Source organism: Phycisphaerae bacterium, from assembly GCA_035384605.1.
In the GTDB taxonomy this organism is placed as follows: Bacteria; Planctomycetota; Phycisphaerae; order UBA1845; family PWPN01; genus JAUCQB01.
In genome coordinates, this window is record DAOOIV010000032.1 from 1 (window position 1) to 47,000 (window position 47,000).

39 protein-coding genes and 1 tRNA gene are annotated in these 47,000 nt (G+C 61.4%); 24 read left to right on the forward strand and 16 right to left on the reverse strand.

The window, feature by feature from the left end; all coding sequences use genetic code 11:
- Positions 1–84 precede the first annotated feature (84 nt).
- Positions 85–1,848 (reverse strand): hypothetical protein, encoded by a 1,764-nt coding sequence (locus tag PLL20_09305; GenBank protein HPD30179.1) that lies wholly within the window; start codon positions 1,846–1,848, stop codon positions 85–87.
- 188 nt (positions 1,849–2,036) lie between these two features.
- On the opposite strand from PLL20_09305, the gene PLL20_09310 reads away from it, so the two are divergent.
- The 4 genes from PLL20_09310 to glmM all read left to right on the forward strand — a co-directional run bounded on the left by PLL20_09310 (position 2,037) and on the right by glmM (position 7,647).
- Positions 2,037–2,828, forward strand: a complete 792-nt coding sequence (locus PLL20_09310) for a class I SAM-dependent methyltransferase (GenBank protein HPD30180.1) — start codon at positions 2,037–2,039, stop codon at positions 2,826–2,828.
- Positions 2,829–2,990: 162 nt separating this feature from the next.
- Positions 2,991–5,120 carry a thioredoxin domain-containing protein gene (locus PLL20_09315; protein HPD30181.1) on the forward strand — a complete coding sequence of 710 codons (2,130 nt, stop codon included), beginning with the start codon at positions 2,991–2,993 and terminating at the stop codon, positions 5,118–5,120.
- A 125-nt stretch (positions 5,121–5,245) separates the two neighbouring features.
- Entirely contained in the window at positions 5,246–6,298 is a 1,053-nt protein-coding gene (locus PLL20_09320) for a hypothetical protein (protein ID HPD30182.1), read from the forward strand.
- A gap of 8 nt (positions 6,299–6,306) precedes the next feature.
- On the forward strand, positions 6,307–7,647 hold the full coding sequence (gene glmM, locus PLL20_09325) for a phosphoglucosamine mutase (protein HPD30183.1): 1,341 nt from the start codon (positions 6,307–6,309) through the stop codon (positions 7,645–7,647).
- 303 nt (positions 7,648–7,950) lie between these two features.
- On the opposite strand, the gene PLL20_09330 is transcribed toward glmM, so the two are convergent.
- From PLL20_09330 to PLL20_09340, 3 genes are read right to left on the reverse strand one after another with little or no spacing between them, the layout of a single operon-like run.
- Positions 7,951–9,000: a uroporphyrinogen decarboxylase family protein gene (locus PLL20_09330; GenBank protein ID HPD30184.1), complete on the reverse strand. Its 1,050-nt coding sequence runs from the start codon at positions 8,998–9,000 to the stop codon at positions 7,951–7,953.
- Complete coding sequence (locus PLL20_09335) at positions 8,991–9,314, reverse strand: L-rhamnose mutarotase (protein ID HPD30185.1); 324 nt, start codon at positions 9,312–9,314, stop codon at positions 8,991–8,993. The genes PLL20_09330 and PLL20_09335 overlap by 10 nt, the downstream gene beginning before the upstream one ends.
- A gap of 1 nt (position 9,315) precedes the next feature.
- The gene (locus tag PLL20_09340) at positions 9,316–10,470 is read right to left on the reverse strand and encodes a uroporphyrinogen decarboxylase family protein (protein ID HPD30186.1); all 1,155 of its coding nucleotides are present in this window, start codon (positions 10,468–10,470) and stop codon (positions 9,316–9,318) included.
- A gap of 246 nt (positions 10,471–10,716) precedes the next feature.
- Between PLL20_09340 and PLL20_09345 the strand changes: the two genes are divergently transcribed.
- From PLL20_09345 to corA, 8 genes are all read left to right on the forward strand, one after another.
- The gene (locus PLL20_09345) at positions 10,717–11,733 is read left to right on the forward strand and encodes an alpha-L-fucosidase (protein ID HPD30187.1); all 1,017 of its coding nucleotides are present in this window, start codon (positions 10,717–10,719) and stop codon (positions 11,731–11,733) included.
- Positions 11,734–12,099: 366 nt separating this feature from the next.
- Positions 12,100–12,867 (forward strand): acylneuraminate cytidylyltransferase family protein, encoded by a 768-nt coding sequence (locus PLL20_09350; protein ID HPD30188.1) that lies wholly within the window; start codon positions 12,100–12,102, stop codon positions 12,865–12,867.
- Positions 12,857–13,918, forward strand: coding sequence for an N-acetylneuraminate synthase family protein (locus tag PLL20_09355; protein ID HPD30189.1), 1,062 nt, complete (start codon positions 12,857–12,859; stop codon positions 13,916–13,918). The genes PLL20_09350 and PLL20_09355 overlap by 11 nt, the downstream gene beginning before the upstream one ends.
- Entirely contained in the window at positions 13,915–15,114 is a 1,200-nt protein-coding gene (gene neuC / locus PLL20_09360; GenBank protein ID HPD30190.1) for a UDP-N-acetylglucosamine 2-epimerase, read from the forward strand. Before PLL20_09355 ends, neuC begins: the two co-directional genes overlap by 4 nt.
- Positions 15,115–15,578: 464 nt before the next feature.
- On the forward strand, positions 15,579–16,463 hold the full coding sequence (locus tag PLL20_09365; GenBank protein ID HPD30191.1) for an HDOD domain-containing protein: 885 nt from the start codon (positions 15,579–15,581) through the stop codon (positions 16,461–16,463).
- Positions 16,464–16,984: 521 nt separating this feature from the next.
- Entirely contained in the window at positions 16,985–19,648 is a 2,664-nt protein-coding gene (locus PLL20_09370) for a hypothetical protein (GenBank protein ID HPD30192.1), read from the forward strand.
- Positions 19,649–19,897: 249 nt separating this feature from the next.
- Positions 19,898–19,972: transfer RNA gene (locus PLL20_09375), tRNA-Pro, on the forward strand.
- A 42-nt stretch (positions 19,973–20,014) separates the two neighbouring features.
- Positions 20,015–21,172 carry a magnesium/cobalt transporter CorA gene (corA, locus tag PLL20_09380; GenBank protein HPD30193.1) on the forward strand — a complete coding sequence of 386 codons (1,158 nt, stop codon included), beginning with the start codon at positions 20,015–20,017 and terminating at the stop codon, positions 21,170–21,172.
- Positions 21,173–21,232: 60 nt separating this feature from the next.
- Here corA and PLL20_09385 read toward each other — a convergent pair whose 3' ends face one another.
- Entirely contained in the window at positions 21,233–21,985 is a 753-nt protein-coding gene (locus PLL20_09385) for a class I SAM-dependent methyltransferase (protein HPD30194.1), read from the reverse strand.
- A gap of 66 nt (positions 21,986–22,051) precedes the next feature.
- The gene (locus PLL20_09390; GenBank protein ID HPD30195.1) at positions 22,052–22,738 is read right to left on the reverse strand and encodes a Crp/Fnr family transcriptional regulator; all 687 of its coding nucleotides are present in this window, start codon (positions 22,736–22,738) and stop codon (positions 22,052–22,054) included.
- A 126-nt stretch (positions 22,739–22,864) separates the two neighbouring features.
- Here PLL20_09390 and PLL20_09395 point away from each other — a divergent pair, with 126 nt between their 5' ends.
- The 8 genes from PLL20_09395 to PLL20_09430 all read left to right on the forward strand — a co-directional run bounded on the left by PLL20_09395 (position 22,865) and on the right by PLL20_09430 (position 30,881).
- On the forward strand, positions 22,865–23,668 hold the full coding sequence (locus tag PLL20_09395) for a 4Fe-4S binding protein (GenBank protein ID HPD30196.1): 804 nt from the start codon (positions 22,865–22,867) through the stop codon (positions 23,666–23,668).
- 57 nt (positions 23,669–23,725) lie between these two features.
- Positions 23,726–24,106: a nitrous oxide-stimulated promoter family protein gene (locus tag PLL20_09400; protein HPD30197.1), complete on the forward strand. Its 381-nt coding sequence runs from the start codon at positions 23,726–23,728 to the stop codon at positions 24,104–24,106.
- Between the two features lie 390 nt (positions 24,107–24,496).
- Positions 24,497–25,273: a prepilin-type N-terminal cleavage/methylation domain-containing protein gene (locus PLL20_09405; protein ID HPD30198.1), complete on the forward strand. Its 777-nt coding sequence runs from the start codon at positions 24,497–24,499 to the stop codon at positions 25,271–25,273.
- Between the two features lie 21 nt (positions 25,274–25,294).
- A complete protein-coding gene (locus PLL20_09410) occupies positions 25,295–25,696 on the forward strand; it encodes a hypothetical protein (GenBank protein ID HPD30199.1) in 402 nt (133 codons plus the stop codon).
- Positions 25,697–26,144: 448 nt separating this feature from the next.
- Complete coding sequence (locus PLL20_09415) at positions 26,145–27,320, forward strand: hypothetical protein (protein ID HPD30200.1); 1,176 nt, start codon at positions 26,145–26,147, stop codon at positions 27,318–27,320.
- Between the two features lie 70 nt (positions 27,321–27,390).
- Positions 27,391–28,026, forward strand: a complete 636-nt coding sequence (locus PLL20_09420; GenBank protein ID HPD30201.1) for a hypothetical protein — start codon at positions 27,391–27,393, stop codon at positions 28,024–28,026.
- A gap of 47 nt (positions 28,027–28,073) precedes the next feature.
- A complete protein-coding gene (locus tag PLL20_09425) occupies positions 28,074–29,474 on the forward strand; it encodes a hypothetical protein (GenBank protein HPD30202.1) in 1,401 nt (466 codons plus the stop codon).
- A 69-nt stretch (positions 29,475–29,543) separates the two neighbouring features.
- On the forward strand, positions 29,544–30,881 hold the full coding sequence (locus tag PLL20_09430; protein ID HPD30203.1) for a hypothetical protein: 1,338 nt from the start codon (positions 29,544–29,546) through the stop codon (positions 30,879–30,881).
- Between the two features lie 114 nt (positions 30,882–30,995).
- Here PLL20_09430 and PLL20_09435 read toward each other — a convergent pair whose 3' ends face one another.
- The 6 genes from PLL20_09435 to raiA all read right to left on the reverse strand — a co-directional run bounded on the left by PLL20_09435 (position 30,996) and on the right by raiA (position 37,184).
- The gene (locus PLL20_09435) at positions 30,996–33,251 is read right to left on the reverse strand and encodes an Rne/Rng family ribonuclease (GenBank protein HPD30204.1); all 2,256 of its coding nucleotides are present in this window, start codon (positions 33,249–33,251) and stop codon (positions 30,996–30,998) included.
- A 115-nt stretch (positions 33,252–33,366) separates the two neighbouring features.
- Positions 33,367–33,987, reverse strand: a complete 621-nt coding sequence (locus PLL20_09440; GenBank protein ID HPD30205.1) for a TIGR03936 family radical SAM-associated protein — start codon at positions 33,985–33,987, stop codon at positions 33,367–33,369.
- Between the two features lie 190 nt (positions 33,988–34,177).
- Positions 34,178–35,917: a phosphoenolpyruvate--protein phosphotransferase gene (gene ptsP / locus PLL20_09445; GenBank protein ID HPD30206.1), complete on the reverse strand. Its 1,740-nt coding sequence runs from the start codon at positions 35,915–35,917 to the stop codon at positions 34,178–34,180.
- 66 nt (positions 35,918–35,983) lie between these two features.
- Positions 35,984–36,271: an HPr family phosphocarrier protein gene (locus PLL20_09450; protein ID HPD30207.1), complete on the reverse strand. Its 288-nt coding sequence runs from the start codon at positions 36,269–36,271 to the stop codon at positions 35,984–35,986.
- 64 nt (positions 36,272–36,335) lie between these two features.
- Positions 36,336–36,809 carry a PTS sugar transporter subunit IIA gene (locus PLL20_09455; protein ID HPD30208.1) on the reverse strand — a complete coding sequence of 158 codons (474 nt, stop codon included), beginning with the start codon at positions 36,807–36,809 and terminating at the stop codon, positions 36,336–36,338.
- 72 nt (positions 36,810–36,881) lie between these two features.
- Positions 36,882–37,184: a ribosome-associated translation inhibitor RaiA gene (gene raiA, locus PLL20_09460; GenBank protein ID HPD30209.1), complete on the reverse strand. Its 303-nt coding sequence runs from the start codon at positions 37,182–37,184 to the stop codon at positions 36,882–36,884.
- Positions 37,185–37,559: 375 nt separating this feature from the next.
- On the opposite strand from raiA, the gene PLL20_09465 reads away from it, so the two are divergent.
- The 3 genes from PLL20_09465 (at position 37,560) to PLL20_09475 (ending at position 42,194) form a co-directional block, all read left to right on the forward strand.
- Complete coding sequence (locus PLL20_09465) at positions 37,560–39,350, forward strand: hypothetical protein (protein HPD30210.1); 1,791 nt, start codon at positions 37,560–37,562, stop codon at positions 39,348–39,350.
- Positions 39,351–39,439: 89 nt separating this feature from the next.
- The gene (locus PLL20_09470; GenBank protein HPD30211.1) at positions 39,440–40,849 is read left to right on the forward strand and encodes a hypothetical protein; all 1,410 of its coding nucleotides are present in this window, start codon (positions 39,440–39,442) and stop codon (positions 40,847–40,849) included.
- Positions 40,850–41,003: 154 nt separating this feature from the next.
- Entirely contained in the window at positions 41,004–42,194 is a 1,191-nt protein-coding gene (locus PLL20_09475; GenBank protein ID HPD30212.1) for a M48 family metallopeptidase, read from the forward strand.
- A 169-nt stretch (positions 42,195–42,363) separates the two neighbouring features.
- Here the strand turns inward: PLL20_09475 and PLL20_09480 are convergent, their stop codons facing one another.
- The 3 genes from PLL20_09480 to PLL20_09490 all read right to left on the reverse strand — a co-directional run bounded on the left by PLL20_09480 (position 42,364) and on the right by PLL20_09490 (position 44,801).
- Positions 42,364–42,669: an aldo/keto reductase gene (locus PLL20_09480; GenBank protein HPD30213.1), complete on the reverse strand. Its 306-nt coding sequence runs from the start codon at positions 42,667–42,669 to the stop codon at positions 42,364–42,366.
- 90 nt (positions 42,670–42,759) lie between these two features.
- Positions 42,760–43,809: a metallophosphoesterase gene (locus PLL20_09485; protein HPD30214.1), complete on the reverse strand. Its 1,050-nt coding sequence runs from the start codon at positions 43,807–43,809 to the stop codon at positions 42,760–42,762.
- Between the two features lie 140 nt (positions 43,810–43,949).
- Entirely contained in the window at positions 43,950–44,801 is an 852-nt protein-coding gene (locus PLL20_09490) for a fumarylacetoacetate hydrolase family protein (protein ID HPD30215.1), read from the reverse strand.
- A 210-nt stretch (positions 44,802–45,011) separates the two neighbouring features.
- Here PLL20_09490 and PLL20_09495 point away from each other — a divergent pair, with 210 nt between their 5' ends.
- Positions 45,012–46,250 carry an aldo/keto reductase gene (locus tag PLL20_09495; GenBank protein ID HPD30216.1) on the forward strand — a complete coding sequence of 413 codons (1,239 nt, stop codon included), beginning with the start codon at positions 45,012–45,014 and terminating at the stop codon, positions 46,248–46,250.
- 131 nt (positions 46,251–46,381) lie between these two features.
- Here the strand turns inward: PLL20_09495 and PLL20_09500 are convergent.
- The coding region (locus tag PLL20_09500) for an FAD-dependent oxidoreductase (GenBank protein HPD30217.1) at positions 46,382–47,000 on the reverse strand (619 nt) is incomplete at its 5' end.

The following is a 47,000-nucleotide window of genomic DNA, read 5'->3' on the forward strand; positions in this document are numbered from 1 at the left end:
ACTTATGGAGGATGCCCCGCTCTTGTCAATTTCCACAGATTTCGAGACTATCTCCCGTTTCGTTCGAGCGGCTTGGACGGTGCTTTACTGGGCTGGTCCAGATTCCGGACCGGGTGCCCGCCCGCTCTTGAGATGGCGCAGGGCCCGAAGATAGATGTCCATCTTGGCCTTGTAGGCCGGCGCCGCGGGCAGTGGCAACGGAACACGGCTGGGCGCGAAGAGCCGATCGTACTGGGGATTGACAACCGCGACGTCCTGGACCATTTCTGGTAACTGCATGGCCGGCCGAGCATAGATCATCCGCACGGCTTGCCCGTTCCGGGTGAATGTGCATACCGCGACAAAATCACCAGACTTCTCAATCATCTCTCGGTACTCTGGTTCGGCGATCACAAGATCGACGTGATCGACAACTGCGGCAAGCAGCGGTTTGAGGTGGTCGGCATTGACGTCCATCGCCGCGAGGACGCGACGGCCAAGGTAGTACTCGGCCACCGGGGCTTCCATGCCGCGGTTGGTGTGCAGCGGCATGATGACCGCGTCAGGCGGCACGTACTGTCGAACATACCAGCCCGCGGCCTTGATGCCTGAATCCGGTGTCAGGCTCCCCCAGCCGGTGGTGACGCCCGTCCAGTGTCGAAATCGACTGCCGGCCAGGCAGGAGTCAATGGAACCGAAGCCGAGATGGGCGATGCTCAGAAGGCACGCTGCCACAAAGGCGGTCTTGAGGATGAGAGTTCGGCGAGACAGGGTATTCCAGAGATGATCGAACAGGACGACCGCCAGCATGCCGCCGGCGAAAACCGGCTCCATGAGATAGGCACCAGGATAGCCGATTCGGCTCGGGTTGCTGAGCAACAAGAGAGGGAGGAAGGCAGTATATGCCCAGATTGCCAGCAGGCCCCGTCGGTCACCCCGTTTGGCCAAAACCACACCGTGGAACAGACCGGCCGTGGCCGGCACCACAAACAAGTAGCCATACTGGCTTGACCAGATGGCCAGCCATTTGAGCATTCCTGTCGGACTCCAGCCCATCACGCCGGCATGTTGCTTCGCTAACAGCCGACCGATTTGCCCGCCGCCGGTCCCAAGCCGGCACATCACCGCAACGGCGAAAGCCGCTAGGCACGGCAGCGCGAACCCGAACAACGCATCGTTAATGACTCGGCGGCGTGCTTGCTTCGCACGTCGGATGACGGTCACCCAGATTATCAGCAACGTCAGAGGTACACCGAAAACGAAGCAGTTGCTCAGGCAATGCGCAAAAAGCGAGAAAGAAGCAACCGACAGATGCCACGTCTGCCTGTCATCCATGTAAGCCAGTGCCGCCCAGAGCGCCGTGGTGCCGAACAGCAGCCAGATCGTCAGATATCCCCAGGCATAGTGACCGTCAGTGACCAGCGGGGGCAGGAGAGCACATACCAGGCTCGCCGCCGTTGCCAGGTTGCGTGTACAATGCAGCCGTCGCATCAGCAGATACGCCAGGAATACCTGCGTAATGCTCAGAACCGCGACCGGCAGCCGCGAGACCGCTTCGTCCATCGGAATGCCAAGGTGGGAGAGTATTCTTGCCACCGATGCATGTACGATGACTGGTACGGGACCGTAGCTGTGAGCGAAAACCCAGGTAGCCCCGAAGCTGTGCCTGACAAGGTACGGCATCATCGCCTGATCCGAGGACTCGAACGAGGCGCCCGAGCCCCATCCTCGCAAGAGGCCGGCAATCATCAGGCATAAGGTCAGCGGAAGGGCGGCTTTCAGGGCCGTTGCCGCCAACTTGCTAACAGGGTGTCGCATCGCAGGCTCGGCGTGCAGGAGGGGAAGATCGCGATCTGGTAACGTCGCCATGCTCATGGTTATCGGACGGCCCGCCGGCTTCTGTGGCCCCCGGCCGTTATCGGATGATGGTGTGACTGTCTGCACCTTTGTCTTGCCCGGCTGAATGTATAGTGATCTTGGAAGGGTTGGAACAGGCCGCAGGTTGCCGGCGGCACCATAACCGGACCTGGGCTGCCAAGTCGCCGATAGAGGAAAGCGTGCAAGCAACCGCAGATACAGTCTGCCCGCAGGAGCTGGAGGCGACTCCCTTGTCTGTCGCGTCGTCCGCGGCCGACATTGCGGGTGCGCCCGCCGAGGTGCATACCAGTCTTGAAGTCCTCAGCGAGCTCTACAACTACAACCACTGGTTGTTCAACAAAGTCCGCCCCTTTGTCGGCGAGACGGTGTGTGAGGTGGGATGCGGAATAGGGAACATCACCCAGTTCCTGCTCAACCGCCGGCAGGTCGTGGGCATCGAACCGTTGGCCGCGTCACTCCGGCAGAGTACGGAGCGATTCCGCGACCATCTGAACACCCGGTTTTTCAACGGCGTTCTACAGGATTGCCCAAACGAGACAGTGCCGGCCGGCGCGTTCGACACGGTCCTTTGCATGAACGTCCTGGAGCATATTGAGGATGACGTCGGCGCTTTGAACACCATGCGCCTGTTGTGCGGACCGCACGGTAGGGTGGTCATTCTGGTACCGGCTCACATGAGCATCTACGGCGAGTTGGACCGCGCTTTTGGTCACTGCCGTCGCTACAACCACAAAAGCCTGGCCGCCGTTTTCAGCAAGGCCGGCCTGCTCCCGACCTACGGCCGCTACATGAATGCGATCGGCTACTTCGGCTGGTTCTGGGAAGGACGGTGCCTGCGCCGCCAACAAATCAACCTGCAATCCGCTCGACTCTTCAACCGGCTGGTCCCCTTCATCGATGCCTTCGAACGGCTGTTGCCGTTACCGTTTGGTCAATCGCTTCTGATGGTTGGCCGGCCCGAGAGTCGCTAGCAACGCGGCAGGGATTTGCGGCTTTCCGCGGCGCCCGGCCTCAAGGCCGGCAGCTCACTCCTGCTTTCCACGCCCCCGCACGCCCTTGGCCTCGGCGGTCGTCGCGGCCGGTCTTGAGCCCTACAATGATCACGATCATACGAAAAACAAGCGGGAGACTTCATGACCGATAGAACCGCCTCGCAGGCTGCTGCAAGGGCAAACCGACTGGCTGACTCTACCAGCCCGTATCTGCTCCAGCACGCCCGCAATCCTGTGGACTGGTTCCCTTGGGGCACCGAGGCCTTGGAAAAAGCACGCCGGGAAGACAAGCCGATCTTCCTGAGCAGCGGCTACGCCGCGTGCCACTGGTGCCATGTCATGGAGCAGGAGAGTTTTGAGAACCCGGCCATCGCCGCCATCCTGAATGAGCACTTCGTTTCCATCAAGGTTGATCGTGAACAACGTCCGGACCTCGATGATCTCTACATGAAGGCCACGTTGCTGTGCAACCAAGGCAACGGCGGCTGGCCGATGAGCGTGTTCCTCCTTCCCGACGATCAGACGCCTTTCTTCGCCGGGACCTACTATCCGCCAACATCGCGTTACGGAAGAATCGGGTTTGCGGATCTGCTGAGGCGAATCGCCGGTCTCTGGCACGACGATCGCAATGAAATCCGCCGTGCGGCCGCATCGTTGGTCGAAGGCGTCCGGCAGCTCAGCCGGCCCGCACCCCTGGACACCGCCATCACCGCCGACATGGTCAGTTCGGCGGCCGCCGCGCTCGCTTCCGCATTTGACCCCGTTCAGGGCGGCATCAGCGGCGGCGGGACAAACAAGTTCCCACCGTCGATCGCCATGAGCCTGATGCTCCGCGAATACGTGCATTCGTGCCGTCGAGGACGTCCCGATCCGATTCTCCTGGAACGAGTGACCCTCACGTTGGACAAGATGGCCAACGGTGGAATCTACGATCATCTCGCCGGCGGGATCGCTCGGTACAGCACCGACCCGAGCTGGCTCGTGCCGCACTTCGAGAAGATGCTCTACGACCAGGCGCTGGTCAGCGGAGTCTACCTGGAAGCGTTTCAGGTGACCGGCGACCGGCGATACGCCGACGTCGCGTCCCGGATTCTTGACTACGTGCTGGCGGACATGAGGTCTCCTGAGGGAGCCTTCTACTCAGCATGGGACGCCGACAGCGAAGGCATAGAGGGCAAGTACTACGTCTGGACGAAGTCGGAAATCATGGCGGTTCTCGGGGAACATGAGGGCGAGGTCTTCTGCACCTATTACAATGTAACCGAGCAGGGCAACTGGGAAGGCGCCAACATCCTGAATGTTCAACGAGCCCCAGACGTAGTCGCTCGGCTGTATGGCATCAGTGAGACACAGTTGAGCCGGATGCTCCGGATCGCCCGCGAGAAGCTCCTCTTGGCCCGCAGGCAACGTGTTCCCCCGGCTCTCGACGATAAGACCCTGACCGCGTGGAATGCTCTGGTGATCACATCACTGGCCCGGGCCGCGGAAGTCCTCAGCGAGCCACGCTACGCGGATGCTGCGGCGACAGCGGCGGAATTCATCTTGACCAATCTGATCGCTGATGGTCGATTGCTTCGGACCTGGCGCAACGGCAAGGCCCATACGCCGGCGTACCTCGACGACTACGCGTTCCTCGTTGAGGCGCTTCTCGAGCTGCACCAGGCGACGCTTGACTGGCGATGGCTTGAGCGAGCAGCTCAAATCAACGATGAGATGCTGCGGCTGTTCTGGGATGACCGTGAGGGGGCCTGCTACTTCACCCCATCCGATGCCGAGAGGCTTTTCGTCCGTACAAAGGACTTTCGCGACGGTGCCATTCCATCGGGCAACTCGGTCGCAATCATGAACCTGCTGCGGCTGGCGGCGATCCTTGACGAAGATGATCTGCGTGTAAAAGCCGAGCAATCAGTTCGCGCAGTGGCCGGGGACCTGCACCACGGTCCGTTTGGCCATGAACGACTATTGGCTGCAGTGGACCTGCTCTGCTCCCCGAGCACCGAAATCGTCATCGTGGGCGACCGTCGTGACGCTGCCACGAAAGAGTTGATCGCCGTGACCCGCGAAGGCTACGACCCTGCGCGGATTGTCCTCGTCAAGGATCCCAGCGAGCATCCAGCGGTTCCACGGCAACAAGTGCCCGCCCTGGAGGGCAAGACGCTCTTGGACGGCAAGGCTTCAGCCCATGTCTGCCACGGCCGGACCTGTCACGTCCCCGTGTCTTCCCCGGCCGAACTGCGTTGCCTGCTCAACAGTCTTGGCCGAGGTGCCTGACTGAAGTTGGCGGCAATCCGTCTCGTGTGATCGCATCGCGCGTTTTCTGCTTGTCTTGCGGTAACTCGTCTTCCGATGATAGGATACGCTTGGGTTCGGGATCGCGGCCGACGGGAGGCGTCGTTATGGTTTGTCGCGGTACGCACGGTCACGGGTTGGCTCACAGGATGGGATGGGTCGCGGCGACCTGTTCGGTCTTTGGCTCGTTTGCGGCCGGACAGACAACTCGCAAAGCGGACGCCCCGGTCCCGGTTTCCCAGCCGACCTACTCACGCGTGGAGAAGATACCCGAGGAGCTCTTCGACGACTCGCGGCGAAGTGTGATTCTGCTGCCCAGCACCCCGGGTGAGGTCGGCCGCCCCGCGGAGGACCGCTCACAGGGCGCCCGCAAGCAGATCGTCCCCGAAACGCCTCTTCTTCCCGAAGGTTATGTCGTCGCCTCACGCGAGGCCCGGATCGAGACTGAGGGTGACTGGCTCATTGCCCACCTGCGAAAGTCGACCGATCTGCCCGACGGCCCGCCTCTGCGCATACTGCCCAACCAGCAGCTTTCCATGCTCCGGGCGGTGCTGAAGCAGTCGCCGCCGCCGACGAGCTTCCTCATGACCGGGCGAATCACCGAGTTCATGGGCGCCAATTATATCCTGCTTGAGAATATTGAGGAGGTTTGTGCCGACGGCGCCGAGGCCGGCGCCCCCGCGGAAGCCGCCCCACAATCGACGCCGGCAGACGCGACCCGAGACCGAGAACCGACCGCCGAGGAGATTCTTAGGCAACTGCTCTCACGGCCTACGCGCCGCTCGGTAGCCTTGCCGCAACTGACCCAGATCATTCAGGGCGACGACGGACGGGCGGTGACGACGGAGTCTCGCCCCGAAGACCCCGGTGCCGCGGCCGGCCTGTTGCCCGAGCGGGCCATGCTCGTGGATCGCGTCGGACGCGTGGTCCCCGGCGACAAGTGGTGGACGCTGGTCTTTGAGAATCGCGGCCGGCAAGCCGCGGATCAACCGATCAGGCTTCTGCCCAGTCGACTGCTTGAATCCGCAATCTCTCTGTCGAGAGGCGGAACGCAGGCGCCGGTTTTCATCGTAAGCGGAGAAGTGACCACCTACGAAAGCCGGAACTACCTTCTGCTTCGCAAGGTTCTGGTACGACGCCAAGTAGGGAACATTCGCTGATGCGGCTGATGATGACTGTTTCGGGAGTGCGCGGCGTCATTGGCGAAATGCTGACGCCCACGCTGGCCGCCGAGCTAGGCTGCGCATTCGGGACGTACCTCCGCGGTGGCAAGGTGGTTGTCGGACGAGACAGCCGTCCGAGCGGGGCGATGGTGCAGCAAGGCGTTGTCTCCGGCCTGCTGGCTGCCGGTTGCGATGTCATTCTCCTGGGAATAGCCAGCACCCCCGCGACCGCCATGATGGTACGGCGCCATTCGGCCAACGGCGGCGTCGTGATTACTGCCAGCCACAATCCGGTCATGTGGAACGGCATCAAGTTCCTCACCAGCGAGGGCCTGGCCCCGCCGCCGGAGCAAGCCGCGAAGATCTTCGGCATATACGACCTTAAGGCTTTTACACTTGCCGGCGTCGAGCACCTGAGCACACCCCAGAGCGATCCGTCGGCGGCCAATGCTCACGTCGAGGCCGTCCTGTCGCTGGTTGATCGCAAGTTGATCTCGGCAAAGGAGTACCGTGTCGTCCTGGACAGCATCAACGGGGCCGGCGGCGTCGAGGGCAAGATGTTGTTGGACAACCTTGGCTGCGAAGTGGTTCACATCAACGCCGAAGCCAACGGCCGCTTTGCCCATGCGCCCGAGCCCCTCGCTGAGAACCTTGCCCAACTGTGCGATGCCGTCCGAGAGAAGCAAGCCATCGCAGGTTTCGCCCAGGATCCCGATGCCGATCGCCTGGCGATCGTCGACGAGAACGGCATCTATATCGGGGAAGAGTACACGCTGGCTTTGGCGGCAAGGTACATGTTCGCCGCCCATCCCGGACCGGCCGCGGCCAACCTTTCGACCTCCCGCATGATCGACGACGTGGCCGCCCAGGCAGGGGGAGCATGTCGTGTCTATCGCTCGCCGGTCGGCGAGGCCAATGTCGTTGCCGTCATGAAGGATCACGGCTGCCAGTTTGGCGGCGAGGGTAATGGCGGCATCATCGATCTTCGCGTCGGTCCCGTTCGCGACAGCCTGGTGGCTATGGCCCTCACGCTGCAGCTCATGACCCTCACCGGCAAGACCATCAGCCAACTTGTGGCCGATATTCCGCGCTACGTCATGATCAAGCAGAAATTCGACTGCCCCAAGGAGCGGGTCGAGCGCATCCTCGACGCCGTGCGGACGCAATGTTGCGATGGGCAGATCAACGACATCGACGGTGTTCGCGTCGATTATCCCGATGGCTGGGTTCACATCCGCGGTTCAAACACCGAGCCCATCGTCCGAATCATCGCTGAGGCTCCCACCCAGGATCGCGCCCACGACCTCATCAACCGGATGCGCCAAATCATGGACGCAACACCCTAGACGTCCTGCTCTCTGGCCGGTTGCGCATTCGCCCTCCAACGTCTGGACGCAGCAGGCAAGGCAGGTCTCGCTCCATAGTTGGCTGCGGACCCGCGACTCGTATTCGCCAAATAGTCTCTTTCCTCGAAACTGGTGTGCATCCTGCGTGCATGTTTCTGTGTCAACGCATGCTTTCGTTGCGGCTCGCAACAAGGTGCTGCGACTCTCGCGACAAAACGAGTCCCGTTCTCAATTCTGCATTCATCATTCCTCGTTCCCCACGGTCCGCGCTCGCGGACCAGGTTGTCTGCGGGCCGCGACGCCTCACCGGTACGCGCCGAATTCCCTTATCGCGTCGAACATTGCCACTACGTTTTCGACCGGTGTTTCTTCGAGAATCGAATCATGGCTCGCTCCGGCGATGTAGCCGCCGCCGGGCTTCATGATCTCCAGCACCTCGCGCGTCTTGTGGCGAACGGTCTCGGGTGTGCCGTTGATGAGGATGTGGTGCGAGTCGATCGCCCCGTTGAAGACCATCTTGCGGCCGTATTTCTTCTTGAGTGCCCCCAGGTCCATGCCGTGGCAAGACGGCTGGACGGCGTGCAGGCCGTCCAAGCCGATCTCGATCATCGCCGGGATCAGCGGGGCAAACCCACCGCAGCAGTGCAACATGACCTTGAGGCCGTACGAATGGCCCAACTCGACCAGCCGCCGCAGGTGGGGCAGGCAGAACTGCCGGAATAGGCCTTCGCTGAGCAGCGGTCCGGTCTGGCTGCCAAAGTCGTTGCCGATGAAGAAGATGTCGATCACATCACCCGCGGCCTCGAAAATGCGTTCGCTGACCGCTGCGTAATAGTCCACGATATGCCGGAAGACGGTGTGAACCGCATCGGGCTCGTCGTACATCCGCAGCATGAGATTCTCCATACCCAGCAGGTCGATGGCATCGTGCCAGAAAGGCGACCAGTCGCCGCCGAGGATCGCGTACTGCCGGTTGTACCGCAGGGCCTCGTCGCGGATGGCCGAGACGTCCATCCAGTCCGGCTGGGGCCAGGGATAATCATGGATCTGCTCGATGGTCGCTTCGGCCAGCGGGTGACTCATCGGTTGACCGTAGCCCATGCCATGCCGTTGGATTCCGAAGGGCGTGGCATAGATCGCACCGGGTTGCAGATGCACCTCCGGCCCGACGTACCTGGTCCAGACCCGGCGAAAATCATCACCGAATCGAATGCGAAGGGCCTCATCGTCCAAGCCGAGTTGCTTCTTGGCCTTGGCCCAGAATTCCGGGGACGAACCACACCAGGCCGGGACGTGGTCCGGCTCCACGTGGTCAAAGGCCGCCAGCACTCGTTCACGCGAGGTCAATCCCAATGGAAGATCTCCTCCATCTTTGCCCACCACTCGCCGTTGACGCGGGTCGGCAGCGGCTCCTGGCAAGGCATGCACACCGCCCACCATTGTTGTGTCGTCGGATCTGCAGCCATCCTGGCCATGTCCGCCGCAAAGTCGGTACCCACGTATTCGAAGTAGCTGAACAGGTAGCCGTCCTTGTGGAAGATCGAGTAGTTGCGGATGTTGCACGCGCTGATCATCTTCAGCACGTCGGGCCACACGGCCGCATGCAGCCGCTTGTACTCCTCCAACCCCTCGGGTTTGACCTTGATGACCATGCCGTAACGGTTCATGCTAAATCGCCTCGTCGCACTCGCCCAGTTGCAGAGGATAACGGCCATATTCCTGCGCAAGCCGAACAGCATAATCATAGCTGTCGAAAGACACGCTGTCCGGCACGCTGTGATCCGACTGCATGATGTAGCCGCCGCCCTTGGCCGCGTTCAGCTTGCGAAGGACCTCCCGGCGGATCTGCTCGCGGTCATTGGTCGCAAGCACCCGTACGTCGATATTCCCGTTGAACGCCCATCGACGGCCGTACTGTCTCTTGAGCTCTACCACATCCAGGCCCGCCTTGGCTTCCAGCGGGTTGTAGCCGTCGACGCCGGCTTCGATCATATCTTCGTAGATGACCGACGCGTTTCCGCAGCCGTGGTAGATGGTTTTCAGCCCGGCCGCGCGAGCCACGTCGCACAGCCGCTTGAGCTGCGGCTTGTATACGCTTCGCCAGTAGTCGGGCGAGAAAAACATCCCTCGTGTGTAAGCGATGTCGCCCCAGATGTAGAGGCCGGTCAGCCGACCCTTCGCCGCGGCAATCTCAGCCTCGGCAATGCCCACCAGAAAGTCGCCCAACCGCTCGATGAACCGGGCCAGCCGCTCAGGCTCCTCGGCCATCTTGTACAGGGCGTTTTCGGTCCCGATGATCCGCCAGAGCATCTCGTGCGGCTCGCACACCGCTCCAAAAACGCAGAAGTCATCGGCGTAAGCTTTGACCCGGTCAATCCAGGGTGGCAAGTTGAGATTGAGGCTGTCGCCCACCGAGTTGATCTGGTCGTCCAAGGCCGCGAAATAACGCCGCTCATCGTGCGGATCGTCGAACCGCAGGGCCTCCATCTGCTCGAAACTCGTGTGCGCGAAGTCCACGTACATCGGCATGGGGCAGGAGGCGTGCACTTCGATCGTCGCCCCGAAACCCGTCTTGACAGTTCTGATCTCCTGTGTCTCGCGGACGATCTGGATGCCTGTCAGGTGTGGGTCCATGTTGGGCGTGATGACCACCATGTCCAGGTCCCAGTGGCGGTAGGGGTCGAAGCCGTCGCCGATCTTGCCCTCGCGCCTGGCCCGGCGGATGAAGTTGGTCCAGAAGAACTCGCCGACCGGAACGCGATCGGTCTCCCGATGCTCCAACGCAGCCATGATGCGGTCGATCTTGACTTGGGCATGACTCACAAGAATGGTCTCCGAGCTCTGGGCCGTTACCAACATGTCTGTGGATGCGGAGTCTACCCATTGATATCGGGCGCCACAATGCTTGGCCGGCAGGGAGCTGGGCATGAACGACGTGAAGGGGGCGAGGAAAACGAAAGCCGTGCGTCGCGACGGGACAGGACATCGGTCACGCTGAGAAGCGGCTGTCAGCAAATCGAAGACGATGTTGGCGTGGTCATCGGCAGAACAAACCACGAGGATCCTGAAATGAACATGACAAACAAGGTGACGTGGACGGTGCTGGTTGGTGTTTCGGTCATGGCAAGTGTGCCGGTGAAGCTCGCGCAGACAACGCAGGAGGACAAGACCTGTCTCCAGGCGTCGGCCGAGGACCTGCAGTGGTGCCGGGAAGCTCGCTTCGGCCTGTTCGTCTGCTGGGGGCCGGTGACGCTCAAAGGCACCGAGATCGGCTGGTCACGCGGCGGCGAGCGCCGCGGCGCCGGCGAGAACAAGAACGGAATCCCGGTTGAGGTGTACGACAACCTCTACAGGCAGTGGAAGCCGACGAAGTTTGATGCCCGGCTGTGGTGTCAGGCCGCGAAGGACGCCGGGATGAAGTACTTGATCTTCCTCGTCAAGCACCACGACGGCTATTGCCTGTACGATACAAAGCTCACAGACTACAGGAGCACCAGCCCCGAGGCGGCATGGCAGCACGACGTGATGGCCGACCTAACCAAGGCTTGCCGGGAGTCGGGGCTCAAGCTGTTCATCTATGATTCCCAACCGGACTGGCATCATCCCGACTACCACACCGCGCATCATCATCGCTACATCGAGTATCTCCACGGACAGATTCGCGAGTTGCTGACCAACTACGGCCGGATCCACGGTCTTTGGTTCGACGGCTTGGGAGGTAAGGCTGATGACTGGGACGCCCCGACGCTCTTCAAGCTCGTTCGCGTGTTTCTGCCCCACATCATCATCAGTAACCGTTGCCGCCTGCCCGGCGACTTCGACACACCCGAGCAGAAAATCGGCAAGTTCCAGACTCACAGGCCGTGGGAATCCTGTATTAACCTCGGCATGCAGTGGTCCTGGAAGCCCAACAACCCCATCAAGTCATTCAAGGAATGCATCGGGTTACTCGTGCGCTGCGCAGGGGGCGACGGCAACCTCGCCCTCAATGTCAGCCCGACACCCGATGGTGATTTCGAACCTCAGCAGCTCGATCAACTGAAGGAAATCGGCGGGTGGCTGGCAAGGTACGGCGAGAGCATCTAAGGTACTCGCGGCGGTCCGTTCCAGCCGGGTGATTGGGGTGCGAGCACACACCGGGGCTCTACGGTTGACTTGCATGTGCTGAAAGCGGACACTGCCCCGCTTGTCCTGCCCGCGTTGCCGTCCCCAATACGTGGTTCTTCGATGCTGACGGGTGGCAGGGTTTCTGTCGTTCAAACTGACGAAACCACGAATGTGACTCTGACCCCCGAGGCACGGCAGGCGGACGATGCAATCGTGGTCTTGCAGCTGGAAAACCGTATCGGCGGCCCTTGAGAGCCACCTGCAGACAGGGCGAGTGGACCCGGGGTTCAAGCAGGTGACGGTTATCGGCCGATCTATGTATCAGTGCATACGCTTGCAGTCATCATGGCCCGGGCTGGCAGCAAGGGCCTGCCCGACAAGTGCAGTCTGCCCCTCTGCGGGCGGCCGTTGATCTCATACACCATCGGGCATGCCCAGGAAGCCCGCCTCGTCAGTGCCATTGTTCTGACAACCGACTCGGCGACGACCAAGAGCGTCGCGCAGGCGGCAGGTATCCGGGTGATCGACCGTCCGGTCGAACTGGCCGGCGATACCGCCTCCGTCGTTGACACTGTGCGCCATGCCGTCGAGGTCTACGAGCAACAGACCCGGCATAAGGTCGACATAGTGGTCATTTTGTACGGCAACATCCCGGTCCGTGCACCCGGCATCGTCGATCGTTGCGTGGACCATCTCATTCGCGCGGGTTGCGACTCGGTTCGGACCGTCGCCCCCGTGACCAAGCAGCATCCGGACTGGATTCATCGCCTCGAAGGTGACAAGCTCGTCCAGTTCCGCCCCAATACCATTCACCGTCGGCAGGATCTGGAACCGCTGTACTATCACGACGGCGCGGTCATCGCCGTCAAGCGAGACAGCCTGTTCACCCCGGAGGCATTCGAGAACCCACACGGTTTCTTCGGCCGCGACCGTCGCGCCGTCGTGCAGAACCCCGAGGATGCGGTGGACGTCGATACCCGAGTCGACCTGTTTCTGGCAGAGGCCATCCTGCGGGCACGCGGAGAAGCGGCCGTTGCCGACGCCCCGGCAGCGGCCTGTCGACGCCCGCCGTTTACGGCCGCTGCGGTCCATACGGTTACTCATGACAGATGATGCTCGCAAGTCATTCCGGATTGGCCCAGCAACGGTCGGCGACGGCAGCCCCGTGTATGTGATTGCCGAAGCCGGCGTCAATCACGACGGCCGCGTTGATGTCGCGCGCGAACTGATCCACGCCGCAGCCAACGCCGAGGCCGATGCCGTGAAATTCCAGTTGTTCTCCGCCGATCGCTTGGTCACGAAATCGGCGGCCACGGCTGACTACCAGAAACAGGCCTCTCAGGGTGACACGCAGCGGGACATGCTGGCACGCCTGGAGTTGGCGCGTGAGCAATTTGCGGAGTTGTCCGCGTACGCCCGTTACTGCGACATCGAGTTCCTTGCCACGCCGTTCGGCATCGACGATCTGAAGTTCCTCGTGTCCATCGGTGTGCAGGCGATCAAGCTGGCTTCGACCGATATCGTCAACGATCCGCTGCTGGACGCGGCGGTTGCGTCCGGATTGCCCGTAATAGCCTCAACCGGGGCCGCTAGTGAGGCGGAGATTGCCCGGGCCGTCGAACGATTCAAGCAGCCTGGCGCTGGCCCATTGGCCCTGCTTCATTGTGTGAGCTGTTACCCCACTCCGGAAGCACAGGCCAACCTCGGAGCGATCGGTGCGTTGGCTCGCAGGTTCGATTGTCTCACAGGTTTCAGCGATCACACCGAGAGTGTCAGCATGGGCGGCTACGCGGCCGCGGCAGGCGCTCGCATCATCGAGAAGCACCTGACGTTGGACCGCTCGCGACCGGGGCCCGACCATGCATTTTCCCTCGAACCGACAGCCATGGCCGAGTACATCCGCCAGATCCGGTACGTTGAGAGGCTCTTGGGCGACGGCAGCGTCGGATCGCAGGAGTGCGAGGACGAGGTTCGCCGGTTGGCTCGCGGCAATATCGTCTCGACGAGAGACATCCGGGCGGGCGAGGTGCTCAATGCCGAAATGCTGACGATCAAACGGGCAGGTGGGGGGCTTTGGGCATCCGAGTTGCAGACGATCATCGGGCGGCGGGCCAAGGTCGACATTCCGGCCGATACGGCCATCCAGCGGGAATGGGTTTCGTGACCACGAATCGCAGGCAAGAGCGGAAGCGACGATCTCGCAATCTTCGCGTGGCGGTCGTGACCGGTACTCGGGCCGAGTTCGGTCTTCTCGAGCCCGTGCTGCGCGCGATGCAACGCCGGCCGCGTCTCGATCCCCGACTGATCGTCACCGGCATGCATTTGCTGCCTCAATTCGGCCGGACGGTTGATCAGATTCGGGCAGCCGGTTGGCGCGTCCACGCGACGGTGCGCATGCAATCAGGTCGCGGCGTAAGCGAAGAGCCCGAGGCCTTGGCCCACGGCATCTCCGGAATTGCCCGGGCTCTCGACAGGCTTGATTGCCCCGTAGCGCTGGTCTTGGGAGACCGGATCGAGGCTTTTGCGGCTGCATGTGCGGCTACTGTTGCGCGTCGCGTCTTGTGTCACATCCACGGCGGCGACCGGGCACTGGGCGACTTGGACGACATCTACCGCGACGCAATCAGTCGCATGGCCCATGTTCATCTGGCGGCCTCGCAGGAAGCCGTTCTTCGCCTGCGGCGAATGGGTGAGGAACCTTGGCGGATTCACCTGGTTGGGGCGCCCGGGCTTGACGACATTCGAGCATTCCATACACGGTGGGGTCAACGTGCCCGACGCACGAACGTGCGTTTGCAGGAACTGATCGGTCCGCTGGCCGGACGGTCCTATGCCGTGGTGATCCAGCATCCAATCGGCCGGTCCGATTCGGCGGAAGCCGCCACCATGCGGCGAGTGCTGAAGTCAGTTGAGGCCGCCGATCTTGACGGAGTGATCATCTTTCCGAACAGCGACGCGGGTCACAAGGGAATAGTCCGCGAGATCGCCCGATGGCAGAAACGCCGGCAGTGGCTGGTATTCCGGTCGTTGCCTCGTGAAGACTATCTGCTGCTTGCCTCGCATGCTGCTGTGTTGGTGGGCAACTCTTCCAGCGGCATTATCGAGTCCGCCACCTTGGGCGTACCTGCGATAAATATCGGACCTCGGCAGGAGGGCCGTCTTCGGTGTGGCCCGTCGGTGGTCGATGTGCCTGATCGGTCCCAGGCAATTCGCAGGGCGGTGGCACGCGCCGCTACGGCTGCCCGTCCCGCTCAGGCAAGGTCTGTCTACGGCGACGGGCGGGCCGGGGAACGGATTGCGGATATCCTCGGGCGGCTCCGTCTGGGTGATCGCCTGATACGAAAACGCCTGATGTTCTGATCCTTCTTCCAGTCTGCGCCTTTGCCGATTCCGCGGCCGCCCGACCGGCGTGGGGCCCCCGGCCGCGTCGCGAAGCCGGCATGCCGGTGCGTTACCGGCCCCCCCAGGAGGGTTGAAGATGGGTTCCCGCACCAGCGGCGGACAAGGCTAACTTTTGCATTGGCAAGGTCGAGAGACCGTGCCGCCGGCCTAACCGGAACAAGTGAGTGCTGCCGGTGGGCGCAGTCTCGCATCCGTGCCAGGTAGAGTCGCGATCGCCACCTGCAAGGCCCGATTTTCGAGTGGCCAGGGCCGGTTTGCAGCTAAAGCCCGGACGTCCGAGCGACGATGATGACCGGGCGGGCAAACGCCCGTCCAGAACATCGGTCTCGGCCGTCGTGACTGATGTGCGTTTTGCACGCATGTTTCTGGACCACGGCGAGCCTTGGTTGCGGTCCGCCTTAGTCTGAAAAGGACGCGATCTGATGCCACCTTCACCGGTCGCCATGGAACCCGAGCAGGTCGTCAAGATCATGCTCGGAAAAATCGGGGACATCGCCACACTTCCCGAGGTGACGGCCCAGATCATCGCGGCGGTGGACGATCCCAAGAGCACCGCTCACGATCTTCATAATATCATCAAGAACGATCCGGCGCTGGCCACGAAAATCCTCAAGGTTGTCAACTCGGCGTTCTATGGCCTCCCGGGCCAGGTATCCGATCTGGACAGGGCCATCGTTTTGCTGGGACTCAGCGCGGTTAAGAATATCGCCATTTCGGCCTCGATCAGCCGCCTGTTCACCGCCGAGAAGATCAGCGATCAATTCAGCGCCCGCGATATCTGGCGACACAGCGTGGGCGTCGCCGTGGCCACCCGCCAGTTTTGCACGATGATCGGCAGGAAATCCTCTGCCGAAGAGGCGTTTCTCGCCGGCTTGATCCACGACCTTGGCATTCTCATCGAACGACAGGCCAATCCCGAGCAGTTGGCCGAGATCATTGGTACTGCCGGCAAGCGAGAACAGGCATTTCACGTGATCGAGACCGAGATCCTGGGCGTGGATCATCAGATCCTCGGAGCCGCCCTGGCCGCCAAGTGGAAGTTCCCGCGGGGCCTCCAGACAGTCATGGGCTATCACCACCGCATCGACGTCCTCAGCGCCGAGAACCGCCTGCTGCCGGTTATTGTTCACATCGCCGACACGCTCTGTTGCCATGACAGCGTCGGTTTCTACCTCACGGCCGCCGACCAGAAAATCGACGAAGGACTCTTGCAGTCAGTCGGGCTTTCAGAGGCGGATTTCATGACCGTCCGCGAGAGCCTCATGGAGCAGGTCGAACAGGCCGAAACCATCTTGATGGGCGGCTGAGGGATGACTGCCTCGGTATCGGCCGATTCCGCGAAGCATTCCGACAGGCGATATTCTGATCCGACAAATGAGATGCTGCTGCGGGCAGGATTTGCCCCAACGGCCGCGGGACCGAACATGATCGCGCCATCTCACGATACCCCACTGCGGCAAGGCTTGGTGATCGAGTTCTGAGCCCGGTACGTTCCGTCCCCAGCGAAGATCAATCGTGCTCAGTCATCTACTCATTCGTCCCGGTCGGCTTTTCGGGCTCGCGGGCCTTCCGCCGAGCAGACCGGCGGACGTCGTGCGTAGGGGTAGGATATGTTCTTGGTCGTCGTTGACCCACGGGTCTTATGGGGGCTTCGGCCACTTGCATGACCAGAGAGTAGATGCCGTCCTTGCGGTAGGTGGCCAGGTCCGTGATGCTTTCCAGCTACCTCTTTTCCCATATTCCCCTTGCGTGGCCGCTGCGTTGACGGTACGATGAGATTCGTCGCGGAGTCGGCTTCTTTCGGGCGTCTTCGTTGAGGGTCAAGCTGATGCGCAATTCGGTCCCGCTGCTTGTTCCGGCAATCGTCGTCGTATTCACAGGTTCGTCGCTCGGGTACGTGGGCGTGAACGATTCGTGCCCCTGGCCGACGCCGTATCCACCGGCCGGTGCGGGCTGGGCATCCGTGAACAATCCCGGTTTTGAGATCGGCTTCACCAACGGCGTCGCCAACCAATGGATCGGCTGGAAGGATGCCGGCCTGCCGGGCCAGGTTCATTACGACGGCACGGACCGAGTCTACGAAGGCAGCCACTCGCAGAAGCTGGTCATGCCGACACCAACGATCGACTACCAGGAGGCGGGCATCTACCAGCGCATCTACGTGGTCCCCGGAGAGACCTACACTGCTACGGTTCGAGTTTATCTCCAGATCGACAATCCCGACGGTTGGGACCTCCTGGCTTTTCTGGGGCTCGATCCCTACGGGTTGGACAGCGGCGACAGCAGCTCCACCACCTGGAACGAAGTATCGATCTACGGGCAGTGGCGCACGGCCACGGTGACGGTCCAGGCCGTGCTGCCGGTGATGACCATCTCACTGAAGGCCACTCGGAAGTGGCCTCGGCATCGCAACACCACGGTGTGGTTTGACGCCGTGACCTTCACCGGTCCGGTGCCGACCGACCCGCCACCATCTTCATCCGACCAGGACCCCGTCGACCCCGAGAGTCTGATTCCGGCCACCATCGGCCCCAACCTTGTCACGAACCCAAGCTTCGAGGACACCTATTCCGGCGGTGTCTCCAACGGGTGGAACAAATGGTGGACGGCCGGCTCGGGCGAGTGGAAACGCTCTCAGCGGGTAGGCATACTTGGCGGGGCCAGATACGATTGCGGCGGAGAGCAGGAGAACGTGGACATGCGGCCCAAGGTCTGCCTGCTTGCCGCGGGCAATCCGGAGGAGGACCCTAACAACAACGCAACGCTGGGCACCTCCGATTACTACAAAACCTTCGACCACATGCAGGATACCATCATCATCGGCCGGCCGATGGTCGATTCCAATTATGGCTACTACTACGCCAACCCCACATACTATGGCGCCCGGCTCGCGGAACACTGCAAGAACTATGAGCAAAGGTTCCCCCGCATCGACGCCTGGCTGGACTGGAACGAGCCCGACACGTCTATCCAGTGGCAAAAAGTGTTAGACTTCTCCTACGCATTTACTCAGCGGGCCCACGAGCTGGGTCTCAAGACCGTCGTGCTTAACCTCGCGACCGGAAACCCGGGCAACATCTGGCAAATGGTCAACGAGGGCTACGATCCGCACTGCGGCGAGTTGCTGGCGATCGCCGATTACCTGGGTCATCACGTCTACGGCGGACCGACCGATCATCTTATGGTCACTAACCAGAACCTGGACGACGCCTGCAGCTTTGCCTTGCGTCCTCGTCGTTTCAAGGACATGTACGATCGCCGCGGGTGGCGGTTCCCGCCGGTCATCGCCACCGAAGGCTCAACCTGGGTTCCCTGGCATGGCATCTACACCCCGGATCAGGTACTCAATGACTTGACCGCGATGGGCGGCTACATGAATGCCGACAACTGGTGGTGCGGCTACACCAACTTCGTGGTCGGCGCCATGTGCAGCTGGCCTGGCTTCGAGCTGGTCGGTCAGTACGTGACCGGCGGCCAAAGCATGGCTCAGGCAATCGGTGCCTGGAACTACGAGCACCCGGCGGACGCGAAGGACGGCTACTACTCCCAGATGTTCGGCGCGGGCAACGTGCATCCAAAGAACCTCAGCGAGCTGACACCGGCCGGCTTGTTCAATGGTGGTATCAACCGGACCGTTAGTGGTTTGATCAACGGCGAGGCGTACCTGCTCGTCGCGTGGGTCAAGTACGAGTTTCGCGGCATGCAGCCGACACAGTTGAAGTTCTATCTCGGCGTTGACCCGACGGGCCAGACGAGCAACGGCAATGCGGCGACGATCGACTGGGGCGTCGACCAGGTGGCCGACAAGGCCAAGGTGCACGAGACCTTCACCCACGTCTGGCGTACATTCACGGCCGCCGGTCCGACGGCCAGCATCTGGCTGCGGGCCAACCACCCGACGAGCAATCCGTCGTTCAAGTTCTACGTCGATCTCGTCGAAGTGCGACAGCTTGACGACGCCCCTCCGAGCCCCTCAATCGAACTGATTCCATGGCAACTCAACCACACGATCGGCTGCGGCGAGCAGCTCACTGACGACGTCTTCATGATCCGCAACAGCGGGGCCACCGGTACGATCACGTACAGCCTGCAACCCAACTGCTCCTGGGTTTCGGTCAAGCCCGACAGCGGAACCAGCTCAGGCGAACAGGATCCTATCACGGTCAGCTACAACACGGCAGCCCTGGACCCGGGTCTCAATACCTGCACGGTCACGGTGACCGCCCCCGAGGCATCAAACTCCGGCACCGACCTGGTCATTAACGTGACGGTCGAGCCGCCGGCGTCTGATTTCGATGAGGACTGCGACGTCGACCAGGATGATTTCGGACACCTCCAATCGTGTCTGACCGGCGGAGGCGTGACACAGATTCCGGACGCATGTATGAACGCCGATCTTGACGGCGATGGAGACGTCGATGTCGCCGATTTCGCCATCTTCCAGAGCTGTTTCAGCGGCCCTGACCTTCCGCCGCCAAGCACTTGCCCATGAAAACAAGGCCGGGGGGCCGGGAATGGTGGGACACCGGGGACCGTCTGTCGGTTCCGCATTCTGCGCGTTGAACCATGAACGAGAACGCTCGTTGCGGCAGTATATCGCGCCTGCTTGCGCCCTTTTCTGAACGGCCTCACAGTCGAAGAGCCTGAGGGTCTCGCAGTCCGGGCCCCGGATTGACCTGTACCCTTCAATGGCGTCTAATAGTATGCACGCCGCAGGCTCATCACCGCTCGCGGCCGTGTTCGGGGCGTAGCTCAGCCTGGATAGAGCGCTTGGTTTGGGTCCAAGAGGTCGCTGGTTCAAATCCAGTCGCCCCGAGTGCACGTGTAGAGCAGGTCGCAAGCCTGCGAGGTGCATAACGTGTCCCGCCGAAAACGCCAGAAGCGTCGAACTCCGCCGGGGTCGCCGCCCGGCACCTTGGTGGCCGACCCGACCGCACCCAAGCCGGTAATCACCGTCATTGCCTACGGCAGCGATGGATGTAGCGAGCAGGCGATTCGAGATGTTGCCGACGTGCAGGCGTACCTTGCCCGCTGGCCGGTCACCTGGATCAATGTCGACGGACTGGGCGACGTGCAGACCATCGCTCGCCTCGCTGACATTCTTGGCCTGCACCGACTGGCCGTTGAAGACACCATCAACACCCACCAGCGGGCCAAGGTGGAGCACTACCCCAACCATCTGTTCATGGTTGCCCACATGGCCACCTATAACGATCATCTGGACACCGAGCAGTTGAGCCTGTATCTGGGCAGGAACTTCGTCGTCACATTCCAGGGGGGCCAGCCGGGCGATCCGTTTGACCCCGTTCGCGAGCGAATCCGGCGCGCCGTCGGACACGTACGGCAATCCGGTGCCGATCACCTCGCGTATTGCCTGATCGACGCCGTGATCGATGGGTACTTCCCCGTGCTGGAGACGACCGGCGAGCGCCTCGAAGTGCTCGAAGACGAGATTCTCGGTTGTCCGACCAGCGGCACCTCCGCCCGAGTCCATGAGATCAAACGTAACCTGATGACGCTGCGGCGGGCCATCTGGCCGCTGCGGGAGGCAATGAACTCGCTGGTGCGCGATCCCAGTCCGCTTGTGAACGATGAGACCCGGCTCTATCTGCGCGACTGCTACGACCACACCGTCCGTGTGATTGACTTCATCGAGACGTACCGCGAGCTGGGTTCGGATCTGATGGATCTGTATCTGTCGAGCGTCAGTCAAAGAATGACCGAGGTGATGAAAGTCCTCACCATCATCGCCACGATCTTCATCCCCTTGACGTTCATCTCAAGCATCTATGGGATGAACTTCCAGACTGACCGGTCGCCGTGGAACATGCCGGAATTGACTTGGTATTTCGGCTACCCCTTTGCCTTGGGCCTCATGGCGATGATCGCTCTTGCCATGCTTTATTACTTCGGCCGCAAGGGCTGGCTGAGATCACCCGGCGAACCGCCGCGCTCGCCCGGCCCACCGGATCAAGACCGGAATGTCTCTGATCGAATTGATAATCAGGGCGAGTAACATGCCCTCGATAGGGCGCGCAAGGGCCCCTGTCGACCATGTAAGTCATGCCTTTCCAGGTCACTTGCGGCATACCGCAATGAGGTCCGGGCTGGTCGTGCGATCGTAGGGCGTGCGCCGATAGTCGCCGAACGTCTCGACTTGCGAGGCGCCGGCGGCCTTCGCAAATGAGATGAGATCGTCGGCAGTGATGGGCAGCAGGGGGGTCGATTCGGACCACCGTTCCAGGCTTGGCTGGTCCAGCATCACGTCGAGCACTTCGACGCGCGTGTCCGTGCCCGAACGGTGGATGGCCTTGAGCAGGAGGTGATCCCGGCCGTCGTGCTGCGTCTTGAGCGTCTTCTGCCAGACCATCGGCCCGTCGGGCAGGGACCACACATTGAGCACATGGATGACACAGAGGCCGCCGGGCCGGGCAGAGTCAAGCATCGCCCCAATGGCCCGGCCAACGGTATCCATGTCCGACGCCAGGGACAGCGAATTGCCCACACACAGCACCACGTCAAAAACACCCGCCGGCTCGGCGGGCCGGTCGAACGACCGTACCACCCATCGAAGCCGATCCGAGGTGCCCAGCCGTGCCCGGCAACGTTCGATCATCCCTTCGCTGATGTCGGCGCCCTCGACCGAAAGCCCCCACGAATGAAACATCTCGGCGTGATGACCCGTGCCGCAAGCTGCGTCCAGAACGCGGCTCGCCTGGACATCCGCAAACAGCTTGCGATAGAAGGGGGCTTCATTGGCAAGCCTTTTCGGCCAGTTCACCATGGCTTCATATCGCCATGAGTGCTCGTCGAATATGTCTGCCGGCATACGGTCGTCTCCCCGTGGTCACCTCAACGCCGCTCGGTCCCTGCTCGGGACACCTCCTCAGGTGCACTACCCGAGAGGCAGACCGTCCGCCACTTCGGCCAGCCTTCCCCGGTCGAGCACCCGGATACTCTGCTGGTCCGGCATCTCAATCATAGCGCTCTCAGCCAGCCGTCGAAGGATACGCGACAAGGTCTCGCTGGTCAGATTCAGGTGGCTGGCTAGGTCTTTCTTCAGGATCGGTAGAGCGAACTCGGATCCGCTGCCCGCTGCCTGTTGCAGCAGATGTCGCGCCACGCGCCCGGCCGCATCCCGCAGAACGATGTCCTCCAGAAGACCGATCAAGTGCTGCACCCAAGCCGCCATTCCCTGGAGCAGTTGGATGCACAAATCGTGATCGGATCGCAGCGCCTTCAGAAACGCCTCCTGGGGCAACAGGGCGCAGACCGTGTCCTCCAAGGCCTCAGCATACGCCGGGCAGTCGAATCCTCCGATCGCGGCCACCTCCGCGAAGGTCATGCCTTCCGACGCAAAATGCAGAACATGCTCTTTGCCGCTCGGGGCGATCTTGTACACACGGACATGCCCGTGGCCTACGACAAACATTCCCGGGCACGGTTGACCCTGACGAAAGATGATCGTGCCCTTCCCGTAACGCTTTTTCACAGCCAGACTTGCGATTCTCCGGCGACTGGAGTCAGAAAGACCGCCGAAGAATCGGCACTTCCTGATAATGTCGACGAGGTCTCCGCTCATGGCTTCGCACAACAAAATTGCGCCGCCTTGACCCAGGTCAAGGATTCCGGCGGCCTGTAAAGCCATATGTTAGGACAGAATCAACTCGGCGGATAGAACGTCGGCGGCTCTTTGAAAGGACGCCCCATGATTCGCGAAGTCGTGAGCATCGACGAGGATAAGTGCAATGGCTGTGGTCTGTGCGTTCCCGCCTGCCAGGAGGGTGCCATCCGCATCGTCAACGGCAAGGCGAAACTCGTCGCCGACCACCTGTGTGACGGGCTCGGCGCGTGTCTGGGACATTGTCCACAAGGCGCGATCACCATCGAGCGCCGCGAGGCCGATGACTTCAACGAGGAGGCCGTCGCGGCCCATCTGGGCAAGGAGCATCAGGCTGACCAGCACACTCCAGTCTCAGTGGCCGGAAGTTGTCCAGGTTCTCAGTTCCAGTCTCTGGCAGAGCCGCTGCCGGGCGGCGGCTGCCCGTCGGCGCGGCTCATCCAGTTCGGCTCGCCGGGCGCCCCAAAGTGCCCAGTTTCCTCCGCAACGGGCCCAACCGCCTCAACGCTGACTCACTGGCCGGTGAAGCTGCGCCTTCTGAATCCAACGGCTCCAGTGTTGCAGAGGGCCGGCCTGCTGATCGCAGCCGATTGCGTCCCTGTGGCTTTTCCCGCCTTCCAATCGAGACTGCTGCGTGGGCGTGCTGTAGTCATCGGATGCCCAAAGTTCGACGACATACAGGCCGACGTTGACAAGCTCACTGCCATCATTGAGCGAAACGATCTGGTCGAGATTGTAGTCGCGCATATGGAGGTTCCGTGCTGCAACGGACTACTCATGGCGACGCTTCAGGCTCGGCGGCGGACGGGCCGGCCTGTCCCGATAGCGGACGTGGTGATCGGCATCCGAGGCGACGTGCTCTCGTGGCGGAAGCTTCGGGCAGATCAATAAAGTGGCCGCGTTGGCCGGCCGTGCCTATAAAGTGGCTGCGGGCCGGAGACGCGGAACATGCATGTGATCGATATCGCAGGGCACAACGTTGATCGGCATCTGGTGCGAGATCTGCGGACGCTCGTGCGTTTCATCGAAATCTACTGTGCCTACTGGCACAAAGCCGATCCACGCGCCACAGTCTCGCTCAAAGAGATCGACGTCAAGGCCTTGATGGGCCGACCCGTAACACTGTGCCAGGGATGCGAAAGACTGCTCGCCCACGCTGTTCACAAACGCTCACGTTGCCCGATCAATCCCAAGCCGGCCTGCAAGCACTGCCCCCGACACTGCTATCATCCCCTGTTCCGACAACAGATTCGCGAAGTGATGAAGTTTTCCGGCCGGAAGCTGGTCTTGTCCGGCCGCTTGGACTACCTCTGGCATCTGATGAGGTGAGCATTGGGCGTGGGGCACGGGATCCCGATCTACAGGCCTCAAAGCAAGGATTGAATTGCATGCTGAATATGAATAACAATCCTGAGCTGCACGCCCGGCATCCCTGGCCTCAAATCCAGGCGTAACAGAGATTTCGGTTGGCACAAGTGAATCAGGCCAAACAACCGTTGACAAAATGACGAAAATAGTGTAGACAAGGTAGGCGAGGCAAAACAGGGGGCAGATGGCGCAGGGCAACAATTGGTATGGTGAGATAGGAGCGACCGCATGCGATTCTCGCGACGAACCGGCGCTAAAACCTTACGGCCAGACATCTGTGCGGCTTGCGCGCATGTCTCTGGATCGCAGAACGTTTGGGTTGCCGCCCGCAAAAAGGCGGCTCGCCTTAGGATGATGGAGCGTCACAGGCTGGGCTTCACCCTCATCGAAGTTCTGGTCGTGGTGGCGATCTTGGCCTTGCTGATTGCGGTTCTGCTCCCTTCGCTTCAGCGGGCAAAAGAACAGGCCAAGACGGCGGTGTGTCTGTCGAATCTTCACCAGATGGGGTTTGGATTCTCCACGTATGCCGCAGATCACCGCCAGAATCTCCCGATGCGCCTTGGCTATACCTATGCGCTTAAGTACAGGGGAGGGCCAAGAAACGTTCGGGTTCTGTGCAACGTAGGGCTTTTGTATGGGAAGTACTGTGGGAAGGATTTAGATTTCTACTACTGTGTCAGTAACGAGCAGTACGCCTACGACGATCCGGTTTACGGCGCGCCGGGTTTCTTCATCGAAGGCAGAGATCCGTATGTCACCTGGAGTGGTTACATGTACGCGGCGCCCGTCGCAGAGGAAAAGTCGCCCAGAGAAGCAGGCAAGAACTCCTATCCTCGCGAGGTGTGGCGGGATCTGTACGCGGAATGGGTCGAGAGCCAGACTGCGGCCGGGGCGACCGTTGGCAATGAGAATATCAAGGCGCTGCTTGCTGACAATCTTATTGGCTGTGGAGGTGAGAAGGCGCCACACAAGGGCGTTGCGTTCAATGTGCTGTTTACCGATTACCATGCCAAGCCGGTGCGCGATCCCGACAGGCAACTCTATCGTGGCCTGCGGCGTCCGACAAGCGGAACCGGGGGAGCTCCGGACCTTTATTACTATTGGGATCTCTTCACCAAGAACCCCTGATGCGCAAGGCGGACGCTGATCATGAGCAGATTGGGTGAGGCATTGCGCCGCGTGCCGGCGCCCGTCTCGTACGGCATCGTCTGTATCGTGTTGGTTGGGGCCGTGGTTGCCATTGTGATGCAGTTGCGCCCGGCCGCCTCGGTTACGCAACAAGACGCCGTTGGGGTCGTCTACTGCAAGTGTTCCCAATGCGGGCACGTGATTGAGGGGTTGCCCGTCGAACTGGCAGACAAGGGCATTCTGGATCCGGTCGAGAAATCAACCCTGACCGACAGCGGCAAACGCTGCCCCAAGTGTGGCCGCAACAACGCGCTGGACGTTGCCTTCAAGTGTCCCAAGGACGGCGAGGTGTTTCTTCTTAAGCGACAAGCTGGCCGTGCGCAGGGATGCCCAAAATGCGGTTGGAATCCGTACTCACCATAAGCCCACCTTCGGACGATTTAGCCCCATCGAGGTATGGACGTGCAGATTGGGCGGCTCGCCTCCTTCATGGTACCTTACGGCCAGACATCTGTGCGGCTTGCGCGCATGTTTCTTGATCGCAGAGCGCTTGGGTTCCGGCCCGCAAAAAGTCGTTCCGCCTTAGGATGGCCCTCGACCCTCGGCTGATGGTCGGTTTGATGTCGCTCGCCGGATGATTATCTCGTCCCCGATCCGCCAGGCAAATCCTTTGCCGGTCTGGGCGTGTGCGGATATCTGCCGCCTCCGTGTCTTTCAGCCCGAGATCCAGGACCCGGGTCGTGATCTCAGACCCGGTCGCACGCATCCCGGTGGGCGATCTGGTAGGCTCTTCCAGCCTACGCTACTATTCCTTCATAGACTAGACGACGCTTCGTTGTTGCCGGGGACGAACCACAGGCAGGATTACGTCATGTTTGAAGTCAATATGTGGACCTATCCGTGGGACTTGGTGGATGAGGGCATCGACCGGGCTCTCGATCGGCTCAAGGGCGAAGCCGGCGTGACCGGGGTTTCGCTGGCGGTGACTTACCATAGCATCGAGCAACTCCGGCCGCATCCGGATGTGACCCCTCGAACCTTCCGCTCGCCCGGCGGGGCTCAGTTCCAACCCAAACCGGAGTTGTATGCCGCGACCCGAATCCGGCCGGTGGTGGCGCCCTGGCTGAAAAAGAGCAATCCACTGGCGGCCGTTTCCGAGGCCTGTGACAAGCTCGGACTCAAGCTGCGGGCCTGGACCGTCTGCTGCCACGGTTCGGCCATGGTCGCCAAGTACCCGGCCTTTGCCATGAAGGACGTTTTCGGGGATTCCTCGGTCAACTGGCTTTGCCCGGTCAATCCGGATGTTCGCGAGTACCTGCGCGCGCTGGTGGAGGATCTGACCACGCATTACCTGTTCGACACAGTCGAGCTTGAGCGACCGTCGTTTCCCGAGAAGCTCCATTCCCACGCGCATCACAAGATTGGTGTCGTTCTCGGGCCGGTGGGGGAGTTCCTCTGCAACCTCTGTTTCTGCGAATCCTGCCGTCAAGCGGCCGAGCGAGATGGCGTCAACGTTGAGGCGGCAGCTTCGGCGGCCATGGAAGGCCTCACCGCGATCCTCTCCGATCGAGATTTCGAGGCTTCTTCGCGAGAATCGTACTTGTCTGAAAACCCTGATTTGGCGGCGTTCGTCGACTGGCGGAGCGGGCAGATTGCATCGCTTGTCGCCTCTCTCAAACAGACCTCATCCGTTCGTGTCGTCGTCCATCGCGTCGGCGACCACTACATGACAGCCGCGGATTGGCGGTCGATCGCCGGTGCCTGCGACGGCCTCCTGGCTCCGTGCTCCTACTCGGGCGACGATGCGATGAAAACGCTGGTGCACGAGGTCCGCGGCGACACCGGCAGCATGGCCGGTGTCGAGCTTTCATTCAATGCGTGCTCCCCGCAATGTCCCAGCGCCGAGGCCTTCGTCAGCGCCGTCGCCGGCGCTGCCAGGCTGGGTGTCCGGTCGGTTGACGTCTACAACTACGGCCTGCTACCCATCGATCGGCTGGAGTGGGTTCGCCGAGCGGCACGTTACGCCCATCGCGAGCATCTCGATTGACAGCCGTCGGCACCCCGGTTAGGCAATGGGGCGTTCGGGAGCAGGCAGAGTCGCCCGGAGTGTGACAAACATGAGTGTTCCCGCTGTCGCGGACTACGCAGCTCGCTTTAAGTCGTGTGGCCGGAACGTTCGCATCGCGACAGATGCCTTCTTCGAGCACCCCGAGATCATAGAGGTCGGGGACAACGTGACCTTCATGCGAGGCTTCCATATGCTCGGACGGCCGCGGATGTGCCAAATCGGGTCAAACGTGACCTTCTACCCCAACTGCTTCATCCAGGGCTCGGCCGGGCGGTTCATCATCGGCGACCACGTGGAGTTCTTTCCGGGAGCCTACATCTCGCTCGGTGACTGGGAATCGAGCTTCGTCGAGATCGGGCACCACTGCCATTTCGCCCCGAACTGCGTGCTCTACGGCTGGGGCGGGCTGACCATCTCGCCGTACTGCAACATCGCGGCTCACGCGGTCTTCGCGACCGTCGGCCACCACGACGAGATCACCGATAAGCCCATGTCGCTGACGGGCGAGAAAGCCGGACCGATCACGCTCGAACAAGACGTCTGGGTTGCCGCCAACGTGACCATTGCTGCCAACACCCGAATCGCCCGGGGCTGCGTCATCGGCGCCAACGCGGTCGTGACGAAGGATACCGAACCGATGGGTGTGTACGTCGGCGTGCCAGCCAGGCGGTTGCGGGACCGCTGATGGCCCCCCCTGCGCGTGAGGCGGCGATGATCGGCAGGAGCATAACCATGAAACGCACCTCAAGAGCAACCGTTTGGCTGGCATTCGCGGCTTTGGTCGGTCCGTCGGCAAGTACCGCTGCTGACTTGATCGCCGGCATGGCCGAGGTGGAGATCACACCGCCGGTTGGCTATCGGCTCAGCGGTTACTTCCTCGAAAGGCAGAGCACTGGTACGCATGATCCGCTCAAGGCAAAGGCTCTGGTATTGGGTCAGCGAGATGTCAAGGCGGCGTTCGTTTTCTGCGACCTGATCGCCGTGCCCCGAAGCGTCTCAGAGCCGGCCCGCAGGCTCGTGGCCGTCAGAACAGGAATCCCGGCCGACAACATCGTCATTACCGGCACCCATACACACACCGGTCCGCTGTTCTACGGACCCTTGCGAAAACACTTCCACGAGCAGGCGGTGGCCAAATATGGCAAAGATCCATGCGAAATCGTTGATTACCACGCCCAACTGATTGAGAAGATCGGACAGGTGGTTTCAAAGGCCGCGGAATCAGCCTCATCGATCGTTCTCGAAGCGGCGACGATCGAGCAGGATCCGCCCCTGTCTTTCAACCGCCGATTCCATATGAAAGATGGCAGCGTGCGTTTCAACCCCGGGCAGAAGAACCCGGACATCGTCCGAGTGGCCGGGCCGATCGACCCCCAGGTCGGCATCGTGCTGCTCAAGGCGGCCGAGGACCGGAAGCTCAAGGCCTGCCTGACGGTTTTCGCTTTGCACCTCGACACCACCGGTGGCACGCTCTATTCAGCCGATTATCCCTTCTACCTCGAGAAGACGTTGCGTGCCTCGTTGGGCAACGATCTGATGTCCTTTTTCGGCACCGGCACTTGCGGCGACGTGAACCATATCGACGTAACGGTCGAAGGGCGGCGGAAGGCCGAGGAGATCGGTGAGTTGCTGGCTAAAACCGTGATCGCTCAGGTGCCCAAGGCACGGCCGGTCGAAGCGGCACCACTGGCAGCGAAAACCACGACGGTACACGCTCCGAAACAACAGTACACCCAAGAGCAACAAGCCCAGGCCGCCAAGGACGTGGCCCTGGTCGGCACCGGCAAGCTGCCATTTCTGAAGGAGGTCGAAGCCTGCAAGATCGTCGATCTGGCTCGGTACCCGGGCACGACGATACCGCTTGAGGTGCAGGCATTTCGGCTCGGAGGCGATCTGGCGATAGTGACCTTGCCTGGCGAGGTGTTCGTCGAGCACGGTCTGGCGATCAAGAAGTCCTCGCCGTTCCGGACAACCCTGGTGATCGAACTGGCCAATGACGTTCCCGCCTATATTCCCACTCGTAAGGCTTTTGCCGAGGGCAGCTATGAGACGGTAAACTCACGCCTCCAGCCCGGCGGGGGCGAGATGATGGTCGAGGCGGCCGTCGAGATCCTGAAGCAATTGGCTGGGTAGTCTCACGTAAAGGAGCTAGGCTATCCCCTGGGCGTCTGTTCCCGGCCCGGACTTGATGTGGAGTGACTCATGATAAGACGATTTGACTTGTCCAAGCTGATGTTGGTTTGTGTTCTCGTTCCAGGGGCGACGGTCTCTGCGGCGGGGGCCGAGGCCGTGGAAGGGATGATGATCACGGCCGGGGTCACCGGGCAACAAGCTGCCCCGCACGGCTGGAGCGAAGAAAAGGTCTACGTCGGCCAACTCGACGTCGGCTTCGGCGCGGGAGCCTGCACCGCGCATACGCCGGCCGGATGGTTCTCGATTCCCGGCAGGGAACCATCAACCGGCTTCCCGGCCGGAACCTATGCACTGTTCACGCTTTCCTACGACGGCATTCCCGCCTTCAGTTGTGACATGAATTTGCAGATCCCCCATGGCGCAGGCAAGCTGCAGAAAGCCAGGCTCGAAACCCCCGCTCATTACTCGGTCATGTACGACGCCAAGGGATACCAAGCGTGGGGCAAATCACCTTTTGTTAACGGCGACGATTTCTACCAGACATTCGTGGCGACGACCCCCTACGTCACCCGGATCGCGACCAGGCTGGCCGACAAGTCGGGCGATCACCAGATTCTCAACCTCAATTACGCCGTGTACGAAACCAACAACGGCCCGCCTTCGACCTGGAAGAGAATCTCACCCGTTCGTAGCCGCCATCTGTCGGGCACCACCGACCCGATCATCCATATCTTTCATGTCTCATTCCGCAGCAGTGAAATGACTCTCATCCCCGGTCGGACCTACGCCATCAGACTTTGGCGAGACTCCAGCTCGCAGTCCGAACGCTTCGCTCTGGTGGTACGGAACGATAAGGGCGACGGCTACGCGAATGGGCATGTTTTCATAGGTGATGTGCCGCGGAGAGATCTCGATGCATTCGCCTACATCAGCGGTGGGCAGCCCGGAACGATCGTCAACCACGCGCCGGTAGGGGACCCCGATCTCAAGCAACTTGTTGGCAGTGCCAAGCGTCATGGCCAGACGTTCAAAGCGAGCGGGATCGGCTTGGCCGGAGTGGACGTGATCTACGCCACGGGTGACACTCGCCCGCCGCGACTGCCCTTCGTCTTTCAAACTTACGATAAGCCCGGCGGTAAACCGATCGGCAAGGCCAAGTCCTGCTACGGGTTGCCGTTGGCTTTCCAGGGTCGGGCGGCGGCGATCTGGTCCAAGGGTGATGTGCCGCTGACGCCCGGGAGGACGTACTATATCGAATGGACTTCCCCCGGTTCGAACACCTGGAAGCTGAACGAGGATTTGCCCGGCGAAGCTTATGTTGACGGCGTTGCGAAGCCCGATTGGGACTTGGCTATGTCCATCGTCGAATATGCCGACGACCCACCCGCGACGAAGCCGGCGAGTTGATCGGACCAAGTGATCGAACCGCCGGACGGCAAGGTCACATCACTTGTTGGTCTCAAGTATCCGGCTCGTCGTCGCAACCTTTCGGGCGAACCATTGTCCCAGACGGCGAAGTCCCTATTCAAAGACGTTCTCATCCTGGTCCCGATCCCGATCCGAGTCGCGGTCGCGATGCTGGTTATCAGGCTGGACCGGGGGCGAATGCTTTCCGCGGTTTGCGGGCGATGAGCCGGCCGCCTCCGCCATGTCCAGTGCCCGAATGGCGCCCCCTCTCTTGTCGAAGCAGGAGAAAACGTACTGATCAAGTCCGATGTTGTTGTCCGCGCGGATGACAATGTGTCGGCCGGTCTGCTGTTCGATGTCGTGGATGGCGGCCCGTTTGCGGTTCTGGAGTTGAAAGGCAACCTCGGGCGCCACCCGGACCTCGACCGTCTCAACGAGTTCATGGTTTGCCGCCAGACGCAGCAGCCTCATGATATCAAGGGTCATCGATTCCGGATTCTTGACCAGACCTGACCCGCGGCAGTGCGGGCAATCCTGGTAGATGCTCCGCTTGATCGACGGCCGCATACGCTGCCGGGTCATCTCGATGATGCCGAACTGGCTCATACGCAGACACTTGGCCCGCTCCTTGTGTTTCTTCAGGGCTTCCCGAAGAGCCCGTTCCACCGCCCGACGGTGCTTTTCTTGCACCAGATCGATGAAATCGCAAACGATCAGTCCGCCAAGGTCTCGAAGCCGCAACTGTCGCGCAATCTCCTCGGCCGCCTCCAAGTCCGTCCGGAAAGCGGTTTCCTCGGCGTCCTCGTGTTCGCGGAACCGCCCGCTGTTGACGTCAATCGCGACCATCGCCTCGGTTGAGTCGATCACCAGCGACCCGCCCGACGGCAGCGGAACGTGACGGGCATTGATCTTCTCGATTTCCGCCTCGATGCCGTACTTGTGGAAGAGCGGCTCGGGGCTCCGGTAAACCTCGACCGGGGCGCTGCTGCGCGGCATGGCGATGGCCAGAAAGTCGCGCACTTTTTCCGCCGTGGCCTCGTTATCCACGATGATCTTCGCAAAATCCGCGGAGTACACGTCGCGGATCGTGCGGATCACCAGGTCTGATTCTTGGTAAAGCTCACAGGGCGCTCGCTCGGTCTTGATCTTCTGGGCGACGCGCTTCCAGAGCCGCTGCAGGTACATCTGATCTCGCTGAAGCTCGCGTTTGGTCTTGTCGAGACCGGCTGTCCGCAGAATAAAGCCCATGTTCTTGGGCAGATTGAGTTCGTCAAGAAGCCGTCGCATCTTGCGCCGTGCCTCTTCATCCTCGATCCGGCGGGAGACGCCGAGCTTGTTCATTCCCGGCATCATGACCAGGTAACGGCCCGGGATGGAAATGTAGGTCGTGAGCGTCGGCCCCTTGGTGCCAATGCCTTCCTTGATGATCTGCACGAGGACTTCCTGCCCCCGTCGCAAGCACTTCTGGATCGGCGGTCGCTCTCGCCGGGGGGTTTTGCGTCCCACTTCCTCCATGTGTCCTCGCCCGTTGGGAAAGTACTGGGGCTGCAGATCAGAGATGTGAAGAAATCCGTTCTTGGGTAGTCCGAAGTCCACGAACGCCGCCTGGATGCTCGGCTCAACGTTCGTGACGCGGCCCTTGTAGATGTTGCCCACGTGCGACTCGGCACTGGCCCGCTCGATAAACAGTTCCTCGAGTTTGCCTTGGTGCACGACCGCGATGCGGCATTCCTCGCCGTCTGCGGCATTGATCAGCATGATGCGATCGCCGGTTCCCGAAGCCTGTTCGTTGTCCTCATCTTCATCCTCCGGTTCGTGCTGTTGCCGGGCTGGGGTGTGCTGGGGCGGGCCGTCTCGCCTGGGCGGATACTTGACGGCGACAGTCTCCGAAACCGCTGCTGATCCCTGCGTTGTGCCTTGCGCTTGGCCGGCTGCGGCAACCTCTGCATTCTGCCGCTTGCGGCGTCGGCCGCGCCCGCCGCGGCGCGATCGCCGGCGACGCTCGGCAGGCGGTGCCGTTTCCGTCACAGGTTGTTCACTTGAGCCGCTTTCTGCAAGTGATTCGCCGGACGCCGCGACGTTGTCCAGCGGACGTTCGACCCTGGATGACTCGTGCCGGACCGGCGATCCCGTCCATACGGGCTCGATTGCTTCGGAACCCGATGCCGTGTCCGACTCCACCGTGCCGGTGACGATGGAAGCCGCGACTTGTTCGCTTTCCGGCGGCCCCTGTACGGCTGCGGCTTGTTGCTGATCGTCCGGCCGGTGTTTGCGGCGCGATCGACGGCTGCGGCGCCGTCCGGTTCGTGGTAATGATTGATGTTCGTTCCCGGTCTGATTGTTCTGTGTCTGGTTTTCGTGTTCAGTCATTGTTTCCTGCTCTCACGACGTCCCTGTCAGTAGGAGCGGCAGGTACTGAGTGGAAGGCGATTGTCTGCATCTGCCGGTCGTGGACGGACGTGCCGGCGGCCGGATGACGGCTGCACTAGAACGACCACTCGACGCTGGTTCTGCGAACGTGATGCTGCCAGTCCTGAGGCGGCAAGCCGACGGCGGCCAGCAACTCGGCCGGTCGCAGCGACCCGGCCCCGGTGACCCGCACCGTCCATCGCAGAATCCCCTCACAAACCGCGCCGCCCGCCAGGTACTGCCGTACGTCGAGTTCCCTAGGCCGTTTCGTCCCGGGTCCGGATCGCTGGATATTCCACATTGAAGCCGCCAGAAGATCTTTCATTCTCTGGCCCACTTCCTTCGCCCGATCCGGGGGGAGGGCCAACGCGTAATCGGCTCTCACTGCTTGGGGCGGATGTTTGCCGGCGATCGACCGGGCTTCGCTCAGAGTCAACCCGGCCGGCATTTGTTCGCGGAGCTTGTCAAGCACCACCGCCGGATCCAACGGCTCTTCCAGGTCCACCACCAGTAACTCGGCCGCGCCGGCGATGCCCACGGCTCGCGGCAGCGGCAGCGACAACCTGGGGCGCGGATTGAAGCCGCGCGAGAATCTCACCGGCAATTGTGCCCGCGACAGCGCCCGTTCAAACAGACGCATGGTATCGTGATGCGAGATGAACCGAATGTCCCCGTCGATCACGAAGCGGATCGCCACTCTGTACTGCAACTCGTTTGCTATGTCCTCGTCTTGATTACTGACTCCAAAAGTCTCTTGGCTGCGCCGGCATCGTAACGCGCGAGCCGGCTTGCCGTTGACCGACTTACGGCGGTCGATCAAGGGCCTGCGTATTGTGCAACCACACCCCAAGGCGTGGCTCAGCGTCTCGTTGTGCGGCCGGACTCATTTACATGAATTCAGGCCAGATCTTCCTCGTCTCATCCCGCAGGTAGTTGCTTACCTGCCGATCAGTATCGAAGGAGAGCGCCCGCTTCGCCACGCGGACCGCGTGGGCAATCGAAGCGGACCGGATAATCTTCTTGATCTCCGGGATGTCGCTCGGGGCCATCGAGAACTGCCGCAGTCCGATGCCCAGCAGCAACAACGTATACATCGGCTCCCCGGCCATTTCGCCGCACATGCTATAAGGAATTCCGGCCCTCTCCGCGGCCCGCATAATGTCCCGCAGCATCCTCAGGACGACCGGATGGCTGGCCGTATACAGCGAGGCCACCCGTTCATTGCTTCGGTCGACCGCCAGGGTGTACTGGATCAGATCGTTGGTCCCGATACTGATAAAGTCCACCTCTCTCAGCAATTCCTTGATCTGCAAGGCTGCCGCGGGCGTCTCTACCATTATACCAACCGGGATGTCCCGCCTGAAGGGGATACCGGCCTCCTCCAGGTCTTCCATGGCATCTCCAAGGACGATCTTCGCCTGCCGAAGCTCCATCAGACTCGAAATCAGCGGAAACATGATCCTCACGTCACCCTCCACCGAAGCACGAAGGATCGCCCGGAGCTGGGTCTTGAACAGATCAAGGTTTTGCAGACAGTAGCGGATCGACCTCAAGCCGAGGAAAGGATTTCGCTCGGGCTCGCGAGCCTGTGACTGCGTGTACTTGTCGGCCCCCAAATCCAGTGTGCGGATGGTGACCGGGTAATCGCCGACCGCCTGAATCACGGTGTGATAGGCTTCGTAATGCTCCTCCTCCGTGGGCTCGGCCTCACTCCGCAGGTAGAGGAATTCCGTCCGATACAAGCCGATACCTTCGGCACCCTTTTCCAGGCAGGTCTTGGCTTCGTAGGGAAACTCGATGTTGGTCAGAAGCGTGATCTTGATGTTGTCGGTGGTGACCGCCGGTTTGTCGCGCAGCTCGATCAGGTCGCTGGCCAGGGCGTGGATACGCTCCTCCTCGACCCGGTATTCCTGAAGCATGTCCGCGTCGGGCCGAACGACCACCAGTCCCTTCGTGCCGTCCAGAATGATCGTGTCGCTCTTGGACACCCGCGTCGATACGTCCTTGAGCCCCATGACCGCAGGGATGCCCATCGATCGAACCACGATCGCCGCATGACTGGTCAGGCCGCCGGCATCCATCGCAACGCCGCTCACCTTGGTCTGGCTTAAGTTGGCGACCTGCGATGGGGTCAAGTCGTGGGCGACGAGTACGAAAGGCTCGGTCAGAAGGCTCAGTTCCTCGCCGCTCTGGCCGCAAAGGTGCCTCAGCAGCCGCCGTTCAATGTCGTTGACGTCCCGGACCCGCTCGCGCAGGAGCTGGTCCTTCATGTTCAGGAATCTCCGCTGGTAGCCGCGAAGCACCTCACGAACCGCGTAGGCGGCCGAGTAGTTCTTCTGGGTGATCAACGCGGCGATCTGCTCGAACAAACGGTCTTGACTGAGCACGCCGTAATGAAAATCGAAAATGGCCGCGATGTCAGGCCCTAACTGCCGGGCCATGACTTCCTGGAGACTGTGCAACTCGGCCAGCGACGCGTCGAAACCGCTCCTCAACCGCTCCAGTTCGGCCGGAATGTCATCCACCGAGACCGTTTTCTGGGCAATCCGGTACTCCTCGGCGTCCAGCACCACCGCCTTGGCGATCGTGACGCCTGGAGAGACCCCGATTCCCTTCTTGATCTCCATGGTCATCTATTCTCGGTCGACACGTTCTCAACCTTGTTCGATCAACCTAAGGCGGCGCGGCCTCGGTCACTGTTCCCCAAATCCCGATTTCACCAGAGCGGCCAGCGCCTCCACCGCGTCCTCCGCATCGGCCCCCGCCGCTTGAATCTCAAGCTCGGTGCCGCGCACGGCCTCCAGAAGCATCATCTCCATCGGGTTCTTGCCGTCGACCGCGTGCTTACCCTTCCGAACGACGACACGCGACCGGAACTGATTCGCCAGATCGACGAACTGCATCGTGGGTCGCATGTGCAACCCAAGAGAATTCTCGATCGTCACGCGTCGAGATGCTTCGGGCACAGCCGTCTCGTTCATAAAAAGCCGCCGGATCATGCGCCGTTTGCCGTCGCGGCAAGTCGATGCTCGGACATCGATCCGCTTATCCGCCGGGAAGCTCATCCGCCTCCCGAATGTTCTCGTTGATTTCCTCCTTCGTGGACGCCTGCCGCAGAAAACGCCGGAAGTTGTCCCTTTGGAGGTGCCTGAAAATGTTCTCCATCGATGCCAGATGCTGATCCGGATTGTCCGGGGGGCTCAGCAAAAGCACGACAATATACACGGGTGCCCGATCCAGCGCCGCAAAATCAACGCCGGTGCTTGAGCGGCCCAGGGTCGCCATGATTCTCTTGACGGCCGGGTGTTTCACGTGAGGAACCGCGACCCCTTTCCCGAAACCTGTACTGCCCTGATTCTCACGGGCAATAACGGCCTTGCTGATCGCCGCGGCCTGGGCTTCGTCCATGCCGACCGCTGCGGCCAGCGAAGCCGTCAATTCGCGAATCACGCCGTTGCGGTCCGTCGCCTTCAATTCCGGAATGACCGCTTCCGGTACAAAAAAATCCGACAGTTTCATGTTTGTACACCTTGGGGGGTATATGCGTCGGCTCGGGTATCGAACCCGAACGCCCGCCGGCCCGGCCCCTGCTCAGGACTGGTGCTTGCGGTTGCGATATATCTCCTTATGCTTCTTAAGCTGCCGTTCCAGCTTTTCCACGATCAGATCGACGGCTTCGTGGTACTCCCCGGCTTCAACCTGGGCGACGAAAGTCGTCTTGTGATCCGCATGCATCACCACTTCCAACCGATGTTTCGTCGGCTCCTGTTCGAGCACAACCTCAACCCTGTCTATCCGATCATAGAACCTTGCCAACTTGCTCAGTTTTTCTTCCGCGTACTGCCGCATGGATTCAGTGAACTCTATGTGGCGGCCCGTTACGGAGATCTGCACAGGTGAACCTCCTTTGTCCAATATCGCCAATGCTCCACAATGTCCGGGCAGGCTGCCAAGTTGTGCGGGCGGGCGACCGTGCCAGCGGAAAGGGGACTTCGCGTCAGCGTGGCGGACCTTCCCCGTCCAGTGAACAGGGCCCCGGGTACCGGGTACGGGCTGACCCCTTCCCCGGCCCGAGCCGCAGCGGTGGCTGAATAACACCTTGGCAGAGGCATCGCTTTTGCGAATGTAAGCCATGCTCCGGCCTGCGTCAATACCGCTTACGCTCGATGGAAGCCCTTTGTTTGCAATGGTTGACCGCAAGCGCTAAGATGCCGACGCATGTACGAAGTGCATTCCGCTCAGCGCCCCCGACAGCCCCTGAGAAGGCTCGTGGCTGCCATTGCGCTGCTCCTGCTGGCCGCAGGGGCTGCCCAACTCCTCATCTGGCACCGGGAAAAAACAAAGCTGATCGAGCTCGGGTCCAGTGTTCATTACCCCGAGGGGCAATTATCCGTATCTTTGCCGTTGGGATGGCAGACCCTCGATAAGGCTCTTTGCCCCGCTGGCACTGTGATCGCCGTCGAAGATCGAGAGACGGAAGGGCGTCAGAGGCGACTTTACGTTTTTCGAGGTCCACCCTCCTCTGAGGGTTTAGCCGCGTCGGCCAGCCTCCGGGCCCTTGACTCATTCTCAAACGCTTTGGGGGCCGATGTTCTGTTTGAGAAGGAGCCTGAGACGGCACAAGTGGGGGCATTCCCCGGGGTGACTGCGACCATGGCCAAGAGGCTGGGCGCGGTGGGCGTCAAGCCACCCTTTTGCCTTGGACGGGCCGCTGTCGGGCCGGGGGGAGAGGTCGTCGGCGTGTTGCTCGAAACCGCCTTGCCGTCGCGAAGGACGGATCAGCTTCTCGTCCAACGAGTGGCCGAGACCGTCGAACTGACATCGATTGGGCTCGACCCGGACCCTGCGGAAGCTATGGCCGCCGCGGGTATCAGCTTCGACATCCCACGCGGAGCTCGATTTATCGGTCCAATCGAGCGGGGGCTCCCTCGCGTGCGCCTCATGAGCAGGCAAACGGCACCTGCTTGGTACCTCGATCTGTTCCGCGTCCCGCTGATCGCCCGTCGGAAGGTCAACGACCTGGTGGAGGACGGGGCCATGTCGCTTCTTCAGCAGGTGAGACTGGGTGAACCGCTGGAGCCTTTCGATCCGGGCGGGCGCCAGGCGGCGCGTGCCAGTCTTGTGATCACTCCGGGGAAGGAGCCGACGGTCCACTTGGTCGCCGTCAAGACCGATCAGCATACGGCCCTCCTGATGGTGGGACGGCATGACGCGGAAGCCGGAACTGCCGTCCGAGAGCTGTGTGATTCAATCGCGGCCACGGCTCGGGTTGAATCTTACGACGAGCTGGTCGATCTGGAATCGGCCATCGATGCTGCCCGAAGGTTGATCAAGGATTGCCGCAAGGAGGGTATGTCATCCCTGCTGGGACGTCGCGAGGGCAGGAGGCTGCGTTTCAACGTCGAGGCCCCGGCGCTCGGTCTGGGCAGTTGGATCGAAACCTGCCGCCGGTCTTCCGACAATGCCGAGCTGCCGTGGGAGGTCACGGGCCGTTGGGTTTATGATCCCCGGTGGCGCGGACACGCTCGCATAGTGGTGACGGAGGGATGGCGTCTGGCGGAAAACGGCGTCGAATACCTGTACAGGTTCGAGCGCAGCGACGCCGGAGAAAAGAGTATTGAGCAGACTGAACACTCCGACGCCGAAGGTCGGCAGGTGACTCGGATTGTCAAAGCATTCGGCGGATCGCGAACCGAGGAGATCGAGGTGGATGATGCCTTTGCCTCGGGGCCGCTCCTTACGGAGCTGTGCGCAAGGACGGCCGGCAGCTCGAGCCAGAGATCGGTGGTCGTCAGTACCATTGACACGTTTACGGCTGGCGTGGCCTACTGTGTGATCAAGCCTCTGGGCAGGACACCCGTGCCGGGCACGCCCATGCGGGAGCCGGCGCGGACTGTACGATTGATGATGGATTACGATCCGGAGCCGATGTTGATGTATTTCGACGACGGCGACGAGCTGCTTGCCGTGTCCCACGACGCAAGGCAATGGCGCAAGCGCGTGCAGCCGCCTTCTGAAGCCGAGGAACAGCCGGGCGTCGGGCCAGGTTTGCGCCGGTAATTGTCCTTGATCGGGGCCAGGATGCGAGAAGTGCTGCAATGATGGGGCTACGAAAGAACGTTAGCTTTGGCTGTGCGGCAGGGTTGGTGATGGCGGTTTTACTGTCGGGCAGCCTGTCGGTTGTTCTCGCCCAGGATGCCGCCGATTCACCTCCCGCATTCGCCGCGACGCTTGGGGCGCGATACGTGGATGGAAGCTTCGGGTTTGCGATAACCCCCCCGACCGGCTGCGAGACACTCCGCGAAAAGCGATTCATGGAGACGATCAACGAAGTGGAGATCGTCCGCTTCGTGGACGTCAACGGCCGCTGGTCGCTGGGCGTTCGTCAGAGCAAGCCCGAGCGGGCGCTCGATCCGGAAGCGCTCGCCGAGATGGTCATCGGCGAAATGCAGGAGACCTATCCCGACATCACCGTCGCGAAAACCGACAGATCGACCGTCGGATCTCGCGAGATCCTGCGCTGCAAGGCGCTGATGACCGCACGCGGCGTTCCGATGATTCGCTTGCAGGCCATGATTCGCGTCAAGCCCTCCGAATACTTCACGCTGGTCTTTGCGGCCCCGCAGTCCGACGAGAAAGCGGCCATCGATGTTTTCGACAAGATTGTCACAGGTTTCGAGGTACTGAGGTCTGAGGCTCAAGAGGAGCAGATTCGGGACGCCTTGCGAAGGGGCAGCGCGTTGCTCGATCTGGTGCGGTCCGGGGCACTGGACGTGGTCGGCCGCGAGCCGCGGGAAGTGTTCCTGCGATGTCTTGAGGGCGGAGTCGAGATCGGATTCATGCAGATTCGTATGGAGCCGCGAACGGTCGAACACCGGAAAGGCGTCACCGTGGCGAAGTGGGCGTGGTTCTTCCGACCCGATCAAAGCATTGCCCTCATGCAGCAGGATATGTTCGTCACCTCTAATCTGTCGTTCGAACGATGGGAGAGCCGGTTGATCGCGATCTCGCCGCCACCCAAGGGCGGTGGACGCAGGGAGATCTCGCAGGACATCGAAAGCGGCATACGGCAGGAGACCAAATTGCTTGTCGGCTATGCAGGCAAATCCTTCGGGCCGCAGATGACGCAGAAAGAACTCGATGTCGATCAGACCTACGCATCGGCTCCCTGGGACCTGCTCTTTCCGTCGATTGTCGATCTCAAGAAGACCGAGCTGTACGCTTTCTCATGGTTCGACAGCTCCCGGCGAGGGTTGTCATTGCAGACCTTCCGGCTCGTCGGTCGCAAGACCATGCCGGGCGGCAAGGAAGCCACGCTGATCGAGCAAAGCGAGGGGCTTATTCCGCCGGTTCATGAAATCTATGTTGATGACGACGGCCAGATTGTGCGCGTCGTGATGAAAGTCGGTGATAAGCCGCTGGAGATGCACGCCACGACTCGCCGGGACATCGAACGCAGATACGGCGATCGAGTCAAGGAGGTCGAAAGGCTGATGCCCGGTCCGGTAACCGCTCCGGCAGACCAGAAGGCTGCAAACAGGCCTGCCCTGCCCGGCTGAGGCCGTGTGCCGGCATAGGGGCGCGTCGGACTTGCCAAGGCCCGGACAACCGCGGATGCCGTGAGCCCGTACCAGGCGTCACCGGCCGGCAGCACAGCGGGACCTTCTCAATTCGGCGGCCGGCGATTATCCTTTGGACATGAGTGACCAGCCCTTGTCTCAATCGTTGATGGAACCTTCGCCGGCCGTGATCCCGCACCGCGATCCCGCCGAGATCCAGGCGTACAACCGCGTTAATCGTCGCATCCATCTGGCGGATCTGGCGATTTCCCTCGTATATTGGATTATCTGGTGCCTGATCGCCGCTGATGTGGTCCAATGGCTGGGTCTGCCGGGCGGATCTCGTTGGCTGGGGCTTCTGGTAGCGGCGGTCGTGATGCTGGGCGGGAGCGTGCTGGTTGGCCTGCCGCTGAATTATTACCGCGGCTTTGTCGTCGAGCATCGCTTCAAACTCAGTAATCAGACGCCGGCGGCTTGGCTGCTATTCCAGGTGAAAGCGTGGTTGGTAGGCTCAATCATCGGCGGCATCGTGCTCGGGGGTCTTTACGCCGCAATGTGGTACACCGGCCCATGGTGGGGCGTGTGGGTGTGGCTCGGTGTCATGCTGCTCAGCATCGGACTGGCCAAGGTGTTCCCCCTGGTGATCCTGCCGCTGTTCTATCCCTCCAAGCCGCTCGAACGGCCAAGCCTGGCCGAGCGGCTCAACGAACTGGCTGGCGGAGCCGGAATGACCATCACCGGTATCTTCAACCTGCAGCTCAGCAAGGATACCAAGAAGGCTAACGCGATGCTGGCCGGCATGGGCTCTTCGCGCCGCGTGTACCTTGCCGACACCCTTCTCGACTCCTTTGATGACGACCAGATTGCCGTGGTCTTCGCTCACGAACTGGGCCATCACACCCGCGGGCACATCTGGAAGCTCATCGGCATGTCCGCTGTGGCCAGTTCACTGATGGTCGCGCTGATCTGGTGGCGGCTCAACCCGTTCGCCGGCAGCAGCGACACCGCAGACTGGTCCGCCGCCATCGCCGCCTTCCCGCAGGTCATGTTGATCTCAACGCTCTTCCCGCTGATCATCGGGCCGATCACCAACGCCGTCAGCCGCCGTTTCGAGCGGCAATGCGACGGCGATGCCCTCCGCCTGACCGACAACCCCCAGGCCTACCGCACGGCCTTCGAACAGCTTGGCCGTCTCAACCTCGACGATCCCACCCCGCCCTGGTGGGAGGTCGTGTTCTTCGACGACCATCCGCCTCTCGGGGTGCGGATCAAGATGGCGGACGAGTACGAAAGAGCAGCAGCGAGGGGGCAAGGCATGTGCAACGAGGGATCATTGTCGGCGTAGGGTCTGCTGCCTTGGCGGGTGCCGGCTTGCCGTGCCGTGGCAACCCGCGTGGCGGACCTTGCCCTGGTTCTTGAGCGTTGAAAGCGCGTCCCACGGATCGTCGCGTTCCGGCCGTGCGAATCCGGACTGTGCAGTTGCAGGATGTCGACAATCTCCACCCGCAGCCGCCTCAGACTTTTCTCGGACGCCGAGATAGGTACTCCCTGTCGTAGTTCTGCATGATCGGTCCATACCCCTTGTCGTCGGCGCTGGTGGCATCGTAGAAATCGTTGCCGGCTTTCGTGGCGGTGATTACATCGGGTCGCCCACGGTCCTCCAGCACCCTGCCGGTGAGTTCCTCCGAACGCCTGAATCCGTACACGTCGGCTGTGTCCGGCAGCGTCATCCCGCAGTCGAGGGCTTTGTTGATGGCTCGTCCCGAAACCTCGTCGTCGGCTTTCCCCCAATCACGACCGCCGATCGCCCACGTACCCAAACCGACCGTCGAGACGACCGGTCCGCGTTTGCCGAACCGCCCGTAAAGCAGTGATGTACCTCGGATCCGCCGGATGCCTGCCGATTGCGGCTACCTGATCCCGGCCCGCTCTTTTTCCAGCAGCCGTTGCTGTTCTCGCCGGAAAGCCTGAAACTCGTCGAGCTTCTTGCGTTCGAGGGTATCGGCCTCTTCGAGCCGCGGTTCCCACGAAAACTCGACGTGCTCCCAGCTCAGCTTGTCGCCGTCGCAGCGGAACACCGTGTAGCCGGGCGGCGAACCAACCCAGTCGCCCGCCCACCACGCGCCGCTCGCAGCCGCGCTCGTCAGGTACCAAACCCCGTGATACCGCATCTCCTCGATGTTATGGCTGTGTCCTTGCAGCAGCGCCTTGACCTTGTGCCGTTCCAGAATGATCCGAAGCTCCCTTGTGTCCCAGAGTACCATGCTGCCGTCCATGGCCTTGTAGTTGGGGTCGCCCAACAGTTGGCCGCGATTGCACGATGCCGCGATGTGCGTGACGGCTACGGTCGGTCGACCGCCGGCCTTGCCAAGATCGTACGCCAGCCATTCCAACTGCTCCGGCCCGATCCGCGGCTCATACGTCGGGTTGTCCTTGCCGCCGACCGGGAAAATGCTGTCGAGCACCACAAAGTGCCAGCCGCCATGGTCGAAGCTGTAGTAGCTCTTTTTCCAACCCAGCAGGTCCATGATCATCTTCTTGCCGATGTCCGGGTCGTCAACCGGTACCTTGCGTCGCGACGACCATCCCAGCGCGTCGTGGTTGCCCATGCAGTTGTAGTACGGAATGCCCGAAGCGTCCGTGATTCCCTTGTACAGCCGAACACACTCCTCGAATTCGGACTTGGCCGTGTAGTTGCCGTCGAAAGCCATATCGCCGCCCATCAGGATGAACGCCGGCCTGGGCTTGAGCTGCCGTAGGGTCTCGATGCACTTACGGTATCCCTCGTCACCTTTTCGCTTGCGAGTCACGTGCATGTCGGTCAGGTGAACGAAGGTAAACGGCTCAACTTGCCCGCTGGGCTGCACAGCCGGGAATGGGTCCTTGAGGAACTCAGGTAACGACGCCGCCGCACCGGCCGCAGACAGGCCGCCTATCAGTTCGCGTCGCGTGATGCTCATTCATTCCTCCTCACGGGCGTGCCGGGTTCACACAGGCCTTGTCGCGGAAACCCAGATGATGAGACCAGGTTTTCAGTCGCCAGTGTCACTTTTCAGTTTCGCTTTTGACCGCCTACTGATCACTGACAACTGATAACTGACTACTTCTCCGCCACAACGGGATTCCTCAGCACCCCAACGTGCTCGATCTCGACCTCCAACACATCGCCCGGCTTGATGGCCGGGGTCTTTCCCATCGTCCCCGTAAAAATCAGATCGCCCGGCTCCAGCGTCACGTGACGGCTGGCAAAGCTCACAATCTGCGAGCAGTTGAAGATCATGTCGCTGGTCCGCTGCTGTTGCGTCACCTGACCGTTGACCCGAGAGGTCAACAACAGGTCATCGTAATTGACCCCCGCGACCACGAACGGACCGCACGGCCCGAACGTGTCGCTGCCCTTGGCCCGCCACCACTGCCGGTCGTTGGCCTGCCAATCGCGGGCGCTGATGTCATTGCCGCAAGTAACCCCCAGCACGTAATCGAGGGCCTCGGCCTCTGACACATTCCTGGCCCGCTTGCCCATGACAACGACCAGTTCGCCCTCCAGATGGACTTCCTTGCTGCCGGCGGGCAGGACAACGGCGTCTCCCGGCCCGATCAGGCAGGAGGGCGCCTTGAAGAACAACTCGGGGTTGCTCGGCTTGGGCTGCGTGCTCAAGTGGCTGGTGTAGTTCCCTGCCATCCCCAACACTTTCGTCGGGCGGGCTGGAACCAGCATCTTGACCTCGGCCAGGCGGTATGATCGTCCTGTTCTCTGCCGGGCTCCGAAAAGGTCCCCTTTGATTTCGTGGATCGTGTCGCCCTCGACGATCCCGTAAGCCTCCTGACCGCCCGCGCAAAAACGGGCATACCGCGTGATCCCGGCATCAGTCGGGCGGTGCGCCTTGTCCATATCGAGCGAGGCGCACCCGGCTAAGGCGGAAAAAACCGTGTTGAGCAGAATCCATCTCATCGTTGAGCTCCTCAATCGTATATGGGGGCAATTCATGTTTGTTCCCGGCGGCCGGCTCGACGATTGACAGTGAACCGAAACCCGCGTCGCCCCGCGCCCATTTGTAATGCATACGGGCTTCTCTCGCCACTGGCGAACCGGCCGGCTTTTCACGGCCCGGGCATCGCGGTACTCTGGAAGGCGCCACGACATCAGATAGCGGAGGATGCGATGGTGGACGCGAACAACAGGACGCGCGGGCGAATCGGACCCCTCTCCCGTAGAACCATACTTGGTGCGGGCTTGGCGTGTGGCGTCGAAGCATTGCCCCAGACGCCCGCCACCCAATCGACTCAGCCGGAAGCCCTTCCCCGCCGCCCCCTCGGCAGGACCGGCGCCCAGATCACCCGGCTGGTCATGGGCGGCAGCTTCTCGGAGTACGGCCCACGCCTGCTGGACTTCGCTTTCAGGTCGGGCATTCGCTCCTTCGACATGGGCGATTTCTACGCCGGCTACAAGGCTGAGACCATCCTCGGTGAATGGGTTCGCAAACGAGCCAATCGCAAGGATGTCTTCATCATCAACAAGGCCAGAACTACGGAGCCCGACGCTTTCGTCAAGCGCCTGAATGAGGCTCTTTCCAAGATGAAGATCGACACGATCGACGCCTTCTTGCTGCATGGTATCCAGGATCCACGACTGCCCCTCGATAGGGATGGCGTTTGGAGCAAAACCAAGGAAAAGCTCATCCGCGATAACAAGATCCGCTTCATGGGCTTCAGCGTTCACGCGGAGATGCCGTCGCGAGTCGCCTGTCTGAACAACGCTGCCAGGAGCAAGTGGGTGGATGTGGTGATGGTGGCATGCGATCCGGGGTTGATTCGCTCCTCGCCGGATCTGAACAGCGCTCTGGACGCATGCGCAAAGGCGGGTATCGGCCTGCTGGCAATGAAAACCGGCCGTGGGCTGGGTGCCCCGGCTACTCAGCCCGCGAGCGTAAGAGAGGCCTTCCGCAAACTGGGCCATTCGCCTCACACGGCCATGCTGGCCGGCATCTGGAGCGACGAGCGGTTTGCCGCGGCCTGCTCGGAGATGCCCAGTATCCAGATCATCGAGGAAAACGCCGCTGCCGCGAGGTCTCTCCATAAGCCGTTTGACGCCGAACAATGGAAGACCTTCGACGAGGCCGCGCACGGTCTTTCGCGAGCGACGTGTCCCGGCTGCGACGGCTCATGCCGCAAGGCCGCCGGCACGCAGGCCGATCTGTGCGCCATCACCCGCTACCTGGCCTACTATCGCGAGAGCGGTAGCCGCGACTTGGCCCGCGAACTCTATAGCGCCTTGTCTCCCGAACTCCGCGATTGGGCCGGCGCCGACCTTCGCGCCGCCTCTCGGGCTTGCCGCGCACACGTGGATTTCGAGTCGCTCATCCCGCTGGCCAAACGCCTCCTGGAATCAGAACCGGCGTGAGCAGCAACGCCACCGCATGGTTGGGCAACGTCGAGGTCGCATCAGCGACCGAGAGCTACCGCACCCGGATGCTCGAAACAGCAGGTCTGTCCTGTCCCTGGTGGCCGTAACCTGGCCCTGTGCCATACCTCTCACGGCACCGCCGGTACCCATTGAACCGCGTCCGCGATCACGTGTCCGTTGGTCCCTTCGTTGCGTATCTCAACGTAGCCTTCTGACCCGGCGTCGAAGCGGAATCTGCCGAGCAAGACGAACGGCGGCTCGGTCGGGGCCTCTCGCTGATTCAGCGTCACGGTTTTATCTCCCTCGGCCGAGTGAATCACTACCGGCACGTTGCTCGCCCGGTTCGGGTTGGCGGCGTAAGCGATGCGCACCTCATACAGCCCGCTCGCCGGAAGCGTCGGTACGAATCGCACGGCCGCCGTGCCCTTGCCGCTGTTGTTGTCGTGCAGATACTCGCTGCCCACGAACGGCCTGACCGACATTCCCGACCGCCAGTCGCCTATCACCTTCGCGGCCTGATTGTCAACGACGATGCCGCCCATTGATCGGGGATTCAAGCCTTCCCCGACTGCCTCACCCATCGACAGCACCTGGCCCTGCTCCCGGAGCCGTTTCTGTAACCATGCGATGTCCACCTTGCCCACCGACGTATCGTTTCGGACGGCCCACGCCGCCGCCAATCCGGCCGCGTGCCCCATGATCATGTACTGCGGTTCCATCCGCATCGACGAGTAGGCCACGTGCGAC

Excerpts from the sequence above, each read along its gene's own strand:
- PLL20_09415 (HPD30200.1), top strand. The coding sequence starts at position 26,145 with ATGTTTGAAGTCAATATGTGGACCTATCCGTGGGACTTGGTGGATGAG.
- PLL20_09410 (HPD30199.1), top strand. The coding sequence starts at position 25,295 with ATGAGCAGATTGGGTGAGGCATTGCGCCGCGTGCCGGCGCCCGTCTCG.
- PLL20_09335 (HPD30185.1), bottom strand. The coding sequence starts at position 9,314 with ATGAACCGTTACGGCATGGTCATCAAGGTCAAACCCGAGGGGTTGGAG.
- PLL20_09320 (HPD30182.1), top strand. The coding sequence starts at position 5,246 with ATGGTTTGTCGCGGTACGCACGGTCACGGGTTGGCTCACAGGATGGGA.
- PLL20_09345 (HPD30187.1), top strand. The coding sequence starts at position 10,717 with ATGAACATGACAAACAAGGTGACGTGGACGGTGCTGGTTGGTGTTTCG.
- PLL20_09455 (HPD30208.1), bottom strand. The coding sequence starts at position 36,809 with ATGAAACTGTCGGATTTTTTTGTACCGGAAGCGGTCATTCCGGAATTG.
- PLL20_09495 (HPD30216.1), top strand. The coding sequence starts at position 45,012 with ATGGTGGACGCGAACAACAGGACGCGCGGGCGAATCGGACCCCTCTCC.
- PLL20_09315 (HPD30181.1), top strand. The coding sequence starts at position 2,991 with ATGACCGATAGAACCGCCTCGCAGGCTGCTGCAAGGGCAAACCGACTG.
- PLL20_09435 (HPD30204.1), bottom strand. The coding sequence starts at position 33,251 with ATGACTGAACACGAAAACCAGACACAGAACAATCAGACCGGGAACGAA.
- PLL20_09395 (HPD30196.1), top strand. The coding sequence starts at position 22,865 with ATGATTCGCGAAGTCGTGAGCATCGACGAGGATAAGTGCAATGGCTGT.
- PLL20_09425 (HPD30202.1), top strand. The coding sequence starts at position 28,074 with ATGAAACGCACCTCAAGAGCAACCGTTTGGCTGGCATTCGCGGCTTTG.
- glmM (HPD30183.1), top strand. The coding sequence starts at position 6,307 with ATGATGACTGTTTCGGGAGTGCGCGGCGTCATTGGCGAAATGCTGACG.
- PLL20_09390 (HPD30195.1), bottom strand. The coding sequence starts at position 22,738 with ATGAGCGGAGACCTCGTCGACATTATCAGGAAGTGCCGATTCTTCGGC.
- PLL20_09450 (HPD30207.1), bottom strand. The coding sequence starts at position 36,271 with ATGAACGAGACGGCTGTGCCCGAAGCATCTCGACGCGTGACGATCGAG.
- PLL20_09355 (HPD30189.1), top strand. The coding sequence starts at position 12,857 with ATGACAGATGATGCTCGCAAGTCATTCCGGATTGGCCCAGCAACGGTC.
- PLL20_09365 (HPD30191.1), top strand. The coding sequence starts at position 15,579 with ATGCCACCTTCACCGGTCGCCATGGAACCCGAGCAGGTCGTCAAGATC.
- PLL20_09350 (HPD30188.1), top strand. The coding sequence starts at position 12,100 with ATGGCCCGGGCTGGCAGCAAGGGCCTGCCCGACAAGTGCAGTCTGCCC.
- PLL20_09485 (HPD30214.1), bottom strand. The coding sequence starts at position 43,809 with ATGAGCATCACGCGACGCGAACTGATAGGCGGCCTGTCTGCGGCCGGT.
- PLL20_09490 (HPD30215.1), bottom strand. The coding sequence starts at position 44,801 with ATGAGATGGATTCTGCTCAACACGGTTTTTTCCGCCTTAGCCGGGTGC.
- PLL20_09405 (HPD30198.1), top strand. The coding sequence starts at position 24,497 with ATGATGGAGCGTCACAGGCTGGGCTTCACCCTCATCGAAGTTCTGGTC.
- PLL20_09305 (HPD30179.1), bottom strand. The coding sequence starts at position 1,848 with ATGGCGACGTTACCAGATCGCGATCTTCCCCTCCTGCACGCCGAGCCT.
- PLL20_09400 (HPD30197.1), top strand. The coding sequence starts at position 23,726 with ATGCATGTGATCGATATCGCAGGGCACAACGTTGATCGGCATCTGGTG.
- PLL20_09370 (HPD30192.1), top strand. The coding sequence starts at position 16,985 with ATGCGCAATTCGGTCCCGCTGCTTGTTCCGGCAATCGTCGTCGTATTC.
- PLL20_09420 (HPD30201.1), top strand. The coding sequence starts at position 27,391 with ATGAGTGTTCCCGCTGTCGCGGACTACGCAGCTCGCTTTAAGTCGTGT.
- PLL20_09430 (HPD30203.1), top strand. The coding sequence starts at position 29,544 with ATGATAAGACGATTTGACTTGTCCAAGCTGATGTTGGTTTGTGTTCTC.
- ptsP (HPD30206.1), bottom strand. The coding sequence starts at position 35,917 with ATGGAGATCAAGAAGGGAATCGGGGTCTCTCCAGGCGTCACGATCGCC.
- PLL20_09385 (HPD30194.1), bottom strand. The coding sequence starts at position 21,985 with ATGCCGGCAGACATATTCGACGAGCACTCATGGCGATATGAAGCCATG.
- PLL20_09470 (HPD30211.1), top strand. The coding sequence starts at position 39,440 with ATGGCGGTTTTACTGTCGGGCAGCCTGTCGGTTGTTCTCGCCCAGGAT.